The organism is Novosphingobium sp. 9U (assembly GCF_902506425.1).
Taxonomy (GTDB): Bacteria; Pseudomonadota; Alphaproteobacteria; order Sphingomonadales; family Sphingomonadaceae; genus Novosphingobium.
In genome coordinates, this window is record NZ_LR732469.1 from 511,070 (window position 1) to 567,999 (window position 56,930).

The 56,930-nt window shown below is 66.1% G+C and carries 51 protein-coding genes and 1 tRNA gene (2 of these 52 running past the window's edge); 29 read left to right on the forward strand and 23 right to left on the reverse strand.

All coding sequences use genetic code 11. The features are described 5' to 3' along the window. Positions 1–313, forward strand: partial view of a dihydroorotase family protein gene (locus tag GV044_RS02335; protein ID WP_159864916.1) — the final stretch only. Its footprint begins 920 nt before the window's first position; only the last 313 of its 1,233 coding nucleotides appear in the window; the start codon falls outside the window, past its left edge; its stop codon occupies positions 311–313. A gap of 194 nt (positions 314–507) precedes the next feature. Here GV044_RS02335 and GV044_RS02340 read toward each other — a convergent pair whose 3' ends face one another. Further along, the gene (locus GV044_RS02340; protein ID WP_236554624.1) at positions 508–1,872 is read right to left on the reverse strand and encodes an SPOR domain-containing protein; all 1,365 of its coding nucleotides are present in this window, start codon (positions 1,870–1,872) and stop codon (positions 508–510) included. A gap of 304 nt (positions 1,873–2,176) precedes the next feature. Here GV044_RS02340 and GV044_RS02345 point away from each other — a divergent pair, with 304 nt between their 5' ends. The 4 genes from GV044_RS02345 to bfr all read left to right on the forward strand — a co-directional run bounded on the left by GV044_RS02345 (position 2,177) and on the right by bfr (position 5,418). Further along, positions 2,177–3,316, forward strand: a complete 1,140-nt coding sequence (locus GV044_RS02345; protein WP_159870720.1) for an SPOR domain-containing protein — start codon at positions 2,177–2,179, stop codon at positions 3,314–3,316. Positions 3,317–3,337: 21 nt separating this feature from the next. Then, positions 3,338–4,549 carry a DUF418 domain-containing protein gene (locus GV044_RS02350; RefSeq protein ID WP_159864919.1) on the forward strand — a complete coding sequence of 404 codons (1,212 nt, stop codon included), beginning with the start codon at positions 3,338–3,340 and terminating at the stop codon, positions 4,547–4,549. A gap of 54 nt (positions 4,550–4,603) precedes the next feature. Then, positions 4,604–4,828, forward strand: coding sequence for a bacterioferritin-associated ferredoxin (locus GV044_RS02355; RefSeq protein WP_159864922.1), 225 nt, complete (start codon positions 4,604–4,606; stop codon positions 4,826–4,828). An 89-nt stretch (positions 4,829–4,917) separates the two neighbouring features. After that, positions 4,918–5,418, forward strand: coding sequence for a bacterioferritin (gene bfr, locus GV044_RS02360; protein WP_159864925.1), 501 nt, complete (start codon positions 4,918–4,920; stop codon positions 5,416–5,418). 66 nt (positions 5,419–5,484) lie between these two features. Here the strand turns inward: bfr and GV044_RS02365 are convergent, their stop codons facing one another. Beyond that, entirely contained in the window at positions 5,485–7,608 is a 2,124-nt protein-coding gene (locus tag GV044_RS02365) for a S9 family peptidase (RefSeq protein WP_159870723.1), read from the reverse strand. A gap of 124 nt (positions 7,609–7,732) precedes the next feature. Between GV044_RS02365 and GV044_RS02370 the strand changes: the two genes are divergently transcribed. Beyond that, positions 7,733–8,860: an AI-2E family transporter gene (locus tag GV044_RS02370; protein ID WP_159864929.1), complete on the forward strand. Its 1,128-nt coding sequence runs from the start codon at positions 7,733–7,735 to the stop codon at positions 8,858–8,860. Positions 8,861–8,928: 68 nt separating this feature from the next. Further along, positions 8,929–9,639 carry a DUF2490 domain-containing protein gene (locus tag GV044_RS02375; RefSeq protein ID WP_159864932.1) on the forward strand — a complete coding sequence of 237 codons (711 nt, stop codon included), beginning with the start codon at positions 8,929–8,931 and terminating at the stop codon, positions 9,637–9,639. Between the two features lie 68 nt (positions 9,640–9,707). Here the strand turns inward: GV044_RS02375 and GV044_RS02380 are convergent, their stop codons facing one another. Continuing rightward, positions 9,708–10,262, reverse strand: a complete 555-nt coding sequence (locus GV044_RS02380) for a DUF4142 domain-containing protein (protein ID WP_159864935.1) — start codon at positions 10,260–10,262, stop codon at positions 9,708–9,710. Between the two features lie 213 nt (positions 10,263–10,475). Further along, the gene (der, locus tag GV044_RS02385; RefSeq protein ID WP_159864938.1) at positions 10,476–11,849 is read right to left on the reverse strand and encodes a ribosome biogenesis GTPase Der; all 1,374 of its coding nucleotides are present in this window, start codon (positions 11,847–11,849) and stop codon (positions 10,476–10,478) included. Positions 11,850–12,187: 338 nt separating this feature from the next. On the opposite strand from der, the gene GV044_RS02390 reads away from it, so the two are divergent. After that, a complete protein-coding gene (locus GV044_RS02390; RefSeq protein ID WP_371741551.1) occupies positions 12,188–12,916 on the forward strand; it encodes a CHAP domain-containing protein in 729 nt (242 codons plus the stop codon). A 93-nt stretch (positions 12,917–13,009) separates the two neighbouring features. Here GV044_RS02390 and GV044_RS02395 read toward each other — a convergent pair whose 3' ends face one another. Further along, entirely contained in the window at positions 13,010–13,321 is a 312-nt protein-coding gene (locus GV044_RS02395; RefSeq protein ID WP_159864945.1) for a DUF3297 family protein, read from the reverse strand. A 77-nt stretch (positions 13,322–13,398) separates the two neighbouring features. Here GV044_RS02395 and GV044_RS02400 point away from each other — a divergent pair. The 5 genes from GV044_RS02400 (at position 13,399) to GV044_RS02420 (ending at position 17,986) form a co-directional block, all read left to right on the forward strand. Beyond that, positions 13,399–13,473 (forward strand) — tRNA-Val (locus GV044_RS02400). Between the two features lie 71 nt (positions 13,474–13,544). Continuing rightward, positions 13,545–14,825 carry a serine--tRNA ligase gene (gene serS / locus GV044_RS02405; RefSeq protein ID WP_159864949.1) on the forward strand — a complete coding sequence of 427 codons (1,281 nt, stop codon included), beginning with the start codon at positions 13,545–13,547 and terminating at the stop codon, positions 14,823–14,825. A gap of 49 nt (positions 14,826–14,874) precedes the next feature. Beyond that, the gene (gene surE / locus GV044_RS02410; RefSeq protein ID WP_159864952.1) at positions 14,875–15,639 is read left to right on the forward strand and encodes a 5'/3'-nucleotidase SurE; all 765 of its coding nucleotides are present in this window, start codon (positions 14,875–14,877) and stop codon (positions 15,637–15,639) included. Further along, on the forward strand, positions 15,636–16,772 hold the full coding sequence (locus GV044_RS02415; protein ID WP_159864955.1) for a LysM peptidoglycan-binding domain-containing M23 family metallopeptidase: 1,137 nt from the start codon (positions 15,636–15,638) through the stop codon (positions 16,770–16,772). The genes surE and GV044_RS02415 overlap by 4 nt, the downstream gene beginning before the upstream one ends. 164 nt (positions 16,773–16,936) lie before the next feature. Beyond that, positions 16,937–17,986, forward strand: a complete 1,050-nt coding sequence (locus GV044_RS02420) for a TrkA family potassium uptake protein (protein ID WP_159864958.1) — start codon at positions 16,937–16,939, stop codon at positions 17,984–17,986. A 154-nt stretch (positions 17,987–18,140) separates the two neighbouring features. On the opposite strand, the gene GV044_RS02425 is transcribed toward GV044_RS02420, so the two are convergent. After that, complete coding sequence (locus GV044_RS02425) at positions 18,141–18,533, reverse strand: DUF1761 domain-containing protein (RefSeq protein ID WP_159864961.1); 393 nt, start codon at positions 18,531–18,533, stop codon at positions 18,141–18,143. Between the two features lie 70 nt (positions 18,534–18,603). On the opposite strand from GV044_RS02425, the gene rimO reads away from it, so the two are divergent. The 4 genes from rimO (at position 18,604) to GV044_RS02445 (ending at position 22,995) form a co-directional block, all read left to right on the forward strand. Beyond that, positions 18,604–19,989, forward strand: a complete 1,386-nt coding sequence (gene rimO, locus GV044_RS02430; RefSeq protein WP_159864964.1) for a 30S ribosomal protein S12 methylthiotransferase RimO — start codon at positions 18,604–18,606, stop codon at positions 19,987–19,989. 218 nt (positions 19,990–20,207) lie between these two features. Then, complete coding sequence (locus GV044_RS02435; protein ID WP_159864967.1) at positions 20,208–21,695, forward strand: NAD(P)/FAD-dependent oxidoreductase; 1,488 nt, start codon at positions 20,208–20,210, stop codon at positions 21,693–21,695. A gap of 9 nt (positions 21,696–21,704) precedes the next feature. Beyond that, the gene (locus GV044_RS02440; RefSeq protein WP_159864970.1) at positions 21,705–22,466 is read left to right on the forward strand and encodes a molybdopterin-binding protein; all 762 of its coding nucleotides are present in this window, start codon (positions 21,705–21,707) and stop codon (positions 22,464–22,466) included. Continuing rightward, positions 22,456–22,995 (forward strand): hypothetical protein, encoded by a 540-nt coding sequence (locus GV044_RS02445; protein WP_236554626.1) that lies wholly within the window; start codon positions 22,456–22,458, stop codon positions 22,993–22,995. The genes GV044_RS02440 and GV044_RS02445 overlap by 11 nt, the downstream gene beginning before the upstream one ends. 70 nt (positions 22,996–23,065) lie before the next feature. On the opposite strand, the gene GV044_RS02450 is transcribed toward GV044_RS02445, so the two are convergent. From GV044_RS02450 to rplK, 5 genes are all read right to left on the reverse strand, one after another. After that, positions 23,066–23,914 (reverse strand): TauD/TfdA family dioxygenase, encoded by an 849-nt coding sequence (locus tag GV044_RS02450; RefSeq protein ID WP_159864973.1) that lies wholly within the window; start codon positions 23,912–23,914, stop codon positions 23,066–23,068. A gap of 132 nt (positions 23,915–24,046) precedes the next feature. Then, a complete protein-coding gene (locus GV044_RS02455) occupies positions 24,047–25,159 on the reverse strand; it encodes a L,D-transpeptidase family protein (RefSeq protein ID WP_236554628.1) in 1,113 nt (370 codons plus the stop codon). Positions 25,160–25,224: 65 nt separating this feature from the next. Further along, positions 25,225–25,896: a murein L,D-transpeptidase catalytic domain family protein gene (locus GV044_RS02460; RefSeq protein ID WP_236554630.1), complete on the reverse strand. Its 672-nt coding sequence runs from the start codon at positions 25,894–25,896 to the stop codon at positions 25,225–25,227. A 216-nt stretch (positions 25,897–26,112) separates the two neighbouring features. After that, the gene (gene rplA / locus GV044_RS02465; RefSeq protein ID WP_159864976.1) at positions 26,113–26,814 is read right to left on the reverse strand and encodes a 50S ribosomal protein L1; all 702 of its coding nucleotides are present in this window, start codon (positions 26,812–26,814) and stop codon (positions 26,113–26,115) included. A 4-nt stretch (positions 26,815–26,818) separates the two neighbouring features. Then, positions 26,819–27,250 (reverse strand): 50S ribosomal protein L11, encoded by a 432-nt coding sequence (rplK, locus tag GV044_RS02470; RefSeq protein WP_159864979.1) that lies wholly within the window; start codon positions 27,248–27,250, stop codon positions 26,819–26,821. 285 nt (positions 27,251–27,535) lie between these two features. Here rplK and GV044_RS02475 point away from each other — a divergent pair, with 285 nt between their 5' ends. Continuing rightward, positions 27,536–28,591 carry an acyltransferase gene (locus GV044_RS02475; RefSeq protein WP_159864982.1) on the forward strand — a complete coding sequence of 352 codons (1,056 nt, stop codon included), beginning with the start codon at positions 27,536–27,538 and terminating at the stop codon, positions 28,589–28,591. Between the two features lie 397 nt (positions 28,592–28,988). Here the strand turns inward: GV044_RS02475 and GV044_RS02480 are convergent, their stop codons facing one another. From GV044_RS02480 to GV044_RS02490, 3 genes are read right to left on the reverse strand one after another with little or no spacing between them, the layout of a single operon-like run. After that, complete coding sequence (locus tag GV044_RS02480) at positions 28,989–30,455, reverse strand: glycerol kinase GlpK (RefSeq protein WP_159864985.1); 1,467 nt, start codon at positions 30,453–30,455, stop codon at positions 28,989–28,991. Between the two features lie 2 nt (positions 30,456–30,457). After that, positions 30,458–31,936 carry a glycerol-3-phosphate dehydrogenase gene (locus GV044_RS02485; protein ID WP_159864988.1) on the reverse strand — a complete coding sequence of 493 codons (1,479 nt, stop codon included), beginning with the start codon at positions 31,934–31,936 and terminating at the stop codon, positions 30,458–30,460. Positions 31,937–31,944: 8 nt separating this feature from the next. Continuing rightward, on the reverse strand, positions 31,945–33,012 hold the full coding sequence (locus GV044_RS02490; protein ID WP_159864991.1) for a YeiH family protein: 1,068 nt from the start codon (positions 33,010–33,012) through the stop codon (positions 31,945–31,947). Positions 33,013–33,161: 149 nt separating this feature from the next. Between GV044_RS02490 and GV044_RS02495 the strand changes: the two genes are divergently transcribed. Together GV044_RS02495 and GV044_RS02500 are read left to right on the forward strand one after the other, a co-directional pair. Beyond that, positions 33,162–34,415, forward strand: coding sequence for an MFS transporter (locus tag GV044_RS02495; RefSeq protein ID WP_159864994.1), 1,254 nt, complete (start codon positions 33,162–33,164; stop codon positions 34,413–34,415). Positions 34,416–34,535: 120 nt separating this feature from the next. Further along, positions 34,536–35,183 (forward strand): hypothetical protein, encoded by a 648-nt coding sequence (locus GV044_RS02500; protein WP_159864997.1) that lies wholly within the window; start codon positions 34,536–34,538, stop codon positions 35,181–35,183. Between the two features lie 119 nt (positions 35,184–35,302). On the opposite strand, the gene GV044_RS02505 is transcribed toward GV044_RS02500, so the two are convergent. Next, complete coding sequence (locus GV044_RS02505) at positions 35,303–37,594, reverse strand: TonB-dependent receptor (protein WP_236554631.1); 2,292 nt, start codon at positions 37,592–37,594, stop codon at positions 35,303–35,305. A gap of 155 nt (positions 37,595–37,749) precedes the next feature. On the opposite strand from GV044_RS02505, the gene GV044_RS02510 reads away from it, so the two are divergent. The 6 genes from GV044_RS02510 (at position 37,750) to GV044_RS02535 (ending at position 44,416) form a co-directional block, all read left to right on the forward strand. Beyond that, on the forward strand, positions 37,750–39,747 hold the full coding sequence (locus tag GV044_RS02510; RefSeq protein ID WP_236554633.1) for an alpha-glucosidase: 1,998 nt from the start codon (positions 37,750–37,752) through the stop codon (positions 39,745–39,747). Continuing rightward, complete coding sequence (locus tag GV044_RS02515; RefSeq protein WP_159865000.1) at positions 39,744–40,760, forward strand: LacI family DNA-binding transcriptional regulator; 1,017 nt, start codon at positions 39,744–39,746, stop codon at positions 40,758–40,760. The genes GV044_RS02510 and GV044_RS02515 overlap by 4 nt, the downstream gene beginning before the upstream one ends. Before the next feature lie 11 nt (positions 40,761–40,771). Continuing rightward, positions 40,772–41,680 carry an aldo/keto reductase family oxidoreductase gene (locus tag GV044_RS02520; protein ID WP_159865003.1) on the forward strand — a complete coding sequence of 303 codons (909 nt, stop codon included), beginning with the start codon at positions 40,772–40,774 and terminating at the stop codon, positions 41,678–41,680. Then, on the forward strand, positions 41,677–42,744 hold the full coding sequence (locus GV044_RS02525) for an LLM class flavin-dependent oxidoreductase (RefSeq protein ID WP_159865006.1): 1,068 nt from the start codon (positions 41,677–41,679) through the stop codon (positions 42,742–42,744). The genes GV044_RS02520 and GV044_RS02525 overlap by 4 nt, the downstream gene beginning before the upstream one ends. 68 nt (positions 42,745–42,812) lie before the next feature. Then, the gene (locus GV044_RS02530; protein ID WP_159865009.1) at positions 42,813–44,045 is read left to right on the forward strand and encodes a molybdopterin-dependent oxidoreductase; all 1,233 of its coding nucleotides are present in this window, start codon (positions 42,813–42,815) and stop codon (positions 44,043–44,045) included. Continuing rightward, complete coding sequence (locus tag GV044_RS02535; RefSeq protein ID WP_159865012.1) at positions 44,045–44,416, forward strand: hypothetical protein; 372 nt, start codon at positions 44,045–44,047, stop codon at positions 44,414–44,416. The genes GV044_RS02530 and GV044_RS02535 overlap by 1 nt, the downstream gene beginning before the upstream one ends. Positions 44,417–44,524: 108 nt before the next feature. On the opposite strand, the gene GV044_RS02540 is transcribed toward GV044_RS02535, so the two are convergent. The 4 genes from GV044_RS02540 to GV044_RS02555 form a co-directional block, all read right to left on the reverse strand. Next, a complete protein-coding gene (locus tag GV044_RS02540) occupies positions 44,525–45,217 on the reverse strand; it encodes an SDR family NAD(P)-dependent oxidoreductase (RefSeq protein WP_159870741.1) in 693 nt (230 codons plus the stop codon). Between the two features lie 25 nt (positions 45,218–45,242). Continuing rightward, on the reverse strand, positions 45,243–45,479 hold the full coding sequence (locus GV044_RS02545; protein ID WP_159865015.1) for a hypothetical protein: 237 nt from the start codon (positions 45,477–45,479) through the stop codon (positions 45,243–45,245). Between the two features lie 555 nt (positions 45,480–46,034). Continuing rightward, on the reverse strand, positions 46,035–46,427 hold the full coding sequence (locus GV044_RS02550; protein ID WP_159865018.1) for a hypothetical protein: 393 nt from the start codon (positions 46,425–46,427) through the stop codon (positions 46,035–46,037). 127 nt (positions 46,428–46,554) lie between these two features. Beyond that, positions 46,555–47,502 carry a ribokinase gene (locus GV044_RS02555; protein ID WP_159865022.1) on the reverse strand — a complete coding sequence of 316 codons (948 nt, stop codon included), beginning with the start codon at positions 47,500–47,502 and terminating at the stop codon, positions 46,555–46,557. Positions 47,503–47,692: 190 nt separating this feature from the next. Here GV044_RS02555 and GV044_RS02560 point away from each other — a divergent pair, with 190 nt between their 5' ends. Continuing rightward, positions 47,693–48,394, forward strand: coding sequence for a GntR family transcriptional regulator (locus tag GV044_RS02560; RefSeq protein ID WP_159865026.1), 702 nt, complete (start codon positions 47,693–47,695; stop codon positions 48,392–48,394). A 52-nt stretch (positions 48,395–48,446) separates the two neighbouring features. Here GV044_RS02560 and GV044_RS02565 read toward each other — a convergent pair whose 3' ends face one another. From GV044_RS02565 to GV044_RS02580, 4 genes are all read right to left on the reverse strand, one after another. Beyond that, positions 48,447–49,532, reverse strand: a complete 1,086-nt coding sequence (locus GV044_RS02565; protein WP_159865029.1) for an LLM class flavin-dependent oxidoreductase — start codon at positions 49,530–49,532, stop codon at positions 48,447–48,449. Between the two features lie 428 nt (positions 49,533–49,960). Continuing rightward, entirely contained in the window at positions 49,961–52,099 is a 2,139-nt protein-coding gene (locus tag GV044_RS02570; protein ID WP_159865032.1) for a histidine kinase dimerization/phosphoacceptor domain -containing protein, read from the reverse strand. A gap of 170 nt (positions 52,100–52,269) precedes the next feature. Next, positions 52,270–52,902, reverse strand: a complete 633-nt coding sequence (locus tag GV044_RS02575; protein WP_159865035.1) for a glutathione S-transferase — start codon at positions 52,900–52,902, stop codon at positions 52,270–52,272. Continuing rightward, the gene (locus GV044_RS02580; RefSeq protein ID WP_159865039.1) at positions 52,886–53,854 is read right to left on the reverse strand and encodes a rhodanese-related sulfurtransferase; all 969 of its coding nucleotides are present in this window, start codon (positions 53,852–53,854) and stop codon (positions 52,886–52,888) included. Before GV044_RS02580 ends, GV044_RS02575 begins: the two co-directional genes overlap by 17 nt. 179 nt (positions 53,855–54,033) lie before the next feature. On the opposite strand from GV044_RS02580, the gene GV044_RS02585 reads away from it, so the two are divergent. Both GV044_RS02585 and GV044_RS02590 read left to right on the forward strand, forming a co-directional pair. Beyond that, entirely contained in the window at positions 54,034–56,490 is a 2,457-nt protein-coding gene (locus tag GV044_RS02585) for a TonB-dependent receptor (RefSeq protein ID WP_159865042.1), read from the forward strand. Next, positions 56,490–56,930, forward strand: the start of a protein-coding gene (locus GV044_RS02590) for a glycerophosphodiester phosphodiesterase (RefSeq protein WP_159865045.1). 681 nt of this gene lie beyond the right edge of the window; the window shows 441 of its 1,122 coding nt (coding positions 1–441); its start codon is at positions 56,490–56,492; its stop codon lies off the right edge, out of view. Before GV044_RS02585 ends, GV044_RS02590 begins: the two co-directional genes overlap by 1 nt.

The window sequence follows — 56,930 nt, forward strand, 5'->3', positions numbered from 1 at the left end:
CGCCGACTCGGCCCCTGGCATGGCCGGCGCCGAGACGCTGCTGGCGCTCACCTTGACGCTGGTGCGCGACGGCGTGATCGGCATGCCGCGAGCGTTCGAGCTGCTCTGCGCCAGTCCCGCCAGGCTGCTGGGCGTCGCGGCCGGCAAGCTGGAAGCGGGTGCCGAGGCGGATATTGCGGTGATCGACCCGGAGCGGCCGTGGATCGTCGACTCGGAGAAGATGGCCGCCAGCGCGGGCAACACGCCTTTCGATCGCCAGCCGGTGCAAGGGCGTGTGTCGGCACTGTTCAAGGGTGGCGCGAAGGTCGGCTGACTACCCGCCTCTGCTGAACTGTCGGAGCGAGCCGGCGAACGGTGCGGCCTCACACTCACAAGCCAAACGCGACAGTCGTTGGTCGGCGTCGACAGCCTCGCCTGAGGCGCTCATTCGTTCTACCCGCAAAAAAGCCCCCGCCACAAAGGGCGGGGGCGCAGTTGGCTTCACATGGGGGTGAAGTTCGTAAAGACTCAGCGGCGCGCGAGGCGCTGGGCGACGGCTCCCAAGGCGCCGGGCAGCTCGCGCTTGGTGGCGTACGCAAGGCAGTCCTTGCCTCCACCACGCAGCGACGAACACTTCGAGCGCGCTGAGGCCATGTCGTAGCCGGCAGCGGCCACGCGCCAGTACTGGCGCCCGTTCACGGTTGCCTGCGTGATCCGCAGCTCGCGGTCCTTGAGGCTCGGATCCTGGCGCACGAAGATGCCCCAGGCGCGGTGCGCACCGGCTTCGGTGGTGAACGAGCCAAGCTGCACGACGTGCGTACCTGCCGCCGCCGGCGCGGCGGCGCGGCGGGGTGCGGCGCTCTTGGGCTTGGCAGCAGCAGGAGTCAGTGCCACTCGCTCGGCGCGTGCCATGCGCTGCGGTGCGGGGATCGGTGCCGCGACATCCTGCACCACCGGATTGGAAACAAAGGCACGTACGGCCGAAGAGGCATCCGCCAGTGCGGGCACCGGGGCCGGATCGGCAGCAACCGGCTCAGGGGCTGCAGCGTCGGTCCTCGGCTGCGGCTCGGCCATGGCGAGTACCGGTGCGTCAGCGCCGACCGGCGGCAGTTCCTGCGCTGCCGGTGCCGGCGTGTCGTTGGCCGCCAGCGCGGGCGCAGCCGCCGGGGCGGCGAGCGCGAGTTGAGCCGGTTGGCCAGGGTCGCTGCGCAACGGCGCGCCGATCAGTGCGGCCACGCGCGACTGCTGCGATCCGACGCTCGCCTGCAGCGCCCACTCGCTGATGCGCGCGTCGAGCTGCTCGAGCGGCACGTCCTGCGAAGCGATTACCCGCGCCTCGGGCAAGTGGCCGTCTAGCGCGAAGGCATAAGCCAGGTTCTGGCGGTTCTTCGGCGTGTTGTCGCCTTGCTTGATGACGTCGCTCAGCAGCGACACCGCCTGCGAGGGCTGGCCAGCAAGCGCCAGGGCCAGCGCATAGTCGCCGACCGGAATGGCATCGCGCCACTGCCCCAGCAGCGTGACCGCCTCTGCGTTGCGGTTGGAGCCGATGTAGGAGAGCGCCATCCCGAGCGCCGTCGACGGCGTCTTGTCGCCCAGCGACACCGCATCCTCGAACGATGTGCTCGCTGACACGAAGCGGCCCGCGGACAGGTAGGTCTGCCCCAGGCGGGCGCGACCTTCCGCACTCTGCGGCTGCTTGGCGACCGCGCGTTCGGCAGCAACGACCTGCTTCTCGGCCTTGCGACTTACCTGACCCTGGTCACCGGCGACGTTGCTGCCGATGGCTCCAGCCAAGGCGAACCCGGGCGCCGCCACGCAGCCGACGGCCAGCGCCGCCGCCATGGCAGAGTGCATGCCGGTGCGGCTGAGCACGCGTCGGTTCAGTTTGGCCAAGTGTCGAGCCATGAGCTTGTGGGCCTGCATCGCGAACGGATCCCCCTGATCGACTTCGTCGTGACCCGCGACGGCACGCCGCGAGTGAATTCCCTGGGAGGGCAATCGCAGATCGTTCCTAATTTACGGTTAAGCCCGTAGAAGCCCTTGCAGGCGGTCATCGGGGCAAGCGCTTACGGGGATCTGCGCATAAAGGCTTTGCTAAGCGGTTCTTCACTATGGCACTTAACCTAGGTCGCGCGGGGGCTTTGCGTGGCTCGTACGAACGGTGGGGCACGCGGTGCGAAAGGATAAGGTCTTGGTCATGGTAGTTCGAGGATCAGGCAAGGTGCGCCTGGGCGCGTTCCTCGCGGCAAGCATGATGGCTGGCCTCGGCTCCCCCGCGCTCGCGGACGTGAAGGCCGGCGTCGATGCCTGGAGCACGGGCGACTTCACTGCTGCCGTCCGCGAGTGGCAGGCGCCTGCCGCCGCCGGCGATCCCGACGCCCAGTTCAACCTCGCCCAAGCCTACCGCCTCGGCCGCGGCGTGCCCAAGGACCTGGGTCGGGCCGAACAGCTGTTCGGCGCCGCTGCCGCCAAGGGTCACCTGCAGGCCAGCGACAACTATGGCCTGCTGCTGTTCCAGCGCGGAGAGCGGGCGCAGGCCATGCCTTACATTCGCTCCGCCGCATCGCGCGGCGATCCGCGCGCGCAGTACATCCTGGGCCTGGCGCTGTTCAACGGCGACGGCATGGCGAAGGACTGGGTGCGCGCCTACGCTTACCTAACTCTGGCGCAGCAGCAAGGCCTGCCGCAAGCGACCGGCGCGCTGGCGCAGATGGACCAGCACGTTTCCATGGCGGACCGGCAGAAGTCGGTGGCCGTCGCCTCGCAGATCGCCGCCGAGACCGAGGCCACGCGCGCTCGCCAGCTTGCCGCGGTCGACCTGGGCTCCGCGTCCGGCGGAGCCATCGTCGACGAACCTGCGCCCGCTGCCGCGACCTCTCGCGGCCCATCGGTCGCGACGGTCGAGCGCGCCGTCGCCGAGGCCGAGCGGGTCGCGGGCCGATCCAGCCCGGCGAGCGCCGGCGCCGACTACACGATCACCAAGCCACGAGTCGCCGCGGCCACTCCGCCCGTCTCGGCCCGCACCCCGGCACCGGCTCCGGCACCCACGCGCACGCCGGCACCCGCGCCATCTACGCGCCCTGCACCCACCACCACACCGAGCGCTTCGGGCGCCTGGCGCGTCCAACTCGGCGCGTTCGGCGTCGCGAGCAACGCCGAGGCACTGTGGGCACGCGTTCGCAGCCGGTCCGAGCTTGCCGGACACGCCAAGCTCCTCGTGCCCGCCGGGAAGGTCACCAAGTTGCAGGCCGGTGGCTTTGCCAGCCAGGCCGACGCCTCCGCCGCCTGCTCGCGGCTGAAGAGCGCCGGCATCACCTGCCTCGCCACGCGCGACTGAATGTCCTAGGCTGGGCGGCCCATGCGCGTCGCCTCGCTCGATCTCATCCGCGGCGTCGCGGTCCTCGGCATCCTGGCGATCAACATCGCCGGCTTCGCGGGGCCCTCAATCGGCACGCTCAGCCCGAACCTGCCTACGCCCGCCGGCATGTGGAACGAAGCCGCGTACGCCTTCGCGTTCGTGCTGTTCGAAGGCAAGATGCGCGCGCTGTTCGCGATCCTGTTCGGAGCGGGCATAGCGCTGTTCATCGACCGGGCCGAAGCACAGGGCCGCGACGGCGATCTCCTGCAGGCACGACGCCTTGGCTGGCTGCTGCTGTTCGGCGCCTTGCACTATTACCTGCTGTGGTGGGGCGACATCCTGTTCGCCTATGCCGCCTGCGGGCTGATCGTGCTGCTCCTCCACCGCATGGCGCCCCGGCTGCTGGGCGCCGGCGCGGCGGCGCTGTTCCTGGCCATGCACCTGAACGGCCTGCTCGCCAGCCTGCCCATGCTCGATGCGGAGGAAGCGGTACGGCTTGGCACCGCCAACCCCGGGCAGGCGAGTGCCGTGGCGCAATACCAAGGCTACCTCGTGGCAGCGGTCCAGCGCGAGATGAGCCAGTACACCGGCGGTTTCCTGCACATCCTGACGATCAAGCTGCAGGATCACCCGCTCTGGCCACTCGCCGGCGTGCGTGACGGTTTCGGAGAGTACGTGCCGCTGATGACGCTCGGCCTGCTCCTGCAGCGCAGCGGCTTCTTCGCCGGCACTTGGCCGGTACGGGCTATGGTGCTGCTGGGCGTCGGCTCCACGGTGGCGGGCTTGAGCGTTACCCTGCTCTCGCTCGGCTGGCTGTTGCAGCGGCACTTCCCGGTGATCGCGATGGACACATCGCTGCGGTACGGCCTCGCCCTGCCCCACCTTGTCACAGCATTCGGCTACCTCACGTTGCTGGTCCTTGCGACGCCATGGCTCGGCCGCACGCGACTGGGCGGGCGATTGGCGGCGGCGGGACGGATGGCCTTCTCCAATTATCTCGGCACCAGCCTGCTCATGACCACGCTGTTCTACGGCTGGGGCCTGGACCTGTTCGGCCAAGTCGATCCGCTCGCGCAATGGCTGTTCGTCTTCTTCGGCTGGGCTCTCATGCTCGGCTGGAGCGGGCCATGGCTCCGGCATTGGCGCCGGGGTCCACTCGAATGGCTATGGCGGTGCCTGACCGAAGGCAGGTTGCTCTCGAACCGCGTCTAACTGCTATTGCGATCCATTCGCATGCAGCTATATTGCGATTCGAGAGGAACACGCATGTACGTCTGCATCTGCAACGCGATACGGGAATGCGAACTGCGCCAAGCGGCGCGCACCTGCCGTGGCGATGCCGAAGCGCTCTACACCGCCATCGGGCGCCCGCCCCAGTGCGGCCAGTGCGTGGACGAGGCCGAGGACATCATCGCCGACGAGCGTTTGTCGACTCTCCTCCCGGTGCCGCTCGCCGCGGCCGACCGCACGCTGCAGCCTGCGCATACTTGATCGCCCTTAATGCCGCGGGGCGCCTTCTCGCGTTGCCTCCCCAAAGCTGGTAAGCCATAGGGCTCGCTCAGCCAGACAGGAGCTTCCCCATGAAGGGCGACCGCCAGGTCATCGACTTTCTCAACAAGGCGCTGCTCAACGAGCTGACCGCGATCAACCAGTACTGGCTGCACTACCGCATGCTGGAACACTGGGGCGTCAAGAAGCTGGCCGATTACGAGCGCCATGAGTCCATCGACGAGATGAAGCATGCCGACATCCTGGCGGAGCGCATCCTGTTCCTCGACGGACTCCCCAACTTCCAGGCGCTCGGCAAGCTGCGCGTGGGCGAGAGCGTGGAGGAAGTGCTCAAGGCCGACCTCGCGCTGGAGCACGATGCCATCCCCTTGCTCAAGGAAGCCATCGCCCACTGCGAGGCCGTGCGCGATTACATCAGCCGCGAGATCTTCGAGCGCATCCTCGAGAGCGAGGAAGAGCACGTCGACTTCCTCGAGAAGCAGTTCGACCTGATCGGGTTGATGGGCATTCAGAACTACATCCAGCTCAACAGCCCTTCGGCTGGCGAAGGCAGCACCGACACGGGCGCCTGAGCCCTACTTGCAAGAAGGCCAGCGTCGTCCCGGGCTGGACCCGGGACGACGCTGTAATCCGGCTGCCTACCTCACCCGATACTTGTCGAACCAAGCCAGGATCGCCGCGGCCTTGGCGGCCGACTGCGAAGGCCGCGCGGTGAGCCCGCCGTGGCTGGCGCCCGGCACTTTCACCAGCGCGGTCGGCACCCCGCGGATCTGCAGCGCGGCGTAGTACTGCTCCGATTCGCTCACCGGCGTGCGATAATCCTCCGAGCCGACGACGACCAGCGTCGGCGTCTTGACGTTGCCGACCAGGCTCAGCGGCGAGCGGTTCCAGTAGCTCATTGGATCCTCCCACGGCTTCTTGTCGAACCAGTAGCGCGAAGTGAACGTCGTCGAGTCCATCGTCAGCGATTCGCTGATCCAGTTGATCACCGGCTTCTGCGAGGCGGCCGCCTTGAACCGGTCGGTCTTGCCGACGATCCACGAGGTCAACACGCCGCCGCCAGAGCCGCCGGTGACGAACAGGTTGTTGGGATCGGCCACTCCGTCGGCGATCGCCGCATCGACCGCCCCCATGAGGTCGTCGTAGTCAGTGCCGGGGTATGCGCGGTCGATCAGGTTGGCGAACTCCTCGCCATACGACGTGCTGCCGCGCGGGTTGGTGTAGAGCACGGCATAGCCATGCGCGGCATAGAGCTGGTCGTCGGTCGAGAAGGTCGGGCCATAGGCCGAGTTCGGGCCGCCGTGGATCTCCAGGATAAGCGGCACGCGCTGACCGGGCTGCAGCCCCGGTGGCGTCACCAGCCAGGCATCGATCGCACGCCCGTCCGGGGCCGTCACCGCCAGCTTGCGCACTGGCGCGATCGCCTTTGCTGCCTGCCAGTTGGCGTTGAGGCTGGTCAGCCGCCGCCCATCGACCCACAGGTCGGCCGGCGCCTCGGTGCCACCGGCGGTGTAGGCCACCTTGCCGCCGTTCGACACGCTGAAGTCGCCCCCGGTGTAGGGCCGGTCATAGTGCGAGCCGCCCGTCAGCCCGTCCGCTACCACGCGAACCGAACCGTCGAGGCCGATGCGCGAGACGCGCTTCTTGCCGTGATCGTCGTACGAGACATAGAGCTGTGAGTTGCCCGCCCAGCTTACGGTCTCGATCGATCGGTCGAGGCCCGCCGTCAGCGGACGCACACCGGTGCCGTCCGCGTTCATCACGTAAAGCTCGGTGTTCTCATAGCTGCGGTTGACGTCGTCGAACCCGAGATAGGCCACGTGCTTGCCGTCCGGCGAAAGCACCGCATTGTTGTCCGGTCCCTGTCGCGTGGTCAGCGCCTTAATCGCACCGCTCGCGACATCGACGGTGTAGACTTCCGAGTTGCTCTCTTCGCGCTGCCAATCCGGCCGGCGGTTGGCGGAGAACACCAGGGCGCGCCCGTCCGGGCTCCACGAGAGCGGCCCGCCGTCGTCGTAGTCGCCGAACGTCACCTGCCGCGGGGCGCCGCCATCCGCGGCGACGACGAAGACGTGATCGAAGCCCGGCTTGGCATAGCCGCCGCCATCGGCGCGGTAGGACACCCGGTCGATCACCTCCAGATCGTCCGCCCACTTGGCGCCTTCGGGCTTCTCCGGCGCCTTGCCGAGCTTCAGCGCTTCACCCGGTACACGCATGGTGTAGGCGATGGTGCGACCGTCAGGCGACCAGGCGATGCTGCCGGGACTATCGGGCAGGCCCGTCACCTTCACGCTGCGATCGCTGTCGACCCACATGACGGTGAGCTGCGGCGCGCCCTCTCCATCTGACGAGACATAGGCCAGTCGCTTGCCGTCGGGCGACCAGCGCGGCGAGCGGTGCGATCCCTTGCCCGCGACCAGCGGCGTCTGACGCCCGCTCGCCAGGTCCACGAGCCAGATCGTCGGCACTTCCTTGTCGGTCATCACGTCTGCCGTCATGCGCACGTAAGCGACGCGCGATCCGTCCGGGCTGATCTGCGGATCGGTGGCACCGACCAGCCCGAACAGGTCCTGACCGGTGAAGCTGCGGTTCGGTCCCGCGGGCGGCGCTTTGGCCTCATGCCCAGTCTGCTCCCCTGTCTGCTGGGCCTGGGCGATGCCGATCGGAGCAAAAAGGCTCAAGGCAGCTGTCGCCGCCAACAGGAGGGCTTGGGAACGGCGCAAATCAGGTCTCCGATCAGATACTTCGCCGCCAGACTGCATCGCGCGCGCGACGAAAGCCAGTGCCGCGATCGCGGGTCGCCGCCGCCCCCACCCACAATCTTCCTGGTCCATACCGAGCCAGTCGCAGCTTCCCACCTGGACGCTCACCCCCTAAGACCGCCGCATGAACGACGGCGAACATCGCAGCTTCCGCTTTGAAGACGGCACCTTCATGGGCGTGGTGCTGGTGGTCACCCTGCTGTTCGCCTGGCTGATCTCGTCCTACTTCGGCGCGATCCTGTGGGGCCTTGTCGCTGCAATCCTGTTCGAGCCGGCGACCCAGCACCTGGCCGAGCGGCTCAACAACCGCAAGAGCCTGGCGGCCGCGCTCGTGCTGCTGCTGATCCTGGCGCTGATCGTCATGCCCGCGCTGCTCCTTGGCTCCAGCCTGGTGCAGGAGGCTGCCACCCTATACGAGCGGATCCGCAGCGGGCAGCTCGACATTCCCAACATGCTCAATCACTTGCGCGATGCGCTGCCCTCCACGGTGCGCCGCTTCGTGGATCGCCAGGGCCTCTCCGACTTCAACTCGCTGCGTCGCATGTTCGGCTCGGGCATCGCGAGCGGGTTGCAGGACATCGCCTCGCGCGCGCTGCTGGTGGGGCAGAGTGCGCTCAGCTTCCTCGCCGCGATGGGCGTGATGCTGTACCTGACGTTCTTCCTGCTGCGCGATGGCCGGCGCTATGGCGACCTCATCCGCACCGCACTGCCGCTGCGGCCCGATACGCGCGACCGGCTGATCGACCATTTCGTCATCGTGGTGCGCGCCACCATGAAGGGCACTGTCGTCGTCGCGCTTGTCCAAGGGCTACTTGGCGGGCTGATCTTCTGGGCGCTCGGCATTGAGGGCGCGCTGCTGTGGGGCACGATGATGGGCTTCCTGTCACTGCTGCCCGCCGTGGGGACCGGCATCGTCTGGGTGCCGGTCGCCATCTACCTCCTCGTCAGCGGAGCATGGATCAAGGGCGCGATCATGATCTTCTGCGGTGTCTTCGTGATCGGTCTGGTCGACAACCTGCTGCGTCCGATCCTGGTCGGCCGCGACACCCGCATGCCCGACTTCGTGGTGCTGATCGCGACCTTGTCTGGTCTCGAACTCTTCGGACTGAGCGGCTTTATCGTCGGCCCGGTCATTGCCGCGCTCTTCATCGCGGTGTGGAACATGGCGATCGAGCAACGCGCACCGGCCATGGCCGAGCTCGCCAGCACTCTCCCCGATGACGAAGCGCCTTTGGTGGCTCCGCACACCTGATTGCTGGAATGTGACACCAGTGTGACAGAACGCTGGTGCAAGCCGTCGCGATTGCCTAGGAGCCTGCCGTGCCCAAGCTCACGCGCCTTGCCCTGCCCTGTATTGTCGTCGCGACGGCACTGTTCGCCTCGCCGGCGCTGGCTGCACAGGACGATGAGCAGCTCTGGCTCCAGACCAACGTGCACGTGCCGCTGGACGGCAATACCCGCGTCACGCTGGAGCAGATCACCCGCTTCAGCGATCGCATGGACGGCGTGTACACCACCGAATTCGGCGCGCTGATCGGACAGCGGGTATCGAAGAACCTGGAATTCGGCTTCGGCTATCGCCACGTCGGCTTCCACAACGGCAACCGCAACGCCGACGAGGACCGCTTCCGCCAGCAAGTGGTCGGCACCTTCGGCCGCTTCTCGACTCGCCTGCGCCTGGACGAGCGCTTTCATCCCGATGGCGATGAGATCGGCTTCCGCCTGCGGCCCCTGGTGCGCTACAACCAGCCGCTCGATCGCAACGGGCTTGCCCTGTTCGTCAGCCATGAAAGCTTCGTGCTGCCCAACAGCACCAAGTGGGGCCAGCGCCGCGGCTATGAGCGCATGCGCAACATGCTGGGATTAGCCATCCCGCTCTCCACACAGGCCAGCGCCGACGTGGCTTATCTCAACCAGTACCGCCTCGCCCGTGGCGGTGCACGGGCGCAAATGGATCACGCGCTCAGTATGCAGTTGACGATCAACCTGGGCGCCAAGCGCAAGGTGGTCGAGCACCACCAAGGCGATTGATCTATACGCGAAAAAGGGAGGGCGCCTTTCGGCACCCTCCCCTTTTTACTTCCGAACTCGTAGTCGGCTTACTGAGCCAGGCCGGCCGGAACCATCTGCTTGGCATGAGTCAGGTGGCGCTCGATCACCGGCACGGCGGTGGACGCGACCTGCTTCAGCGCGACGTCGGTGCCGTCGGTGGCATAGCCCTTGTGCAGCGCCCATGCGGTCTGGTGCGCGGCAGCCTGCTGCTGCAGGTAGAGATCGTCGAAGCTAGCCTTCGGCGCCTTTTTCAACAGGGCGATCTTCGCCGCATTCTCGGCCGAGAGCTTCATCGAAGGACGAGCGATCGTGCGATCGTTGTTCTTTAGCGCTGCCATCAGCGCCTTGGTGGTCTGGGTGTGATCGGCGATCATCTCGCGCGCGAAGCTCTTCACGTCATCGCGCTTGCTGCGCGTGAGCGCGAGCTTGCTGGACTGGATCTCGTACATGTCCGAATCCGCAGCGAGCTTCACGTAGTCAGTGGCCGATGTACCGGTGATCGGCGAGACCCCGGCATCGGCGGCAGTCAACATACCCTGGGCGAGCGAGGGCGAGGCAATCGACAGCGCAAGTGCGCTTGCAAGAATAGCTTTGCGAAACATCAAGTTTCTTCCTTTGATACCAACTGGCGCACAACACCCGCGATGATCGAAAGGTTCCTGCCTGACGGCGCTATGACGTGCCGAATTGCAGAAAGAAACTTCAGAGACTTGCCATGACGGTAGTCTGACGAGACACTCGACAGGCGCTGCAGGCCAGAACCTCGACTTATATCAAGGCCCGCAAGTGCTTCCCCATGGCAGTAGCGCTCTGCCTCAGTCCTTCTTGAAGGGGTTCTTCGGACTTCGCAGCGTCAGGCGGATCGGCACGGCGTCGAAGCCGAGCTCACGGCGAATGCCGTTGATCAGGTAGCGCTTGTAGCTTTCGGGCAGCGAATCGAGCCGGGTGCCGAACAGCACGAAGCCGGGGGGCCGCGTCTTCGCCTGCGTGATGTAGCGCAGCTTGATCCGCTTGCCGCCGGGTGCCGGCGGGGGATTGGCGTTAAGCGCATCGTCGAACCAGCGGTTGAGCGCGGCCGTCGGCACGCGGCGGCTCCAGGCCTCACGGATGTCGAAGGCGGCCTTAATCATGTCGTCCAGGCCCTTGCCGGTGCGCGCCGAAACCGCCAGCAGCGGCACGCCGCGCACTTGTGCCAGACCTTCGTCCAGGGCGCCGCGAATGCCCTGGAACAAGCTGCTCGCGCCCTCGGCCACGTCCCACTTGTTGATCGCAATCATCAGCGCGCGACCTTCCTCCAGTACCATGGAGGCGATCTTCAGGTCCTGGTGCTCCAGCCCGCGTGTGGCATCGAGCAGCAGCACGACGACCTCGGCGAAATCGACAGCGTGGCGAGCATCGGCGACCGAAAGCTTCTCCAGCTTCTCGACCACATTCGACTTCTTGCGCATGCCCGCCGTGTCGATCAGGCGAACCGGGCGGACCTCGCCGTTCTGCTGCGTCCATTCCCAATCGATCGCGATCGAATCGCGGGTGATGCCCGCCTCGGGACCCGTCAGCAGGCGATCTTGGCCGAGCAGCTTGTTGATCAGCGTCGATTTGCCCGCATTCGGACGACCGACGATGGCCAGCTTGAGAGGACCACGCAACAGCGCCTCCTCGTCGAACTCCTCGTCTTCTTCCTCGACCTGCAGCGGCTCGAGGTGCGGCAGCAGCGCCTCGAACAAGTCGCCCATGCCCTCGCCGTGTTCAGCGGAGATCGCGACGGGGTCGCCCAGACCGAGCGAGTAGGACTCCAGCAGCCCGCTCTCGCCCGCGCGACCTTCCGCCTTGTTGGCGACGAGGATCACGGGCACCCTGGCGCCGCGCAGCCAACGGGCGATTTCTTCGTCGAGCGGCGTCAGCCCCGCGCGCGCATCCATGACAAACAGCGCCAATTCGGCGCTTTCCAGCGCGGCCTCGGTCTGCTGGCGCATGCGGCCGGGCAGGCTTTCGGCGTCTTCGTCCTCCCACCCTGCGGTGTCGACGATCTGGAACTTCAGGCCGAGCAATTCGGCATCGCCGAAGCGACGGTCGCGCGTGACGCCGGGCTGGTCGTCGACGAGTGCCAGCTTCTTGCCCACCAGACGGTTGAACAGCGTGGATTTGCCGACGTTGGGCCGGCCGATGATGATCACCTGGGGTGCGGGCATGATCGGCGGGACGTGGCGGTTTGTGCCGCAGTTGGCAAGTCCCGCGCTCCGTAGCCATGACCGCCGGTCCGATCGTCTGGCCCAAACTGGATCGTTTGCCGCTGGATTGCGGCCGATCGTTGGTCATTGCGAGAAATCTGCGCTGTGCGAGGCATGCGAAGGTCGAGGTTAACGGGGGCAAGATGGCAATCTGTGACCATCAAGCCGGCAGAAAACGGCCACTAGGCGGCAAGTTCTTGCCGGCCTGTTTACCGTTGCTGGATACCATGCACGTCAGAGCGCTCCTAACCAGCACCTGCGATTAAGGCTGCATGAGGGGCACAAATCTCACATGCATCGTGGGCTTGCTGGTCGCGGGAGCGTCGCAGGCTGAAGCGAAACCTGCAGCAGCGCTGTACGATCCGGCAGGAGGCGGACCGCTCGCTGCGGTACCCGGCGTGCTGCAATGTGTGCCGTTCGCGCGCGACACTTCTGGCATCCGGCTCTATGGCGACGCGCATACCTGGTGGAACCAAGCCGAGGGGCGATATGCCCGCGGCCGCGCGCCCAGGCCCGGTTCGGTCATGGCCATCCAGCCCCACGGCGGCTCGACGCTCGGCCATGTCGCCACGGTGCGACGCGTGGTGGATGCGCGCACGATCCTGATCGATCACGCCAACTGGTCCGCGCCCGGCAAGATCGAGCGCAACGTCACTGCGGTGGACGTCTCTCCCGCCAACGACTGGAGCGAAGTGCGCGTATGGTACGCGCCGATCCAGAGCCTGGGCGGTGCGCACTGGCCGGTGTCCGGCTTCATCTACAACAGCAAGCCGAGAGCCAGGACGGCCGCGCCGGAGAAGCTGGCGAAGACCTCGACGTTCAGCAAGTACGTGCCGGGCAAGACAAAGGTCCGGTTCGGGTTTGACCCGCTGTTCGTTGCGGCAACCTCGTCGCGTGGCTTGCCGGCAGGTGGGAAGGTCCGATCGGCGCCGGTGCGGCTTGCCCCAGTGCGCCTCTCCTCCGTCGGGCCTGTGAAGTTCAGCGGCCGAAAAGACCCAATCGGCGCGATCATCGCCAGCGCGCGTTAGGCTCGGCGCCCCCGCACCAAACTTCGTCATTCCTGCGAAGCCGAAAGTGGAGCGAGTGGAGTCTGGGTGCGACGGACTTACGCCCGCCGGAACTCAGCCGAGCTTCGCGACCGGAGCGTCCTCGCCCAAGTCTTCGTACCATGCTTCCACCGGCCCGCTGAGCTTCAGCGTCAGCGGCTGGCCGTGGCGGTCCTTGGTCTTGCCGGCCTGAACCCGGATCCAGCCTTCCGAAATCGAGTACTCCTCGACGTTGGTGCGCACCGCGCCCTTGAAGCGGATGCCGATGCCGCGCTGCAGCTTGTCGGCATCGAAGTGCGGGCTGCGCGGGTTGATCGCCAGCCGGTCGGGCGGCACGTCCGGACCGGAGGTGGCGGCAGGTGCGACGTCGGGTGTATCTTCGCTCATGGCCGCTCGTTTAGAAGCGATTGCCCGCTTGTCAACGCGGGCGGCCTCGGCTAGGGGCGCGCCTTCCGCATGGTAGCGGGCGCGTAGCTCAGCGGTAGAGCACACCCTTCACACGGGTGGGGTCACAGGTTCAATCCCTGTCGCGCCCACCAGGCTTCAGCCTGGAAACCACACATCACATCTCGCGTTGAAACGATCCGCATGAGCGGGTAGGCGCGCGGCCATGCACGACATCCGCCTGATCCGCGACGATCCCGCCGCCTTCGACGACGCCCTCGCCCGCCGCGGGGTCGAAGCCGTGTCGGCGCGCATCCTGGCACTCGACGAGCACCGCCGCGGTGTAGCCACGCGCCTCCAGGAAGCGCAGAACCGCCGTAACGAGGCATCGAAGGCGATCGGTGCGGCGATGGGCAAGGGCGACAAGGACACCGCCGAAGCGCTCAAGGCCGAAGTCGCGCAAATCAAGGACCTGCTGCCCGCACTCGAAGCCGACGAGCGCCAGCACGACGAGGCAATTCGCGACGAACTCGCGCGCTTGCCCAACCTGCCCGCCGCCGACGTTCCCGAAGGTGCAGACGAAGCCGAGAACGTCGAAGTCGCTCGCTGGGGCACCCCGCGCGAGTTCGCCTTCACGCCCAAGGAGCACGCCGATATCGGCCCCGCGCTCGGGCTCGATTTTGAGACCGGCGCCGCCATTGCCGGCGCGCGCTTCACCTTTCTACGCGGCCAAATCGCGCGGCTGCACCGCGCATTGGCGCAGTTCATGCTCGACACCCAGGTCGACACGCACGGCTACACCGAATGCGCGCCGCCGCTGCTGGTGAAGGACGAAGCCGCGTTCGGCACTGGCCAGCTGCCTAAGTTCGCAGAGGACCTGTTCCGCACCACCGACGGTCGCTGGCTGATCCCCACATCCGAAGTCTCGCTGACCAACTCGGTGCGCGAGCAGATCCTGGCGCCCGATACGCTGCCGTTGCGCATGACCGCGCTGACCCCTTGCTTCCGCTCGGAGGCAGGTGCCGCCGGCCGCGACACGCGCGGGTTCATTCGCCAGCACCAATTCGAAAAGGTCGAGCTGGTCACCGTCTGCAAGCCCGAGGACAGCGCCGCCGAGCACGAGCGCATGGTCGCCGCCGCCGAAGCCATTCTGCAGGCACTGGAGCTGCCCTATCGCAAGATGCTGCTGTGCACCGGCGACATGGGGGCGAGCGCGCGCAAGACGTTCGACCTGGAAGTCTGGCTTCCCGGCCAGGGCGCCTATCGCGAGATCAGCTCAGTCTCCAACTGCGGCGACTGGCAAGCCCGACGCATGAACACGCGGTTCAAGCCGGAAGGCTCGAAAAAGACCGAGTTCGTGCACACGCTGAACGGCTCCGGACTTGCGGTGGGCCGCACGCTGGTGGCGGTGCTGGAGAACTACCAGGACGAGGATGGCTCGGTGCGCGTACCCGATGTGCTCAAGGCACGGATGGGCGGACTGGAGCGGTTGGTCCCTGCGGGCTGATCACGCAAATCGTTCCCGTCACTCGAATCCGCCCCTAGGAACCTGCCCCATGCGCATCCTGCTGACCAATGACGACGGCATCAACGCCCCCGGCCTCTACGTGCTGGAGAAGATCGCCGCGCAGCTCTCCGACGACATCTGGATCTGCGCCCCGTCCGAGGAGCAGTCCGGCGCCGGCCACTCGCTCACGCTCACCCGGCCCGTCCGCCTGCGCGAGCATGCGCCCAAGCGGTTCTCGGTCACCGGCACCCCGACCGATGCGGTAACCATGGGCCTCAAGAAGGTGCTGCCCGGCCCACCCGATCTGATCCTCTCGGGCGTCAATCGCGGCGCCAATCTCGGGGACGACGTGACCTACTCGGGCACCGTCTCTGCAGCTCTGGAAGGCGCGCTCGCAGGCATCCGCTCGATCGCGCTGAGCCAGGTCTACACGCGCGAGGACATCGGCGAGAACGTGTCGTTCGCCGCCGCCAAAGCTTGGGGGGCGAAAGTAATAGGGCCTTTACTTAACGAGCCATTTGCCAGCAGGACCTTGGTTAATGTAAACTTTCCCCCGGTGGCAGCAGCGGACGTCAGGGGGATACGGGTGGTTCGTCAGGGATTTCACGATTATGCGCGCGGCTCGCTCATCGAGAGCGTCGATCCGCGCGGCTTCCCGTACTTCTGGTTCGGCCTGCACGGCATCGAGCATACGACGGGCCACGACACCGATCTGGAGGCGATCGCAGACCGGTATATCTCCGTGACGCCGCTTCATGTCGACCTGACGCACGAGGCTTCGCTGGCCAAGCTCGCGAGCCGATACGAGGCATGAAGGCGCTCAGATTCCTGGTCGCCGCGGCACTGCTGCCGCTGCCCTCTATCGCACAGGCTGCCGAAACCGAGCACGTCGTGGGCGAAGGCGAAACGCTGAACGGCATCGCCAATCGCGCCGGTGTCTCGGCCAAGGCCCTGGCGGAGGCGAATGGCTTGAAGACGCCCTTTGCGCTGCGCACCGGGCAGAAGCTGAAGATCCCGGCGGTTGCGGCCAAGGCTTCGGTCAAGACCGCCGCTGCGGCTAAGCCGACCACCGACGGCAAAGCATCGACGAGCGCGCCGACGAAGGCTTCGGCCAAGACGCCGCTCGCCTCTACCCCCGACAACCCGGCGCTGGCTAAGGAAAACGTCCATGTCGTGACCCAGGGTGAGACCCTGGGAGGCATCGCCAACCGCGCCAAGGTGCCGCGGGTTCTGATCGCCGAGGCGAACGGCCTCACCGCACCCTACGACGTGCGACCTGGCCAGAAGCTGCTGATCCCGCGCACGCGACGCTATGTGGTGCGGCCGGGTGATACCGGCTTCGAGATCGCCTATCGCCATGCCGTGCCGTGGAGCCAGATCGCGGTCGCCAATGGCCTGGACGCCAATGCCGCCGTAGTGCCGGGCAAGGAGCTGTTGATCCCCACGGTGCTCGATCCGCAGCTTCCCTCGCCGGCGGACAAAGCCGCGGTGAAGACTGCGGCGACCGCCAGCGCCGTCGCCAGCGCCGCCGTGGCAGCAGCCAAGGCGCCTGCCGGCCGGGGCGTACCTCGCTTCGCCTGGCCTCTCGAAGGCACCGTACGGCGCAGCTGGAAGCCGACCGCCTCGGCCGATCATCACGACGGGCTGGACATCGTCGCCCCCGCAAACAGCGCCGTGCGCGCTGCGGCGGCTGGAACGGTGCTGTTCGCCGGCGCGGAGGCCGACCAGTTCGGCAACCTCGTCGTCCTCGATCACGGCGATGGCTGGAACACCGCCTACGGGTTCCTCAGCCGCGCCACCGTAAAGAAGGGCGAGAAGGTTGCGTCTGGCGAACGTATCGGCGTGATCGGCAACACCGGCAAGGCGCGCGGCACCGAACTTCACTTCGAAGTGCGTCAGGACGGCAAGCCGGTCGATCCCGAGCCCGAGCTGCCCAAGGCGCCTTGATCCTCTTCCTCTTCATCCCCGTAAAGCGGGGATCCATCTCCTGATCTCGCGTAAGAAGAACCGCTTGGAGATAGATCCCCGCCCCCGCATGAATGACGAAGATTGTTGGTTGGGCGTTACATTCTGACTGTACACCCCGCACCCGACATGATCAGCCTGCGCAAATGAAACGCCCTACCCCTCACCGCCTCAGCAAGCCGCTGCGCCGGGCGTTGGCAGTTCCGGTCTGGGCCGATCTCGCATTGCGCCTGGGCGCCGCGCTGGCGCTGGTGTTCTTCGTGGTGATGATCCACTGGATCGATCGCGAGGGCTTGAACGACACGCACGATGGCGTGGTCAGCTTCCTCGACGTCGTCTACTTCACCATGATCTCGATCACCACGACCGGGTTCGGCGACATCGCTCCGGTCAGCGACAAGTCACGGCTGATCGAGGCGGTGATCGTCACGCCGATCCGCTTCGCAGTGATCTTCATCTTCGTGGGCACCGCCTATCAGTTCGTGATCAGGCGCAGCTGGGAGAAATGGCGCATGCGCCGCATACAGGAGAACTTGGCCGGGCACATCGTGGTGCTCGGCTACGGCGTCAGCGGCGCAGAGTCCGTGAGCGAGCTGATCGCGCGCGATACGCAGCCCTCCGAGATCGTCGTCATCGATCTGGACGGTCACCGCCTGGAGCAAGCCGAGGCGGTCGGCTGCAATGTCCTGGAAGGCGATGCGACCCGCGACGAGACGCTCGGCGCAGTCCGGATCGACCGCGCGCGCGCCGTGCTGGTCTCGGCCGGGCGTGATGACACCTCGATCCTGATGATCCTGACAGCCCGGCACATGGCGCCCAAGGTCCCGATCACGGCCGTGGTGCGCAACGACGATAACGAACTGCTCGCACGTCAGGCGGGAGCGGACAACGTGATCAACCCGGTGCGCATCACCGGGCTGCTGCTGGCCGGCTCGGCGCAAGGCAAGCACGTGTCCGAATACCTGTCCGATCTCGCCTCGGTCGGCGGGCGCGTGCAGCTGGTCGAGCGGCCGGTGGCGGCGGACGAAGTCGGTCGCGCACTGGACCAGCTCACCACCGGCCGCGGCCTGCGCATCTATCGCGCCGGCAAGGCGATCGGCTTCTGGGAAGCGGGTGCGCAGCGGCTGGAGCCGGGCGACACGGTGGTAGAGATCGCCCCCACTTGCGTGGAAGAAAGCGCGACAGCGGCAAGCTAGTCAGATCCTCCCCTGCAAGGGGACGTGGCAGACGCGAAGCGGCTGACGGAGGGGTGTCACCGTCTCGATCGCGCACTCGACTAGCGGTGACACCCCTCCGTCACGCACTACGTGCGCGCCACCTCCCCTTCCAGAGGAGGATTTAGCAGGACCCTCACCCCAACGCCCAGAACACCACGCCCATCGCCAGGTAGGCGACCAGCCAGAAGCCGCAGTCGAGCACCCGCCGCATCGGCTCGGTCCCGCTGCGCGCATGGGTCAGCCACACCGCCGGGATGACGAAGAACAGCGCCACACCGCCGGTCTGCATGAAATACAGCCACGGCTTGGCATCCAGCACCGCTGCGCCGATCCGTGCGAAGTTGTGCCCCAGCATGATCGCGGCCAGCAGGAAGATCGCACCGACCAGCCAGAACCGCCCCCCGGATTGCGCCCGCCCGCCGAGCAGCGGCCGGCCCGTCCGGAAGAGCGGACCGTTCCAGACGATCCCCACGGCCAGCGCCAAAGCTGCCGCCAGCAGCACCGCCAACCAGTTTACCGGACCCATCAGCCTCTCCTCCCCTGTTTGTTCTCTACGGTAGCGAGAATCGCTGAAGAGGTATATGGGGCCGCGTTCCATGGCATTAGAACTTCCCTCAGCCCCCAAGGTGGGCATGGTCAGCCTCGGCTGCCCCAAGGCGCTCGTCGATAGCGAGCGCATCCTCACGCGCCTGCGCGCCGACGGCTATTCGATGAGCCCGAACTACCAGGGCGCCGACGTCGTGCTCGTCAACACGTGCGGCTTCCTCGATTCGGCCAAGGAGGAGAGCCTGGCCGCAATTGGCGAAGCTATCGCCGAGAACGGCCGGGTCATCGTCACCGGGTGCATGGGCAACGAAGCTGACGTCATCCGCGCCCGCTTTCCCGACGTGCTCGCGGTTACCGGCGCGCACCAGTACGAGGCGGTGGTCGATGCAGTGCATCAGGCTGCCCCGCCCGAACTCAGCCCCTACCTCGACCTGATTCCGCAAGCCGCTGCGGACGAGCGCGGGATCAAGCTGACGCCGCGCCACTACAGCTACCTCAAGATCTCGGAAGGCTGCAATCACGCGTGCGCGTTCTGCATCATTCCGCAGTTGCGAGGGAAACTCGCCAGCCGCCGAATCGACGCGGTGCTGCGCGAGGCGGAGAAGCTGGTCGCATCGGGTACGCGCGAGCTGCTGGTGATCAGCCAGGACACTTCGGCTTATGGCGTCGACATCGGCCACGAGCCGCGCGACTTCCATAGCCATCCCGTACGTGCACACATGACCGACCTCGCGCGCGAACTCGGTGGTTTGCGAGCGCCTGACGGCCAGCGTCCGTGGGTGCGGCTGCACTACGTGTACCCCTACCCGCACGTCGATGCGGTGATCCCGTTGATGGCCGAAGGGCTGCTGACGCCTTATCTCGACATCCCGTTCCAGCATGCCTCGCCGTCAGTGCTGCGGGCGATGAAGCGCCCGGCGAACGAAGCCAAGGTACTCGATCGCTTGCGCAAATGGCGCGAGATCTGCCCGGACATCGCGATCCGCTCCAGCTTCGTGGTCGGCTTCCCCGGCGAAACCGAGGCCGATTTCCAGTACTTGCTCGATTGGCTGGACGAAGCGCAGCTCGACCGTGTCGGCGCCTTCCGCTTCGAACCGGTCGAAGGCGCGACCGCCAGCTTCCTCCCCGATGCCGTGCCGGAAGAGGTCAAGGAAGAGCGCTACGCCCGCATCATGGAAAAGACCGCCGCGATCAGCGCCGCCAAGCTTGCTGCGAAGGTCGGACGCGTACTGCCGGTGATCATCGACGAGGTCGGTGAACCCGACGAGGACGGCGACATAGGCGCGACCGGCCGCTCGCAGGCCGATGCTCCCGAGATCGATGGCGCCGTCTACTTGCGCCAAGTCAGCGGCGACGTCGTGCCCGGCAGCATCGTCGAAGTGCTGATCGAGGATGCCGACGCGCACGATCTTTACGGCGCCGTACTTACGACCTGACACACCTAAGTTGCGAAAAATGCAAGAACCGCGTTCTCTTTCGCACTTGCAGCATGACGTAAACGTCAGCATAGAGGGGGTGCCTTTCAGGCATCCTCTCCCAAACTTCCAAAGGGCTGGTCTTCGGATCGGCCCTTTTTTTTGGACTCTCCTCGGCTTGGCAAGCAGCCAACACACGCGGGCTTGCGAGACGTGGCACCGGGTTGCATCTCGGCACGATGCGTCGATCCGAATCACCGCTCGACATCCTGATCGTGGGCGCAGGGATCTCCGGCATCGGCATGGCCGCGCATGTGCGCCGGGCGTTGCCGCACAAGAAGATCGCCATCGTCGAACGCCGCCAGCGTATCGGCGGCACCTGGGACTTGTTCCGCTACCCTGGCGTCCGCTCCGACAGCGACATGTACACGCTCGGCTTCAGCTTCGCTCCCTGGCGCGGCAAACGCGCGGTCGCCACGGGCGAGGAGATCCTGGGCTACCTGGACAGCGTGATCGAGGCGCATGACCTGCGAGGAGCGATCCATGCGGGAACCACCGTCCGCAGCGCCGACTGGAGCGACGCGATCGGTCTTTGGACGGTCGCAGCGCAGGATGAAGGGGGCGAATACACGCTGACCACGCGCTTCCTGTTCATTGGCGCCGGCTACTACGACTACGACGAGCCAGCCGCCGCCACGATCCCCGGCCTGGAACGGTTCGCCGGGCGCGTCATCCACCCGCAAGCCTGGCCCACAGATGCCGACTGGGCGGGCAAGCACGTCGTGGTGATCGGCTCCGGCGCCACTGCGGTGACGCTCACGCCGGCCATGGCGCGCGACGCCGCACAAGTCACCATGCTCCAGCGCACGCCATCGTGGTTCTACGCGCAACCCGGCACCGACAAGATCGCGCAAGTGCTCAACCGCGTGCTGCCCGCCAAGTGGGCGTACCGACTCGTCCGCTACAAGAACGTCGCGTTGCAGGACTACTTCTTCCGCCAATCCCGCAAGGATCCGGAAGGCACCGGCGCCTACCTGCAGGCGCGCTTGCGCAATGAGATCGGCGCCGCCTACGATCCGGCGAGCATGACGCCGCCCTATGGCCCCTGGCGGCAGCGCCTGTGCTTCGTGCCAGACAGTGACCTGTTCGCCGCCATGCGCGATGGCCGCGCCCGGCTGGTCACCGGCGAGATCGCACAAGTCGAGCCGCACGCGATCCTGCTGCGCGACGGGCGCCGCCTGCCTGCGGACGTGATTGTCACCGCCACCGGCCTGCGCCTGGCGCCGCTAGGCAAGATCGCCGTCTCGATCGACGGAGAGCCCGTCCGCTTCGCAGAGCACTGGTACTATCGCAGCTGCATGTTCTCGAACGTGCCCAACTTCGCCGCGCTGTTCGGCTACCTCAACGCCGCCTGGACCTTGCGCGTCGATCTGGTGGGCGAGTGGCTATGCCGCCTCTTCGCGCAGATGGACGCGTGGGACCTGCAACTCGTCACTCCGCTCCTGCCTGCAGACCACGCGCTGGTCGAGGCCGACCCGCTCGCCGGCTTTACCTCCTCCTACCTGCAACAGGGTCGCCACCTCATTCCCAAGAGCGCGCGAGGGGGCCCATGGCGGCTGAGCCACGACTACCCTGCCGATCGTCGCGAGATGCGCGAGGCGCCAATCGACGACGGATGGCTCGCGTTCCGGCGCGTGCGGGTGGCAGGCGAACGGCAATTGTCCTAGGCCGGACGCATGGCCGATTCTTCCCGCATCTACACCGCAGCCTTGATCGTCATCGGCGACGAGATCCTGTCGGGGCGCACGCACGACAAGAACATCGCGCAAATCGCCGGCTGGCTCGGCGTGCAGAACATCCGCCTTGCCGAGGTGCGGGTGGTGGCGGACGTCACCGCCGCGATCGTCGAAGCGGTGAACACGCTGCGTGCGCGTAACGACTACGTCTTCACCACCGGCGGCATCGGCCCGACGCACGACGACATTACCGTCGATGCAATCGCGCAAGCGGTCGGCGTAAACGTCGTCGTGCACCCGCAAGCGCGCGCGATCCTGGAGGACTACTATCAGGAGCGCGGCGGGCTCACCGACGCGCGCTTGCGCATGGCGCGCGTGCCCGAAGGCGCCGAGCTGATCCCGAACCGCTACACCGGCGCGCCCGGCATCAAGTTCGAGAACCTGTTCATCATGGCCGGCGTGCCGCAGATCACCGCCGGCATGCTCGAGGCGCTGACCGGGACACTGGAGGGCGGCGCGCCACTGCTCAGCGAAACCGTGGGCTGCTGGGTCGCGGAGAGCGAGGTCGCGGACTTGCTGCGGCTGACAGAGAAGGCCCATGCAAGCTGCCAGATCGGCAGCTATCCTTTCTGGCGCGAGGGACGCACGGGCGCCAACTTCGTCATCCGCTCGACCGACGCGAACGAACTCGCTGCCTGTTCGCGCGCCCTGATCGACGGGCTGGCGGCGATCGACAAGCCCGCGTTCGCCGGTGGCATCTAGCGCGCTCCTCGCCATGGCGCTCGCGGCGGCGCCACAGCCGCAGCTCGAGGCCTTCGAGGCGGCGCTCGCCAGCCGTGACAGCGCGACTCTCGCGCTGGAGCAATGGTGCGCAGCTCAGCACATCGCTGAGCCGGCGCAGGTTCATGCCGAGAACCTGGGAGCGAGTGGCGAGGCTCCTCCCCACCAGTTGCGCCGTCGCTTCGGGCTGACGCAAGACGAGACGATCTCCCTGCGCCATGTGCGCCTGTCTTGCGGCGATGTCGCGCTCTCGGTGGCATGGAACTGGTACGTTCCTGAGCGGCTCACGCCCGAAATGCGGGACGTCCTGCGCACCACGGACATGCCGTTCGGCAAAGTCGTCGCGCCGCTGCAGTTCCGCCGCGAGCCGCTGGCGACCACCTCCGGCCGCGCGGAGAACTGCCCGGCCGACACGATCTCGACGCATCGCGCTCGCCTGGTGCTGCGCGATGGGCGACCGCTCGCCTATCTGATCGAGTGCTATACAGCCGCAAACCTGGCGATGAAGTAGGGATACGAGCCGATCCAGCCTTCCTTCTCCCCTTGAGGGGAGAGGGAGAGCCTAGCTTCTTAAGTCAATGTCAGGCCGCAACCGCCTCGGTGCCCGCGATCGAAGTGCGGTGCATCATGCGGCCGGTCGACTTGTCGTATGGGATCGCCCGGTGCATCGCGCCGGTATTGTCCCAGATCACGAAGTCACCCTTGCTCCACTTGTGCCGGAGCGAGAACGCGGGCTGCGCGGCCCACTCCTGCAAGCGGATCAGCAGCGCGCGACCTGATGGGATATCCAGGCCGACGATGTGATCTGCCGTGGTGCCGATCACCAGCGACTTGCGCCCCGAATCGTGCTTCCAGACCACGGGATGCTCCTTGATCAGACCGATGCCGAGCACCTTCTCGCGATGCTTCTCCGGAATGGCGTCGGCGATGGGCGACAGGCTGGCACGGACGGAGTGGACCGCCTTCATGCCTTCGAGAGCCTCCTTCTCTTCGTCGGGCAGCCCTTCGTAGGCCGCGTAAGTGCTGGCGAATTCGGTCTCGCCGCCCTTGTTGGGCGCGATCCGGCAGGACAGCAGCGTCGCGAACGGGGGCGGCATGTCCACGGTGATGCCGTCCATGTGCCAGAAGAAGGTGCCGAGCACGTATTCGGGCTGCGGGTTGATCTTCTCGTCCAGGGTGACCTGATAGACGTCCTCGTCGTTGTCCTGCTTGTTGAAGCGGCCGGTCAGGCGCACCTTGCCGCCCATCAAGTCGGTGATCTTCAGCTGCTCTTCGTCGGTAAGGTCGATCTGCGGGAAGACCAGCACGGTGCGCTCTTCCACCTTGGCGCGAATCGCGTCCGCAGCCTCTGGCGTGAATAGATCGACGCGATAATCCCACGACACACGCGAGCCGATGAATTCCTTGATGTTTTCAAAGTGAATGGCCATCGGCCGCAGCTCCCAGGACTTATGCTGAACAGGTGTACAGCGCGCCACTACACCTGTTTGCGCAAGCCGTAAATGGGGAGCGGCGCGAGGCGGCCAGCCAGCCTGCCGCCCCCGCTCCGCCGGCGCCTCAGCTCACTTCTTGAACACGACCTTGGTGCCGGCCTTCACCATCTGCGCGAGGCGCGCGGCGTCCCAGTTGGTCAGGCGCACGCAGCCATGGCTCTCGCTTTGCCCGATTGAGGCCGGCTCACCGGTGCCGTGGATGCCGTAGTGCTCCTTGGACAAGTCCAGCCAGACCACGCCCACCGGACCGTTCGGACCCGGCTTCAGCAACGCGTCCTTCTTAGCGTCGCTCACGTCCCAGAACAGCTTGGGGTTGTAGTGGAAATCTGGGTTCTTGCTGACGCCTTGGATCTTCCAGTCGCCCAGCGGCAGCGGATCATGCTCGCTTCCGGTGGTGACGGGGAACTGCGCCAGCAGCTTGCCCGAGGCATCGTAGGCGCGCAGCGTGCCTGCCGACTTGGACACCTCGACTCGGTCCGCCTGCGGCTGCTCGGGAGAGACGCCGAGCGTCAGCAGTGTCTGGTTCCAGCCTCGCTCGTCCTGGCCGAGCTTGCTGGCGTCGGCGTCCGCCACGTTGGGCACCCGGATCGCCGCGCCGGCGCCCACCTTGGCACTGGGCCCGCCATTTAGCGCAGCAAGTGTCTCGGGCGTGGTATGGAAGCGCTCCGCCAAGGCCTCGGTCAAGTTGCGGTATGACAGGTGATCGAAGCTAGCTTGCTTGCCGGTTTCCTTCGGCAGATCAGGCGCGAACGGACCACGCGCGAACTCCTCCGGGATGGTCACCATCCGGGTCGCGGGAGCCTGGGCGGCAGCGCCGAGCGCCTGCTTGGTTGCATCATCCAGCTTGCCGGTCTCGGGCAGGTTGTTCGCGGCCTGGAACCCCTTGAGCGCCGCAGTATCCAGGCGGGTCACCTTCCCGTCGATTACGCCGGACGAGAAGCCGAGGCGATCCAGCGCGACTTCCAAAGCCATGTTAGCCGGCGCTTGGAACGGCTGCGCCGGCTCGGGCGCATCCGCAAACGCAAAGCCCTTGTACCGGTCGGCGTTTTGATCGGCGCTCTGCCCGGACGCCGCTGGCGCCTGCGAGTTCTTGTCGTCCTTTTCGTCGCCCGCGCCCGGCGCAACCTGATTGCAGGCTGCAAGGCCAAGCACCGCCGCACATGCCAGAAGAAGATGTTTCAAGCGTCAGCTCCCGTGATTCCAGGTGCTTAACGCTCAGGAGCAAACCCCTGTTCCGGCCGGCGCGCTCAGGCCTTGGCCGAGTAGATCATCCGTCCAGGCCCAAGGTGCTCGAAGAGCGCGGCCAGTTCCGTTTCGCCCACCGCGAAGCAGCCTTGACTGCGGCCCAGCTTGCCATGCGCCGGGATCATGTCCGCGTTGGCATACCAGGCACCGTGGACGACGATCGCCCGCTCCAGCGCGTTATTGTTGGTCGGATCGAGCCCGAGCAGCCGCTGCGAACGGCCGTGCTTGCCGACGTAGTAGTCCGCCGTGACGAACGCGCCCTGACTGGAGGCGTTCGAATCTGGCACGTTCGAGAACTTGTGCAGATAGCCGGTGTGGCCCGGATCCGATCCGGAGCCATGCGCCACCAGGAAGTCCTTCTGCTTGCCCGAAGCGATGTCGATGACCTTCATCCGCGGCTGAGCCGACGGGACCGAAAAGTCGACCACGGCAATGCGGTCGCGGTGCGGCACCATGCGGCTGTGCCGGTCGAGCGCTGCAAGCGCTTCCTGGACGATGCGCGGCTCGGGCGTGGGCGCCGCGGGCACCGGAGCCACGCGCGCCTGTGCGAGCGCTGGCGTAGGAGCAAGGGGCACCTGCCTGGCACCAGGCGTCACGAGGTGCTTCGACGAGCCCGCGAGCGCGCTCACGGCAGCAGCCGCGCCGGACATTACCAGCCCGCGTCTTCCGATCATGATGGAGTGTAGCATCAAGTTGAAGATAAGTCGTTTTTTCCAGTGTGCGAGTCCAGAAGCGCACACATGAGCCGCGTACGCGGGCTGTTTGCGCCTGCTCGCGCCTTACGAGCGACGAGTTGCAGCATGTGACTTGCAAAGCTCGGAACCAAAACGAGAAAGGCCGGCAGGGTGTCCCCAGCCGGCCAATTCCACGTTCTGCGAGGAACGCTGGCGTCAGGCGCCGGCGATCTCCGTCGTGTCGATCTTCAGGCCCGGGCCCATCGAGGACGAGAGCGTGATCTTGCGCACGTACTTGCCCTTGGCGCCCGATGGCTTGGCCTTGACGATTGCGTCGACGAATGCGTCGAAGTTCGTCTTGAGGTCCGTGTCGGAGAACGAGAGCTTGCCGAGACCGGCATGGATGATGCCCTGCTTCTCGACGCGGAACTCGATCTGGCCGCCCTTGGCGTCCTTGACCGCCTGGGTGACGTTCGGCGTGACGGTGCCCAGCTTGGGGTTCGGCATCAGGCCCTTGGGACCCAGCAGCTTACCCAGGCGACCGACGACGCCCATCATGTCCGGCGTCGCGATGACGCGGTCATAGTCGAGGTTGCCAGCCTGCATGTCTTCCATCAGGTCCTCGGCGCCCACCTTGTCGGCACCGGCGGCTTCTGCCTCGGCGGCCTTGTCGCCCTTGGCGAACACGGCGACGCGCACGGTCTTGCCGGTGCCCGCGGGCAGCGAGACCATGCCACGGACCATCTGGTCGGCGTGGCGCGGATCGACGCCCAGGTTCAGCGCGACTTCGACGGTCTGGTCGAACTTGGCGGTGCCCAGGTCACGCAGCAGCGAGATCGCGTCGGTGACGGGATAGAGCTGCTGGTTGTCGCCCAGCTTGGTGGCGAGAGCCTGTGCCTTCTTGGTCTGCTTGGCCATCGGATCAGCCCTCCACCACTTCGAGACCCATCGAGCGTGCGGAGCCCTCGATGATCTTGGTTGCCTGGTCGATGTCGTTCGCGTTCAGGTCGGCGAACTTGGTCTGAGCGATCTCGGCCAGCTGCGAGCGCTTGATCGTGCCGGCAGAGGCCTTGCCCGGGGTCTTCGAACCCGACTTCAGGCCAGCAGCCTTCTTGATCAGGAACGAGGCCGGCGGGGTCTTGGTGACGAAGGTGAAGCTGCGATCCGAGTAGACGGTGATGATCGTCGGGATCGGCATGCCCTTCTCGAGTTCCTGCGTCGAGGCGTTGAACGCCTTGCAGAACTCCATGATGTTGACGCCGCGCTGACCCAGCGCCGGACCGATCGGCGGCGACGGGTTGGCGGCACCGGCTGCAACCTGCAGCTTGATGTAACCGTTGATCTTCTTGGCCACGAGGGGCCTCCTTTCACACTGTCGCCGGAGCTTGCACCCCGGCTCATGTTAAGCGGTCAAACGGAAAGGTTGCCCCCTCCTCCCGCGCGAATCCACGACGCCTAGGCACCGCGAAGCGCCGGCCCTTAGCGGCGCGGCGGCAAAAGCGCAATGCCTGCATGACCGTGCGCCCGAGGAAGACAATACATCCGGCGTGGACCACCGCCACGCCATTCTCGTTGCATCTCCGATTGGGCGCCGCGCGTCGTCGCCATAAACTCGCCTCACCATCCGAGCGAGACCCGCGTGACCACCGCCAGCCGCATCACATACATCGACGGGCTCCGCTTCATCGCCGCGGCCATGGTCATGCTCCAGCACTATTTCGAGCATCGCACCGGATGGATGACGCAACTCGTTCAGACGCTGCAGCCGGGTGTCGCCGGCGTCGCGCTGTTCTTCTTCGTCAGCGGCTTCATCATCCCATTCTCGGTAACCCGCGGCTTCAACCCGATCGATTTCGCGATCCGCCGCGTGAGCCGGATCTATCCGCTGTATCTGGTCTGCCTCGTGCCTTTCGCGTTCTACCAGATCACGGGCATTGGCCTGGCAGCGCGTCCTCACTTCGATGCCGACCGCTGGATCGCGGCCCTGCTGCTGGTGTCAGAGTACGTGGGCGAAAAGCCAATCATCGGCGCAGCCTGGACACTCCCGCTCGAGTTCCTGTGGTACGGCCTGTTCGCCGTCTTCATCACGACGTGCCGGACCGGCGTCGCCCGCCGTTTGGAACGCGCAATCGTCGGCGTGACCATGATCGCACTGGTGGTGACGCTCGCCACCGGCCTGCGCATCCCTGCGGGGCGCATCTTCATGCTCTACGCCGCGGTGATCGGCTACAAGGCCTTCCTCCTGACCGAGGGCGAGCTGCGCCTGCGCGATTTCCTGGCGAGCGTGACGCTGTTCGTGCTGCTGCTAGTGCCTTCGTTCTACCTGGCCTTCCAGCTCCACAGCCATGCCCGCATCGCCTTTGCGCAAGCGCTCTATCCCTGGCTTTTCTCCTTCGGCGTGTTCCTGCTGGTCGTCCTGATCCCGCGCATGCGGACCAGCGCATTGCTCTGCAATCCCGTGGCGGCATACCTCGGGGCGATCAGCTACTCGGTGTACCTGGTACATGGCCAGACTTACGACGCGCTGCGCAGCGTGGTGCCATCCGCCTGGGCGGTGCCGCTTTCGATGGCGGCGACGCTCATCCTGGCCAGCGTGACCTACCGGCTGGTGGAGCGCAATGGCATCGACCTTGGCCGCACGCTCTCCCGCCGGGTGAAGCATCGCGCTCCGACCCTAACGGTGTGCCATGCTTGAGCCGCGGCGCACAGAATTGGGTGTGCCTCACGACACGGGCGCGTTCGGGGTAGCTGGCTTGATGCGCGGCCCGTTCGCGCCGGTGAGCTGAGGCTAGCCTGCCCACTGCGGCACTTGGTAAAGGTCGCCGTTGTGGAACAGCGGTCGAGGCTAGCAGAGCCTCATGATTAGAGCGTGATCATTCGCGATTGCGCCAGCTGCTCCTCCTCCCTTGAGGGAGGAGGTTGGGAGGTGGGTGTACCACGCTGGCGTGGACGCGCTGCCTGGCGGCATCGCTCCCCACCCCCAGCGCCTCCTCGCCGGGGAGGGGGGACTCAGCTGAAGATCATCTTGCGTTAGAGCGCCATTGCCACCGAGCCGCAGCATGCGCAGGACGTGCCTCCGCGGCTCGCATTGTCTAGACGTAGCGCCGCAACCCTTCGCGCCACAGCGCCACCCGAGCATCGCGCACATCTGCCGCCATCGCCGTGGCAAAGGTCTGCCGCGCACTTCCCATGCACATCGCGTCCTGCAGCGAGCTTTGGATCCCGGCGCCAACGGCAGCCAGCATCGCAGCGCCCAGCGCCGTCGTCTCGATGTCGGCCGGCCGCTCGACCGGCAGAGCGAGCATGTCGGCGAGGTCCTGCGCGATCCAGTCGTTCGCGCTCATGCCGCCGTCGATCCGCAAGGTGGTCCACGCCGCGCCATCCGCCGCGAACGCTTCCTGCAAGTCATGGCACTGGTGCGCAAGCGACTCCATCGCAGCGCGTACGATGTGCGCCCGGCTGGTGCCCTGCGTCAGCCCGGCGACGACACCGGTCGCATCGGGCTTCCAGTGCGGCGCGCCCAGCCCTGCCAGCGCGGGCACGAACAGCACACCGCCGTTGTCGGGCACCGCGCGCGCCAGTTCCTCGCTCTCGGACGCGGTGCGGATCACGCCCAGTTCGTCGCGCAGCCACTTGATCAGGCTGCCGGCGACGAAGATCGAACCCTCCAGCGCATAAGTGCGGCGCCCACCCTCCTGGCATAGCACCGTGCCGAGCAGCCGGTGCGAGGAGCGCGGCAGCTGGTTGCCCATGTTGGTCAGCACGAAGGCGCCAGTGCCGAACGTCGCCTTGGTGTCGCCGGCGGAGAGGCAGTGCTGGCCGATCGTCGCCGCCTGCTGATCTCCGGCCAGACCGCTGATCGGGATCGCCGCGCCGAGCAGTGCCGGATCGCACCGCCCGATCGCCCCATGAGTATCGACCACTTCGGGCAAGCTGCCGCGCGGCACGCCGAACAGGTCGAGCAGCCCCTCGTCCCAGGTCGCGCGGTCGAGCGGCAGCAGCTGCGTGCGGCTGGCATTGCTGGCGTCGGAGACGTGCAAGCCGCCCGTCAGCTTCCACACCAGCCAGCTCTCGACCGTACCGAAGGCCAGACGATCTCCCAGTTCGCGCGCGGCGGACACGTTGTCGAGCACCCAGCGCATCTTGGTGCCCGAGAAGTAGGGATCGATCACAAGGCCGGTCAGTGCCTGCACCGCCTCCTCGTGCCCCGCGTCGCGCAGCTGAGCGCAGAATGGCGCGGTGCGGCGGTCCTGCCAGACGATCGCGCGGGTGACCGGTTCGCCGGTCTGGCGGTCCCACGCCACTACGGTTTCACGCTGGTTGGTAATGCCAAGCGCGGCGACACGCTCCGCCCCGCCCGCTTGCTCGATCACCGCCCGCGCACAAGCCAGCGTGCGCTCCCAGATCTCGTTCGCGTCGTGCTCGACCCAGCCGGGGTGCGGGTAGTGCTGCGTCAGCTCCTTCTGGCAGACGTGCAGCGCCGTGCCGTCGGGCGCATAGACGATCGCGCGGGTCGAAGTGGTCCCTTCGTCCAGGACCAGGATGCAGCCTTCGGTCACCTTCACGCCCCCATGTACGTTTTCAGCTTGTCGACTTGCGCCGCGTCCAACCGCAGCCCGAGCTTGGTGCGCCGCCAGAGCACGTCCTCGGCCGTGCGTGCCCATTCCTGCGCGACCAGGTAATCCACTTCAGCCGCGGTTAGGCCATGGCCGAAGTCTTCGCCCAGCGCGGCCATGTCACGCGCGTCCTTCAGCCACAGCTTGGTCCGCGTGCCGTAGGCGCGGGCCACGCGATCAACGGTCCGCGCGTCCAGGAACGGATAGCCACGGGCCAGACTGGCCTTGAGATCGTCGATGCCCTGCATCGGGAAGTCGCCGCCCGGCAGCGGAGCAGTGGCGGTCCAGTCCTTGCCGGAGAGTGCCGCCACATGGGCCTGCAGCTTCTCGACCGCATCCTTGGAGAGGTGGCGATACGTGGTGATCTTGCCGCCGAAGACCGACAACAGCGGCGCCCCGCCCGCTTCGTCGAGATCGAGATCGAAGCTGTAGCCGCGCGTCGCCGCCTCCGGCTTGCCGGTGCCCTCGTCCACCAGCGGCCGCACGCCCGAGTAGGTCCACACCACGTCGGCAGGCGAAATGCTGTTCGCGAAGTAGGCGTTGGCCGCCTCGCACAAGTAGGCGATCTCCTCCTCGCTCGCCTTCACGTCGCGCAAGGGGCCGTGGTGATCGCGATCGGTGGTTCCGATCAGCGTGAAATCCTGCTGGTACGGGATCGCGAAGAAGATGCGGCCGTCGGGGATCTGGAAGAAGTAGGCATAGGGATGGTCGAACAGCCTCGGCACGACGATGTGCGAGCCGCGCACCAAGCGCATCTTCTTGGCCGTCTTCTCGCCGCTGAGCTTCAGCAAGTCGAGCACTGCGGGCCCGCCGGCGTTGACGATCGCCTTGGCGCGGAACGCCTGCGCGCCGCTGCGGATCAGCCAACCCTCGGCGCTGCGCTCGATCGCCTCGACCGGCGTGCGCGTCAGGATGGTGGCGCCGCGATCCGCCGCATCACGAGCGTTGAGCACGACCAGGCGCGCATCGTCGACCCAGCCATCGGAGTAGACGAACGCCGGGCCGTATCCCGGCTTGAGCGGCTTGCCGGCCGGGTGCTTGCGAAGGTCGATGCTCTGCGTGGCCGGCAGCGCGCGCCGGCCGCCGATGTGGTCGTAGAGGAACAGGCCCAGCCGCAGCAGCCAGCGCGGGCGCAGGCCCTTCACGTGCGGCAGCACGAAACGCATCGGCCAGATGATGTGCGGGGCGATCTGCCACAGCCGCTCGCGCTCACCCAAGGCTTCGCGCACCAGGCCGAACTCGTAGTGCTCCAGGTAGCGCAAGCCACCGTGGATCAGCTTGGTCGAGGCAGACGAAGTGCCGCTTGCCAAGTCGCCCTGCTCCAGCAGCAGCACCTTGGCGCCGCGCCCGGCCGCATCGCGCGCGATCCCGGCGCCGTTCACGCCGCCGCCGATCACCGCGATGTCGTAAGGCGTTTCGGTCATGGAAGGTCTCACAGGATGATCATGCTGAACGCAGTGGCAACGGCCAGGGATGCGAGCGTCGCGGCCACCACCGGCAGCGCAGGACGCCAACCCATCTGCATGATGAGATCTAGCCGCGAGCGCATCGCAGTCGCAGTCACCGCCAGCAGCAGCAGCGTCTTGGAAAGGGTCAGACACAAGTGCGCGACGGGCGCGGGCACGGTAACGATCGAGTTCACCACTACGGTCACTAGGAACAGCGTAATAAACCACGGCAGCGCCAGCTTGCGGATCCAGTGGCGATCGGGTGCGTCGTCGTCCTTGGCCCAAAGCGACACCACGGTGACCACCGGCGCGAGCAGTGCGACCCGGCTCAGCTTGACGATCGTGGCATAGCTGCCCGCGACATCCGAATAGGCATAGCCCCCGCCGATTGCCTGCGCGACATCGTGGATCGAGGCGCCGATCAGGAACCCGGCCTGGCGATCGTCTAGGTGCAGTGCACCTGCGAGTGGAGGATAGAACGACATCGCCAGCGCGCTCGCCAGGCTGACCACGACCAGTGTCAGCGCGAACTGCGCCTGGCTCACCCGCTTGGCGCCTAGGACGCCGAACAGCGCCAGCGCGGCGGACGCGCCGCAGATCGCGGTCGCGCCGCCGGCGAGGATGCCGACCGAGACCGAAGCGCCGCTCAGCCGCGCCACCACCAGCGCAGTGCCCATTGCCGCAGCCATGACGACCAGCAGCGCCAGGAACGGGACCGGACCCAAAGCACCGATCTGGGCAATGGTGACTTGCGTGCCGAGTACGACGATGCCCCAACGCAGACATCCTTTAGAGACGAAATCGAGCCCGGGGTGCACGCGCGGCTCGCTGGTCACGAAGTTGAGCGCCAGGCCGATCAGCAGGCCCATCAGGATGATCGGCGCGCCATAATGCTCTGACAGCCAGGCAGCGGCGATGCTGGCAATCGCGCAGACCGCGAAGCCCGGCCAAAGGAGCTTCCATTCGTCCAGGCGCGAGCGCTTGGTCGCGGGCGCATCCGCCTGGGCGAGGAATAGCTCGCCATACAGGTCGCCGGCATGATCTGGAGCCACTGCTCTCTCCCGCGCCTCTATCGGACAAAGGCGCTTGCTGTATGTCCTACGTTGTCATACGCTTTATGGCGCGGCGCAGAATGGGGCAAGTGCTTTGCTCGACCTGCGGGTAGGTCGCCCAAGAGCGGCAGGACGGGAGAGATGCGGCAATGACGATCCACCTTGCGCAAAGCGGCAGTGCGCACACCAGCGCCACAGCCGTGCGCAGCCAAAATCTCCTCATCGGCCTGATCTTCTTTGCGACTGCTTTGAACTACGTCGACCGCCAGGTGCTGGCATTGCTGAAGCCCATGCTGGAGGCGGAGTTCCAGTGGAACGACCAGCAGTTCGCGCATCTCGGCTCGATCTTCCAGCTCTCCGCCGCCGTGTCGTTGCTGGGGGTCGGCTGGTTCGTCGACCGGTTCGGCGTGCGCTTCGCATACGGCGCGGCCGTGGCGGTGTGGAGCATTGCGGGCATGGCCCACGCCCTGGCCGCAAGCGTGCAGCAGTTCGTCGTCGCACGCGCCGTGCTGGCGACGGCGGAGTCGGTGAACACCCCCGCTGCCATGAAGACTGCCGCCACCTACCTGCCGATCGAGCGGCGCTCGATCGGCATCGGCATCATCAACACCGCGCCCAATGTCGGCGCGATCCTGACCCCGCTGCTGATCCCGCCGTTTGCGATCGCCTTCGGCTGGAAGGCGGCGTTCCTGGTCACCGGCGCTCTCGGCATTGTCTGGCTGGTCCTGTGGCGGCTGAACACCGGCAAGCTGCAGCCGATTGGCAATCCTGCCTCCGCGAGCCCCGGCAAGGTCGCCTGGGGCGAGGTGCTGAGGGACCGCCGCAGTTGGACGGTCGTGGGCGCCAAGGCGATCACCGACCTGGTCTGGTGGTTCGTGCTGTTCTGGGCACCCGACTTCTTTTCGCGCCACTTCGGCCTCAGCCAAGGCGCACTCGGCGGGCCGATCGCGGTGGTGTTCGTCCTTGCGGCACTGGGTGCAGTGAGCAGTGGTGCGCTCTATCCCGTGCTGTTGCGCCGCGGCCTGTCGCTCAACGCCGCGCGCAAGAGCGCCATGCTGTTCTTCGGCCTCGTCGTGCTGGTCATGCCGCTGGCGCTGATCGCACCCAACCCGTGGATCGCGGCGCTGTGCATCGGCCTGGGCCTCTTCGCTCACCAGGGCTTCTCGACCAACATCTTCGGCATGGCGACCGAGATCATCCCCACCCGCCGCATCGCCACCGTCATCGCGCTGGGCGCCATCGGCGGCAACCTGACCGGCACCGGCATCATCGAATTCGCCGGCTGGTCGCTCGACAACGGGCTGGGCTACACGCCGCTGTTTGTGATCTGCGGCGGGGCATACCTGGCGGCGCTGGCGTTCATCCACCTGATGCAGCCGAGGCTGGCGGCGGCAGATGATTGAGACCGGCCCTTCCTGATCGGACTTTCGCTGCCTCGGTTTAATCCGCAGATAACCATTTCGCGTTGCTGATTAAAAAGAACACAGCGGTACTTATCCCTGGGCAACAGGGAAAACGAGTTCATGAAAAAGCTAATTGCGGCCGCGCTTCTGACCGCGCTGGGTACCGGAGCCGCGCAGGCACAATCGACGTTCATGTGGGCACCGCCGCCGTCGGCGGCAGATGGCCCGGTCTTCAAGTACTACCTGCCGATGGGCACGCCGCTGATGCTGCGCACACGCACGCAGGTGAACACCAGGGAAGCAAAGCTCGGAGATCGGGTCTATCTGGAAGTGGCCGAGGCCGTCACCTTTCAGGGGCAAACGATCATCCCGGTCGGCTCGCCCGTGATCGGCGAGGTCGCCACGCTCCAGCGCAACGGGCATTTCGGGCGCAAGGGCAAGGTCGCAGTGCGGCTGATCGAGTTGCAAACGCCAAGCGGCCCCGTTCGGCTCTCGGGCGACGCCTACGATGAGGGCATTTCCGGGACCGTAGTGTCGATCGGCACTATCGTGCTCGTCTCCCCGCTCGGCTTCCTGGTCCATGGGACCAGCGGCAACATCCCCGCCGATGCGACGGTGAAGGCCTACCTTTCGGAAAATCTGAACTTCCGTTGGCAGAACCCTGGGCTGACTCAGACTTCGGCACCGCTTCAGGCCGTTCCCGACCGGACCGGCGTGCAGGCTGCGAGCCTCGATAGCACCCGTTCTCAGTTGCAACCGACCGGCTGATCGGCCTCGGAAACGAGGCAACAGCTCCAGGACCGAGCACAAGAAAACCCCCGGCGGGAGAGAGCGCCGGGGGTTTCCGCGAGTGCCGACAAGGAGGCGGTTCCCCCCGCCTTGAGTCCTCAGTCGAAGCGCACTCGCAAGTTCACGCCGGCGTAGCGATCCGCGTCGCGCGGGATCATCAGGCGTTGGCCGGCCGTCGTGTTCAGCAGGACGTAGCTGTCGTCCAGGATGTTCCGGACGAGCACGGTCAGGCGGTACTTGTCGTCCGCATCCGAGATGCCGACGCTGGCGTTCCAGATACCATACGGATCGATCGGGCCGCTCTCGCCCAGGTCCGAGAACTGGCGGCTGACGTGATGCCAGTCGCTCGACAGGTAGAGCTTTACCGGGCCGACCGGCACGTCATAGTCCGCACCCACGGTGTAGCTGAACTTCGGTGCCAGCGGCAGGCGGGTGCCGTCTCGCGCGTCGGGCGCGTTGGTCAGCGGGTTGGGGTTGAAGCGACGCACCTTGGCGTCGGCATAGGCCAGGTTCGCGCGCAAGTTCAGGCCTTCGGCCGGCGCGACGGTCAGGTCGACCTCGCCACCCTTGGAGCGCACCGATCCGGCATTGGTCAGGTTGGTCACCACCGCGCCGTTCAGCAGCACGAAGTTGTTCGCCTGGAAGCCCTTGTAGTCGACCAGGAACGCAGTGGCGTTCAGCTGCACCCTGCGGTCGAAGAACTGGCTCTTGAGGCCCACTTCGTAGCTGTTCGACTTTTCGGGATCGATCGGGGTCGAGTTGGTCGGCGCGACGTGATTGAAGAAGACGTTGAACGCCGGGCCCTTGTAGCCGCGGGTGTAGCTGGCATAGACCATCGCGCGCGGGGCGATGTCGTACTGCAGCACCGCCTTGCCGGAGAAGTTGTCGGCGTCAGTCTCCCCTCGCGACAGGTTGTTGGTGGCCGTGCCGCCCGCGCCCACGGTGGAGAGGCCGGCACCGCCGGTGATCACGCCATTGGTCAGGTTGCGCGCCGGGCCACGGAAGTGCGTGTAGCTCACCTCGTCATGCGTGTAGCGGCCGCCCAGGGTGAAGCGCAGCTCGGGCGTGAACTCGTAGGTCGCCTGGCCGAACACCGCATAGTTGCGGAACGACACCTTGCTGACCGAGCTTGCGCTGGGGAACAGCGTGTTGACGGTGTCGGCCAGGTTGCACGGACGCGCGCCGGTCAACGGATCGATCGGCGAGGTGGAGGTGGCGCAGGTCACGTCGCTGCGGGTAAAGTCCTGCTGGTTCTTCGAATACCACAGGAAGCCGCCGACTTGGTAGGTCAGTGCCTGCTTCTGTGGACTTGCCAGGCGGACTTCGGCGCTGACCTGGTCGGTCTCGACCGTGCCGCGATCGTGCAGCTGCGGCGTGCCGACGAGCGGACGTGGCAGGAAGTCACCGTCACGGATCTCGGTGTTCTTCCAGTTGCGGTAGCCGGTGATGACGCTGAACGTGTGGTCGGCGAAGGTGTCGATGTCGGCGTTGAGCGTGATGCTCCACTGCCGGTCGAGCGAGCGCGTGATCAGGTTCTGGTTGACCCTGCGGGTGTCCTCACCCTGCGGCGTGATGCCCAGCTCGGCGTCGAGCACGGGCCCGCGCGACACGCCGGTGACTTCGGCGCAGCAATCGTCATTGGCCTTGAAGTAGTCTGCGATCACGCGAACCTTGGCGCCATCGCCGTCCCAGTCGAGCAGGCCGCGTGCGCCGTAGTGCTCGTAGCCGTTCACGTCCTTGTCGTAGTACGTGTTCTTCAGGTTGCCGTCGAACTTGCCGTAGAAGCCGGTCAGGCGGCCGCTCAGGTTCTCGGCGATCGGGCCCGAGACGGTCAGGCGGCCGCGGTATTCGTCATCGGTCGTGCCGGACACATTGGCTTCGGCCTGGAAGGTGTCGGTGCCGCCCTTCGAGACGATGTTGACCAAGCCGGCGGACGCGTTCTTGCCGAACAGCGTACCCTGTGGGCCGCGCAGCACTTCGATGCGGTCGAAATCGACGAGGTCGAGGAACGACTGGCCCGAGCGGCTGAGCACGATGCCGTCGACAACGGTGGACACACTTGGCTCGGCCGCGACTGAGAAACTGATCGTTCCGACACCGCGCATCACGATCGCGCTGTTGGCGTTGGTGGTGCCTTTGCGGAAGGTCACCGAGGGAACGATGCTGGTGATGTCTTCCAGGCTCTTGGCGCCGGCGCGCTGCAGCGCATCGCCGGTGACCGCGCTGATGGCGATCGGCACGTCCTGGATATTCTGCTCAACCTTCTGGGCAGTAACGACAATCTCGTCGACCTGCGCATAAGCCGGACTAGCGGCGACCATGGCCGCGGCGGACGCGGAAAAGGCGAAGAGTGCGCGGCGAGCCGCATTGTTGCGTGGCAAACGAACCATGAGTTTTCCCTCCCTGGCGACGAGCCCGGGCCTCGTGGCCTTGGGTCTCCGAATACTTCGCCTCTTGATCCGACCCGAGGTTTCTGTCAAGCGGTGTCATAGAAGGCTCGCTACACGAAGCCCTCGGGTCGCACGAACGCAAGGGAGCCTGATCGTTGTCTCTGACCATCGCCACCGGGGACGATCGGCTCTCTTGCTACGTTGCAGGTCGCGAGGTGTTGCGCAGCTCGCCGGATCGCCCCGCCTTCGCGATCGCCAAAGGCCAGCCGCAGGTCGTGATGGTGCGCGGCAACTTCGACATCAGCGATGAGCCGCTAGAGCGCACCACACTTGCCTATGCGAGGCAGGATGGCAACGCCGTGCTGCTGGCGGCAGCTGCCGATGCCGCTCCGATGCTGCGGCTGAGCGCCAGTGAGAACTCACTGCACGTCAAGACCCTTCAGCCTGGCTTCGACCGAGTATGGGTCGACCTCGTCGCGCAAGCTGGCGAGCATGTCTGGGGCGGTGGTGAGCAGATGAGCTACCTCGACCTCTCGGGCCGGCGCTTCCCGATCTGGACCAGCGAACCCGGCGTCGGCCGCGACAAGTCGACCGAGCTGACTCGGCTGATGGACGCGCAGGGCCTGGCGGGCGGCGACTACTGGTGGACCAACTATCCGCAGCCGACCTTCCTGACTTCCAGCCTCAATGCCTGTCACCTTGGCAGCAGCGCCTACAGTGTGCTCGATTTCACGGATGCCACACGCCACCAGATCGAGGTCTGGGAAGGCAGCTTCAACCTCGAGTTCTTCACAGACGAGACGCTTCCCCGCCTCGTCGGCCAACTCAGCAGCCGTTTCGGACGTCAGCCCGCCCTGCCCGACTGGGCGATCGGCGGCGCCATCGTTGGCCTGAAGGAAGGCGAGGCGAGCTTCGCCCGGCTCGAGCGCATCCTCGCCGCTGGCGCCGAGGTCAGCGGCTTGTGGTGCGAGGACTGGATCGGCATCCGCCAGACCACCTTCGGGCGCCGCCTGTTCTGGGACTGGTCGTGGAACGAGGCGCGCTACCCTGCCCTGCCCGATCGCATCGCCGAACTCGCAGCCCGGGGCATCCGCTTCCTCGGCTATGTGAACCCCTATCTCGCTAACGACGGCGTGCAGTACCAGGAGGCTCTGTCCGCCGGTTACCTGGCACTGCGACAGGACAGCGACGAGCCATACCTCGTCGACTTCGGCGAGTTCGACTGCGGAGTGGTCGACTTCACCAACCCCGCCGCGCTCGACTGGTTCGCCGATCGCGTGATCGGGCGCGAGATGCTGGATTTCGGCCTGTCGGGCTGGATGGCGGACTTCGGCGAGTACCTGCCGGTCGATCTGCGCCTCCACGACGGCAGCGATCCGATGCTGATGCACAACCGCTGGCCGGTGCTCTGGGCCGAGTGCAACGCCAAAGCCATCGCCTCGCGCGGCAAGACCGGTGAAGCCGTGTTCTTCATGCGCGCCGGCTTCTCGGGCGTACAGGCTCATTGCCCGCTGCTATGGGCCGGGGACCAGTCGGTCGACTTCACCCGCCATGACGGCATCGGCACCGTCCTCACCGCCGCCTTGTCCGCAGGCCTGGTCGGCAACGCATACTCGCACAGCGACGTGGGCGGCTACACCAGCCTGCATGGCAATGTCCGCACCGCCGACCTCTTGATGCGGTGGTGCGAATTGGGAGCTTTCTCACCCGTGATGCGCAGCCACGAAGGCAACCGCCCCGACGACAACCTCCAGATCGACAGTTCGGATGCGATCCTGGCGCAGTTCGCCGCGATGTCGAAGGTCCATGCGATCCTCGCACCATACGTGCGCCACCTCAGCGACGAAGCAGTGGCGACCGGCCTGCCGGTGCAGCGCCCGCTGTTTCTCCACTACTTCGAGGAACCGCTCTTCGCCGTCCAGGACCAGTACCTCTACGGCGCCGACATGCTGGTGGCGCCGATCATCGAGGCCAAGGTCAGCGGCCGTTCGGTGATCCTGCCGGGCGAGCATCCCTGGCGACACTTGTGGTCGGGCAAGGACTTCCAGCCGGGAACGCACTTCGTCGACTCTCCCTACGGTCAACCGCCTGTGTTCTACCGACCCGACAGCGCGTTCGCCTCGCTGTTCGCCACGCTCGAGACGGTGCAGTGAGCGACCGCTCCAACATCAAGGACGTCTCGGCGCTCGCCGGCGTGTCGGTGAAGACCGTCAGCCGCGTGCTCAACGGCCACCGCTACGTCAGCCAGGATACGAAGGAGCGCGTCGAGAAAGCGATGCGTGAGCTGGAGTTCCGCCCTAGTGTCGCCGCCCGGATCCTCGCCGGCAACAAGTCGGGCCAGGTCGCGCTGATCTACGACAACCACAGCCCCTACTACATGAACCAGGTGCAGATGGGCTGCTGGGAAGCGTGCCAGGGCGCCAACTCTCGCCTGCTGGCCCAGCCGGTGGACGTCACCGACACGATGGTGGGCGAGCAAGTGCGCGGGCTCGTCACCGAGACGCACGTGGATGGCGTGATCCTGTCCTCGCCGGTAACCGACTGCCAGGCGGTGCTCCAGGCACTGGAAGGCATGGACATTCCGTTCGTACGGATCTCGCCCGGCACCAACCACGCGATGACCTCCTCGGTGTTCATGGACGACGCCCAAGCGGCCGACGACATGACCAGCTATCTGATCGCCAAGGGACACCGGCAGATCGGCTTCATCCGCGGCCACTCGAACCACATGGCGAGCGAGGAGCGCCTGTTCGGCTACCGCCGCGCACTCGACCGCGCCGGGCTGCCGTTCGAGCCGACGCTGGTCGCACCGGGTGAGTTCGACTTCGATAGCGGCGTGGCGGCGGCACAGCGCTTCCTCACCGGAGAACGGCGTCCGACCGCGATCTTCGCCAGCAACGACGACATGGCCGCCGGCGTGCTCTCTGTCGCACACGACATGGGACTGTCCGTACCCGAGGACCTGTCCGTCGCCGGGTTCGACAACACCACGCTCGCCCGCATGGTGTGGCCGCAGCTGACCACGATCAACCAGCCCACTCGCGAGCTGGCCTTTGCCGCAACCCAGCTGCTGCTGAGCGGCGCGCAACTCACTCACCGCCGACTGCCGCACGACTTGGTCGAGCGCGCCTCGGTGGCCGCAATCAATCCCGATCTCATCGCCTGACAGGACCCTTCATGAACCTTCTTCCTCCCCTGGAAAGCCGCCGTCCGCTCGGCAAGAGCGGCCTGGCGGTCTCGGCGCTCGCCTGGGGCAACTGGCGCCTGTGCGGCGATGACGTGAATGCGGTGGTCAAGCTGCTGCACGCCGCGCTCGAGGCCGGGATCGACCTGATCGACACCGCGGACATCTACGGTCCCGACAACGACGAGCCGTTCGGCGCGGCGGAATCCCTGCTCGGCCGCGCGCTCGCCACCGATCCGGCGCTGCGCGACAAGTTCACGATCGCCACTAAGGGCGGCATTTCGATGGGCGTACCGTACGACTCCAGCGCGGCGTACCTGACGAGCGCTATCGAAGCCTCGCTCCAGCGGCTCGGCACCGACCGGGTCGAGTTGTGGCAGATTCACCGCCCCGATATCCTCACGCATCCCAGCGAGATCACCCGGGCCGTCACCCAGGCGCACAAGGCCGGCAAGATCCGCAGCTTCGGCGTCTCCAACTTCACCGTGAGCCAGATCGCGACGCTGCAGCAGTTCCTCGACCTGCCGATCGTCTCGACCCAGCCCGAGTTCTCGCCCCTGAAGCTCGCTCCGCTGGAGAACGGCGAGCTGGACCAGGCGATCGCGATGGACATTGCGGTCATGGCCTGGTCGCCGCTCGGCGGTGGTCGCCTCGCCAACCCGGCCGACGAGCGCGCCACGGCCGCTGCCGCTGCGCTGGACGAAGTGGCTGAAGAGTTCGGCGTTTCTCGCACGGCGGCCGCCTATAGCTGGATCATGGCGCACCCCGCACGCCCGATCCCCATCGTCGGATCACAAAAGGCAGACCGGATCGCCGAAGCCGCCGACGCGCTCAAGGTCCGCTGGGACCGGGCGCGCTGGTACGGCGTGCTGGTCGCCGCCAAAGGAGAGCCCCTGCCATGACGGACAAGACTTGCGAAGTAAGCTGGTTTTCGGCGCTGTGCGACGATGACTACGAGTTCCTCGGCCAGCCCGACCCGATGCTCGCTTCCAGCTGGGAGCACTGCCGCAACATCGTCCTGCAGGCGGAAAAAGGCGGCTTCGACAACATCCTGCTGCCATCGGGCTATACGCTTGGCATCGACACCACGATGTTCGCCGGCGCCATAGCCCCGCTGACCAGGACCATCCGCCTGCTCTGGGCCCTGCGCATGGGCGAGGACTGGCCGCCGCAGCTGGCCCGCCGGATCGCGACGCTGGACCGCATCCTGGGCGGTCGGCTGACAGTGAACATCATCTCCTCCGATCTTCCGGGCGAGAAGCTGGAGAGCCGCCCGCGCTACCAGCGCACGCTGGAGATCATGCAGATCCTCAAGATCATGCTCGCGGGCGAGCACCTGAAGTACAAGGGCGAGTTCTTCGATCTCGACCTCGCCCCGGCGCGGATCGGCACCGTCTCAGGCAAGTGCCCGCCGCTCTATTTCGGCGGCCTGTCCGAAGACGCGCGCGAGGCTGCGGCGCAAGGTTGCGACGTCTACCTGATGTGGCCCGACACCATGGACAAGGTGCGCGAGACGATCGACGACATGTCCGCTCGCGCCGCCAAGCACGGCCGCAGCCTGAAGTTCGGCTATCGTGCCCACGTCATCGTGCGGGAAACGGAGGACGAGGCGCGCGCCTATGCAGACCGCCTGCTGTCCAAGCTGGACGACCAAGCGGGCGAGGCAATCCGCCAGAAGTCGCTCGACAGCGCCTCGGTCGGCGTGACCCGCCAGGCGGAGCTGCGCTCGGCGGCAGGCGGAGACGGCTTCGTCGAGGATAACCTGTGGACCGGCATCGGCCGCGCCCGCTCGGGCTGCGGCGCCGCCATCGTCGGCAACCCGGACCAGGTCCTCGCCAAGCTGCGCGCCTACCAGGCCGAAGGCATCGATGCCTTCATCCTCTCGGGCTACCCGCACGCGGCCGAAGCGGACCTGTTCGCCCGGCACGTGCTGCCGCAGCTGAATCATGGGCCGCTGGTGCTCTAACAAGCATCCCTTCCCCGTTCGGAGGCGGGTTGAAGATAGTCTACTTATGCAGTTAAGATGAGGCCATCATGGACCGTCTCGATCTCCTCCTCGCCCGCACCCTGGCACGGCGTCGCCTGCTCGCAACCGGCGCGCTGGGCCTCGCGGCGGGCGGCACCGCGCTCGCGCAAAGCGGCAAGTTCGCGCAGCTGCTGATGACCGGCGGCCCTGAGCAGCGGCCGCTCACCAGCGCGTTCCCGGGCAAGGGCGAGATGATCCTGCTGCGCAATCGCCCGCCCCTGCTGGAAACGCCGATGAGCGTGTTCGACGAGGGCGTGTTCACCCCCAACGACCGCTTCTTCGTGCGCTGGCACTGGGCCGACATCCCGCTCGACGTCGACGCCGATGCGTTCCGGCTGACGATCACCGGCGGCAAGCAGCCGGTCTCGCTCTCGCTGGCGGAGATCCTCAAGCTGCCGCGCATCTCCTATGCGGCGGTCAATCAGTGCTCGGGCAACAGCCGCGGACTGTTCGATCCGCGCGTGCCCGGTGCGCAGTGGGCGCACGGGGCGATGGGCAATGCGATGTGGGAAGGCGTCGCGCTCAAGACGTTGCTGGAAAAGGCAGGCGTCGATGCCAAGGCCACGGCCGTTCGCTTCGGGGGCCTCGACAAGCCGCTGACGCAAGTCGACACGTTCGAGAAATCGCTGGCGCTCGATCACGCGATGAACGGCGAGGTCATGGTGGCTTTCGCGATGAACGGTGAGCAGTTGCCGCTTCTCAACGGCTTTCCGCTGCGCCTGATCGTGCCGGGCTGGTACTCGACCTACTGGGTCAAGTCGCTGAACCACATCGGATTGTTCACGGGCAAGGACAGCAACTACTGGATGGCCAAGGCCTACCAGATCCCCGACACGCCAAACGCGGACGTGCCACCCGGCACCGCCGGATTCGCCAAGACGCCGATCAACGCGATGAACGCACGCTCGTGGATCACCAGCGCCGAGCCTGGCGCACGCATTCCGATGGCGGCAAGCCTGCCCGTGCGCGGCATCGCCATGGGCGGCGACACCGGCGTCAAGCGAGTCGAGGTCTCCGGCGATGGCGGCAAATCCTGGCGAGACGCGAAGCTGGGCGAGGACAAGGGCCGCTATAGCTTCCGCCGGTTCGAGGCCGAAGTGCCAATCGCCGCGAAGGGGGCGCTGACGCTGATGAGCCGCTGCACCAGCAGCTCGGGCGCCGTCCAGCCGATGAAGGCGAACTGGAACCCGGGCGGCTACATGCTCAACCGGGTCGAGCCCTGCCCGGTGGAGATCGTCTGATGCGCCGGTCGACATCCGCCGTCTTCGCGCTGGCACTGCTGGCAGGCTGCCATTCGCAGCCAGAGCCAACCGACACGCAGACCGCTGCGGAGCCGGAGAGCTTCAGCCCGTTGCAGCAGATCACCTCGTCCAAGATCGACCTGCCGGCGGACGAGGAGACCTTCGGCGAGAGTGCGCAGGGTCAGTTGCTCAACCGCACCTGCCTGGCATGCCACTCGACCTCAATGATCCGCACCCAGCCGCCGCTGACACGCAAGCAGTGGACCGCCACCGTCACCAAGATGCGCGAGGCTTATGCTGCGCCGTTCGAGGCGAGCGAGACGGAGGCCATCGTCGATGCGCTGATGGCGACGGCGCCGGCGAATAAGTAGCCGACCAAGACCGCAGCGACAGGTCTGTTCACCAAAGCCCATCGCCGTCCGTGTCGAGCGCGGTGGATGCCAGTGAGGTCAAGGCGTCCTGAGTTAACCGCCCGAACCTCAACGCACGTAGCTGGCACCATTCGCATCCAGCACCGCGCCGGTCATCGAAGCCGGCGCATCGAGCGCCAGGAACGCAGCGATGGTGCCGATCTCCTCAGGCTCGGCAACCCGGCCGAGCGGGATGTCGGCGAGCAGCTTGTCCCCGCCGCGACTGGCGAGATAGTCTTCGGCCATGCCCGTCATCGTGAAGCCGGGACAGATCGCAAAGGCGAGGATGCCTTGCGCCGCATAGCCGCGTGCGATCGTCTTGGTGACGCCGATCATGCCGGCTTTCGATGCGGCATAGTGCCAGTGCGCCGGGCTGTCGCCGCGATAGGCGGCGCGGCTCGCGACATTGACGATGCGTCCACCCGATCCCGCCGCCCGCCACGCCAGGATCGCCGACCGGCTGAGCCGCGTCGAGGCTTCGAGGTTGATCGTCATCGTACGCTGCCACTGCGCCAACCAAGCCTCATCTGAGGCATCGAGCGGGGCGGCCTCGAACACACCGGCGTTGTTGATCAGCACGTCAACCCGGCCGTCCAGACGCTCTAGCGCCGTGTCCCACAGCTGCTCGGGACCGTCTTGCGCCGCCAGGTCTGCATCGGCGCTGGAGGCTGCGAACAGCACGACATCACGCGCGCGCAAGGCATCGGCGATGGCAGCGCCGATGCCCCGGCTCGCACCGGTGAGGAGGACGTGCGTGCTCAGGGCCTGATACTCGGCAGCCGAGGTGTCAGAGACGGCCCTGGCTGCGGCTGTAGGTGGAGGAGCCCGGCGTCACTCGGCGACGCTCGTTGTAGCGCTTCAAGGCATAGCCGCCTGCCGCGGCGGCAATCATGCCCGGCAGGCCGAAGCGGCGCGCCAGCGCGACTGCAGCAACGCCCATGAGCGCGCCGCCTGGTTCATCGACACCGCGCGTGTTGCGGGCTGCGCGTGCGCCGATAAGTCCGCCGATGATCTTTCCAAGCATGGCAATCTCCTGTGTCTCGCTGAACAGCGAACGGAGCGCCAAAGGGTTCCGCAGCTGGTAACCGTCGGCGACCCTCCCACGCTGTCGAACGAACGAGCATCCCCCATGCCCCTGGCGCCGAGTCTCGCCTAGCGGTGCAGGAGCATGAGGGGCTCGTCTCGGGTCCGTCCCCCATGGACCCGGTCGATCGGAGATCCGTTTGCCGTGAACGTACCGCCGCGGTACTGGGCGTCGGTCAAGTTCAGCACGCCATCGAAGCCACCCGCAGCGGGGTCAGCTTGCACAGCTGCACCGCGCAAAGGTTCGTCAGGTTGGCGAAACTGCAATCGCGCCGCCGCGATTGTCGACGATGATGGCGCCGGTCACCGTCCGCCGCTCCAGTTCGCCGTGGAGCCGATGTTGTCGACGTCAGAAGGCGTTATGCGGTTGTTGCCGCTGACTACGCCTACCCGCAAGATGACGGTGTGCGCCGCGCCCCCTTCCAGGTTGATCGCGTCGCCCGAAGCAGCCGCGTCGATGATGTTGGTGATAGTGAACGAGTTCGGCGTCGTGACATTAGAGACGTCGCGCTTGTAGATGCCGCCATTGCCCGCCGCCGTTCACCGTCCCCGAAGCATTGACCTTCAGCGAGCCGGTCACCTGGCCGTAGTTGCTGGCATGCACCGCAACGATCGCGAAACGCTTGAGTGATTTATCCTCGACCATGCCCGACGACATGACCGACAGGTCGCCGTCGCCAATCATTCGCACGTCGATCGCAGCCCGAACGCCCCCGAAATTGGCAAAAGCATTGTTGTCGAAGAACGAGCCGGAGCCCGATCTCTTGATGCCCATGTCGGCCGAGGCAGCGACGATGAAGCCCTCAGCTTGCGTCGGCGGGTCCGCTCCCAAGCGCTCTACGTCAGGCGCAGGATCGCCATTCATCGAGCTTTGCGCAGCGAACGACATGCCTCGTCCCCGTAATTTTGAGCCCCGCGCAGGTACTGCAACGCACCGGAAACAATATCCATCCAAAGAAATGCCAGAAGCAGCTCAGCCAGTCGAGGCGCGGGAATGCTCCGGCGCAGTGCTACATCTATGTACTCGGGTGACGATCCAGAAACTTTCCAAGCTGGACTCGATCAGGCAACGCGTCGAGCACCCCGGCCCGGCTCGCCACCAAAGCTCCGCACGCCGCCCCCCAGCGCAGACCCTCCGCCATTGGCAGACCCTGGGCGAGCGCCGCCAGCAGGCCTCCCAGAAACGCGTCGCCCGCGCCGATGGTGTCCACCGCCTCGATCGCGAACGCAGGTCGAAACACGGGTGCGCCCTCGCCTTCCCTCGCGACGACACCCTCAGCGCCAAGCGTCACGATCAAGCTCTGCACCCCCCGCTCTCGAAGATGGTCAGCGAGTTCGCCCCATGATGCCGGTATCCCTGCGTCGATGGCGACGCCGCACTGCTTCGCAAGCGCTGCGACCTCGATGCGGTTGACTACCAGAATGTTCGTGGTGCCTAGCATCTCCGGAGCAACGGCGCGGAAAGGCGAGCAATTCAGAACCGTCTTCAGTCCACGCCTACGCGCCTGCGCAAAGGCTGCCACGATCGGCGCGTCGCCCACTTCAAACTGAGCCGCCACCACCGCGCACCGGCTTAGCCTGTCGGCGCGCGAGGCAATATCGTCGGCCGAGAGCAGGTCGTTCGCGGCAGGATATACCGCGATGCAGTTCTCGCCGTGTCGATCCACGAACCCGACGCCCGCACCGGTCGGCCCGGTGAGACGCAGCAGCATGTCTCTCGGCAAACCGCAGGCATTCACTGCAGCGCTGGCGAAGTCGCCGAACAAGTCGCCCCCGACTGCCAGCACGCCATCCACCTGCGCTCCCAATCGGTGTGCCCCGACAGCCACGTTGAAGCCCTTGCCTCCAGGGTCGAGAACGAAGCTGCTGGCGCGCAGCGTCTCACCGGCGCGCGGGAGCCGTTCCACGGTAACCGAGCACGCCGCGACGAAGCTGCCGACCACGAAGATCGAACCCGTGTCCATAACCGCTCCACTGCTTGATCTTCCGCGCGCGCCGAGTCGGCCTTAAAGCTGGAAACGGCGAATCGTGAAAGGAGCCATGCTGAAACAGTCTCGAGACGACGGCCTCTCCGCAATGCAAGAGAAGGGGGCCGCGGGCGAGCCAAGCGAGGGGTCGCTATATGGCTTGCTGAAATTGCGCAGGGATACCGCGATGCCGCTTTACCAGCAGCTCGAGGAACAACTTGTCGCGCTCATCGATCGCGGCACGATTGGTGGCGGCGCCACCCTGCCCGCCGAGCGCCAGCTGGCCGAAGCTCTGGGGGTCAGCCGAGCGACAGTGCAGCAGTGCTACAATGGCTTGCGCGAGCGCAACCTGATCCGTGGGCACGGACGCCACGGCTCGATCGTGCAGAAGAGCCAGGCGCATCTCTCGACCGGCATGGACCGCCTGAAGGGCTTCACGCAGGAGATGCGCGAGCTGGGCCGCGAGCCGACGGCGCGAATCCTTGAACGCGAGGTGATCACCGACCGCTCGCTGGCCTCGCTGTTCGGGCTCCACTCGCAAGCACAGTTCCTCAAGCTGGTGCGCGTGCGCTCGGGCGACAACGTGCCGATGGCGCTCGAAACGGCGTGGTACAGCCTCGATGCCGTGCCGGCGCTCGCCGAGTTCGATCCGCTCGGCTCCATTTACGCGCAGCTGGCGCAAGCGGGCTTCAGCCTCGCCTATTGCGACCAGGCGATCGAGGCGACACTGCCGACCCCGTTCGAGTGCGAGATCTTCGGGTTCGACAAGCCGGTGCCTTGTCTGCTCATCAAGCGGCGTAGCTATGCGCAGGGCGGGACCATGGTGGAATACGTCGAAGGCATGTTCCGCGGCGATGCTTACACCTACCGGCTGCGGCTGGACGCCTGATCGGATCTAGTCGACCAGCCCGCGCCGCGGGGTCCGCACCCACGATGTCCTCTCATGCGACTACTACCGAAGGGGTCGCGCTCTCCTTCAAGCGGGGGAGCACCTTGTCAGCGAAACGCTTGAGCTGATCGTAGACACGCTCGTACGGCATGCCGCCGTAGCTGAAGTTGGCAATGATGTCGTACTCGCCCACGGTAGCCTTGCGCATGGCGTCCTTCTCGATCAACTGCTCGGGCGTGCCGATCATGTTGCCGCCGATGTAGGCCTTGTACGCCTTTTCCGGCCCGCCCGCGGCGTTCATGGCATCGCCAAGGGCCACATAGGTGGCGTAGGACGGCATGTTCTTGAAGTGCTCGCCGCCCCACTCGTAATGGTTGGCGACCTGGTAGAACTGCTTGGCGAAGTACTCGTCGGTGTATTCGGCCACCTCTGCCTCGGTTTCGACACACACCACGAAGTCCGAGATGACGAAGGGCGGCGCCTTGCGGCCGTGCTTGGCCTCGAACGTAGAGCGATAGGTGTTGATCTCGGCCATCGAATGCGACCAATCGCCCTGGCTGAAGCGCAAGGCTTTCAGGCCGTATTCCGCCGCGACTTCTGCCGAGGAGGGTGACATCGAGACCATCAGCATGCGCTCTCGCGACCAGTTCTCTGGCCGGGGCCGCACCTCGACCTCGGGCTGCTGAAAGTGCTTGGTGTTCGCCTTGACCGTGCCTGTTTCCAGCCCATCCATGATGATCAACGCCGCCTCGTCGAACAGTTCGCGGCTGTCGGCAATGTCCTTGCGGAAGCCATTGAACTCCCGTCGCGCCGCGCCCCGGCCCATGCCTAGGATCACGCGACCGTCCGAAAGCGCGTCAAGCATCGCGGTCTTCTCGACCACGCGTAGCGGATCGTTCCACGGCAGGATTACAGCCGCCGGCATCAGCTTGATCGTCTTGGTCTTGGCCGCGACGTAGCTGAGCGCCTGAAGCGGGTCGGGGCACGCTGCGTAGTCGGTGAAATGGTGTTCCACCATGGCCGCGAAGTCGAAGCCCATCGCCTCGGCTTCGATCGCGATCTGGGTTTCCCTGCGGAAGAAGTCCATGTCGGACATGCCGTGGAGGTTCTGGAAACCCAGGTGTACGCCTACTTGCATCTTGGCCTCTCCCGCCGCTGGCGCTCGTCAGGATTGACCTGATCGGCGTCGAAGTGCTTGCAAGTGAGTGCATAGCACCTGAGTCGTTTTATATGCAAGCTGCATGTGATGCAGAGAGAGTACAGCGCCTGATAGTACAACCGTGGAAACGCTCGTCCGCAGGTGATTGACACGCCTATGGTGCTAAAAAGGAAGTCGCGCCCGTAGGTGGCATGCTCCGAGAAAGCCCAGCGAAGGCGGGGCGGGCTAAACTGCTCCTGGGGTGGGCGGCTAAAGACGCGGCTGCCCCAGTGTTATGCCGCCCTGAAGCAATCCAATTTTGTTCGCCCGATGTTAAGGGCGTTTACACCAACACCGTTCGTGCTGAGCTCGCCTAAGACAGCTCGCAGCCTCTTGCCTCGGGAAACCATGGGCGGAGATCTGGTGGATCAACCCACCATAGCAGGAGACCCCAGCTGCGAGTTCGCCAGTCTCCCACCTGGATCGAGCGGCGCGGAGAAGATGACCCGCAACCCAGGACGGTTGTCGTCATCTTCAATCACGCCGCCGAGCCGCTGCACCAGCGTCTTGAGCATGCGCGAGCCGAACCCCTCACGATTGCCGACGCGCCCTCGCCCTTGATCCGCGACGATCAGGCGGAAGCGCGCACGATGCTGTTCAAGAGAAATGGCGATCGGCCCTGGCGCACCGCCGTAGGCATACTTCTGCGCGTTGATCACCAGTTCGACCAGAATCAGACCGACGTGCACCGCATTGTCCGCTAGGATCATGATCGGCGCGAAGCTGGTGGAGATGTAGTCGCGCCACTCCGCCCCCATCGAGCCGCTCAGGTCGCCGACCAGCTCCTCGAGGTAGCGCGAGAGATCGACACTTTCGACATTGTCGTCGGTGTAGAGGCGGCGGTGCACCAGGCCCACCGCGGAAAGGCGGCGCTGCGCCTCCTCCAGGCTGCGGACTGTCGCCTCGTCGCCGGCAGAAGCCCGCGCCTGCAGGTTGAGGAAGGCCATGACCAGCTGGATGCTGTTCTGCACCCGGTGGTTGACCTCCTTGATCAGCGTGTCCTTCTGCTCGATCAGCCGGTCCTTGTCCGATAGGGCGACCTGCAGGTTTTCCGATAGCTCGCGCTGGCGTATGTTCTGGCGGATCTCATATAGCTTGGCGACAAGCCGATGCGCGCCTTCCACCTCGCCCGAAGTCCAGCTCCGCGACTTGCCGCGCACGACCTGCGACCAGGCATCGAACGAGGCGCGAGGCGTCAGCACTTCGCCAGGCGTTAGCACCTTGCTCTCGTGCGGGTTGCCAGCCCACTTGACCAGCTGCTCCTCTTCAGAGCGGAACCACAACAGGATCGTGGGCACCTGCGTCGAGATGGTCACGGCCAGCAGGCCCGAGGCATGATCCGCGTAAGCCGCGGCAGGCGCGAAGATCTTGCCCAGTTCGTTGGTGTAGAACGGCACCGCGCTCTTGTCGCGAACCCAACCCGCGACTTCGCGCACGTCGTCGCGATCGGGGCAGTGGCCGTCGAGATGGAGCTTCGAGCCATGGATGATGGCCAGACCATCAGCACGGAACACGCGCCGCGCCGCCTCGGCCGAGCCCGACAGCATGCGGTAAAGATCGCCATCCTCGCTCAATTGGCTGAGCAGAGCATCCTCGTCGGAGCGGATGCGGATGCGCTCGCGATAGGCTTCGGCTTCCTCCTTTGCGCCGATCTGCCGCGCAAGGCCGGCCGCGACCAGCTGCGCGGCGCGCCGCTGCGCCATGTCGAGGTTGCGCGGCGTGGTGTTGTGGCAGGCGACGAGCCCCCACAACAAGCCATCGCGCACGATCGACATCGAAGCGGAGGCACCCACGCCCATGTTCTTCAGGTATTGAATGTGGACCGGCGAGACGCTGCGCAAATCAATGTCGGACAAATCGAGGCCCGCGAACTCAGCCGGGCGTATCGGCTGCGGCTGGTACTGCACGTCGGGGATCACGCGAACACGGTTGCGTATGTACAGCCCCCTGGCTTGGCGAGGGATGTCCGAGCCCGGAAAGCGGTGGTTGCGGAAGCCCGGTATGCCAGCCGCGTTGCACTCGGCGATGACCTCGCCCGCGTCGTCGTCGAGGAAGCGGTAGATCATGACCCGGTCGTAGCCGGTCAGGTCGCTGAAGCTCTTGGCCGCGCGCTCGCATAGTTCGACGAGGTTGCCGGCCCGCTCGAACTGCAGGCCGACTTCGTCCATCCAACCCAGCACGTCCACAGCGCGCATGTCCGCCGACGTGGGCTCCAGCTGGACCAGCCAGTTCTCGCCCTGCCGTACGGCAGCAGCATCAGCGCCCGCGTTCTCCAACCAGCCCAGGTGACAGCGTGGCTCTGTGGCCTGCTCCAGACGCTGCGCCACCTCGGCGCCGAGCAAGTCCGCGACCGATCGGCCGAGCCAGTCGGCGCCGAAACGCGCCTCCAGATCACCGGCGCCGGCAACGATGGCCGCGGTGCGGCTGTCCGCGACCAGCAGGAGGCCGTGCGGCTGGATCGCACCGGGTGTATGGATCGGCTCCTGATCGCAACCCGTCAGATCCATCGAACCACTCCTGTGCAAAGGCCGGAAAACGCAGGCCTATTGCCGCGCGATGATCGTAGAGCCGCTTTGGCCGCCTGCCTAGCGTGTTTCCGCCGCCCTTGCGGGCACCGCTGCAGCGCAGCATGGCACCAGGCGCTAAATCGTTTTCGCCATGCCTCGCTCCCTGTTCGTCAGGGGAAGAAGATCGCCGGATCGCCTGGCCGCCATGGCTGTGGGCGGATCATGGTGGACACGAACAGCTCCGATGCCAGGTAGCCTTTGAGCCAAGCCTGGACATGCGGCACCGTCTGCACGGCGAACCATTCCGTATCCACGGCGGCGAACTGGCGCACGAACGGCATGATCGCCGCGTCTGCCAGCCCGCGCTCCGATCCGGCAAGATAGCGGCTCGATGCTAGCTTGGCGTCGAGATAGCGCAGGAAGTCCAGGCCAGCGGCACGGTACGCCATGGCGTCGCCGTCATGTCGCTCGGGGTACTTGTAACCGTCGAGGTCGCGCTTGAACGGGCCATCGTTGGTGGCGATGAGGTCTACGTCGTCGCGATCGAGCCAGCCTTCCGGATCGCTCCGTGCCAATGCCCAGCGCATGATGTCCAGGCTCTGGTCGATCACGCCGCCATCGCCGAGCACGACCACCGGCACCGTGCCCTTGGGAGAGGCGTCAAGCATCGCCTGCGGCTTGGCGATAAGCTTCACCTCGCGCAACTCGCACCGGGTGCCGCTGACCGCCAGGGCGAGCCGCGCCCGCATGGCGTAAGGGCAGCGCCGGAAGCTGTAGAGGATCGGCTCAGGCACTGCGGTCATCGGACCGCTCAGAGTGCACCGCGCCGACGTGTGCTTCGCCCCGCTCCGCCGCGAGCCGCTCCTGTCGATGGCGCTCGCGATAGGATGCGCGCTGTTCGTCGGTGCGTTCGGTGTAGCAGGCCGGACAGCTGACGCCCTCCTCGTAACCCGATGCACTCAAATCCTCCGCTCGCACGGGGCGGCGGCAGGCATGGCAGAGCGTGTGCGTGCCCGGCGCCAGCCCGTGACCGATGGTAACGCGCTGGTCGAACACGAAGCACTCTCCGCGCCAACGGCTTTCCTGTTCGGGCACGGTCTCCAGGTACTTCAGGATGCCACCCTTGAGGTGAAAGACCTCCTTCACACCCTCCTGCATGAGGAAGGCGGTGGATTTCTCGCAGCGGATACCGCCGGTGCAAAACATCGCCACCTTCGGCGGCTTGCCGGCGCCGAGCAGCCGCTCGCGCTCGGCGCGGAACCATGCTGGGAAGTCACGGAAGCTCGGCGTCTTCGGGTCGATGGCGCCGGCGAAAGTGCCGACCGCAACTTCGTAATCGTTGCGCGTGTCGATGACGATGGTGTCGGGATCCGCGATCAGCGCGTTCCAGTCCTGCGCCTCGACGTAAGTGCCGACGCTCGCGCGCGGGTCGATGTCCGGCTGGCCCATGGTAACGATTTCGCGCTTGATGCGCACCTTCATGCGATGGAACGGCATGGTGGCCGCGCTCGACAGCTTGACGTCGAGATCGGCGCAGTCGGGCAGCGCGCGGATTTGTGCCAGCACCGCCGCGATCGCTTCGGGGGTGCCAGCGATGGTGCCGTTGATCCCTTCAGGTGCCAGCAGCAGAGTGCCTCTTACGCCATTGTCATGGCACGATTTCTGCAACGGGCCCTGCAAGGCTTTGCAATCGTCGAAGCGCGTGAAGCGGTAGAGCGCGGCAACGGTCTGAGGCGAGGTCGACGGTTCGGTCATGGCCGCGCCATAACGCCATGCCGGCCCGCCGTCAGCATGCACCTGCCCGATCGTCTCGGCAGGCAGACATCGACTGTCACGCAAGTGGCACAGTATCGCAATGATAGTGCCACGCCAGCGCCCTAACCGCCCCTTCGCATCCACCGCAAAGGTGGGCACAGTGAGGGCATATTACCGTGATGATCCAGAGAACTGGCCTGAGTGCACGTGCAGCATTGTTGCTCGGCGCGATCGTTCCCGCCGTTGCCGCGGCACCTGCGCTGGCGCAGGACAGCACCACCGCCGACGCGACCGCCGGCCCGCTCGACAGCGCCGACGACGTGAACGGCCAGATCATCGTCACCGGTAGCCGCTCGCGCTCGGCAACGGCGATCACCGGCGTCGAGATCCAGAACATCCTGCCGGGCGTCAGCCCCTTGAAGGCGATCCAGACTCTGCCGGGCGTGACCTACATCACCGCCGACCCCTGGGGTAACAATGAGCAGAACGCCTCGCTCTACATCCACGGCTTCAACTCCGCGCAGCTCGGCTACACCATGGACGGCGTGCCGCTGGGCGACCAGAACTACGGCAACTACAACGGCTTGTCGGTCTCTCGTGCAGTGATCTCCGAGAATGTCGGACGCGTCACCGTCAGCACCGGCGCGGGCGAGCTGCGCGTCGCCTCGGTCAGCAACCTGGGCGGCGCGATCGAGACGCTCTCCAGCGATCCGCGCAACAGCCTGGGCCTCGAGGTCAACCAGACGATCGGCAGCTACGACACCTCGCGCACCTTCGTCCGCTTCGACAGCGGCGAGATGGGTGGCGGCAACAGCTTCTATCTCTCGGCCGTGCGCCAGAAGGCCCGCGCGTGGGACTTCAACGGGAAGCAGGGCGGCTGGCAGGGTAACTTCAAGTTCGTCCATGACGACAGCGCCCGCCGCCTGACCGCCTACATCGCGTACTCGGACAAGACCGAGCCCAACGAGGACGCGACGACGATCTACAAGACGCCGGCCAACGCCTCGCAGGCGTACCAGCCCTACACCCGCCCGTTCTTCTACCCAGACTTCGCCGGCGCGCTGGCCTATCTCAACGCCGCCGGCCAGGTGCCGACACTGGAGAGCGTCAATTACCGCAACTACTATTCGGATGCGCAGCGCACCGACTGGCTGCTCTACCTTAAGGACGAGGAGCGGCTGAGCGACAAGGTGACCTGGTCGGTCCAGGGCTATTACCACCACAACGATGGTGCCGGCGTCGTCGCCGGGCCGATCTCGGTCGCCGGCCTGCCCGCGCTGTTCGCCCTCTACTTCCCCGGCCAGAACCTCAGGGGCGCCACCGGCAACTCGGGCTACGCGGTCCGCACCACCGAGTACCGGATCGACCGCAAGGGCGTGCTATCCGAATTCAACGTGGACCTGGGCGCTCACCAGATCGCTGCTGGCGTCTGGTACGAGAACAACAGTTCGGCCGCATACCGGCGCTGGTACCCGCTCGATGTAAACCATCCGGAGCGATACAGCCCCTACATCCGCCCAAAGGGTCCGCTGTTCACGCAGTATGGCAGCGAGATGCGCACCGAAGTGCTGCAGCTGCACCTGCAGGACACCTGGGCGCTGACGGATCGCGTGACGATCGAAGCGGGCGTGAAGACCAGCCTGCAGGATGCGAACGGATACTTCACCGTGCAGCCGATCCCCGGCTCTTTGGCGGGTGCATCGGGCGCGCTGCCTGAAGGCCGGATCAAGACCGACAACTGGTTCCTGCCGACGATCGGCGCGAAGTGGGCCTTCACCGAGACGGAGGAGCTCTACGGCAACGTCCAGAAAAACTTGCGCCAGTACCAGGCCTACGGCGCCGGCGGCAGCGCCGCACCGTGGTCGGTCGGCAGCCAGGGCGCGTTCGACTACATCAAGGAGAACGGCCGCCCCGAGACCTCGTGGACGTATGAGATCGGCCTGCGCAGCCGGCACAGCTGGCCGGGGTCGTTCCTCAGCGGTTTCGAGGCGCAGGTGAACGCCTACCATGTCGACTTCAGCGACCGCCTGCTGGCGATCTCGCCCACCATCGGCGGCATCGGCGGCGGCTCCATCGCAGGCGGCACCCCCTCGCTGTTCAACGTCGGCGACGTGAAGACCAACGGCGTCGATGCCGCGCTGACCTTGCGCTTCGGCGACCATCTCTCGCTCTACAACGCGATCTCGTACAACAGCTCGAAGTACCAGAGCGATTACAGCACGGCGACCGGCGAGGCCACCGGCACCCGCATCGGCGGCTTCGCGACGGTGGGCGGCGTCGTCCCGACCGGCGGCAAGCAGGTCCCCGGCAGCCCGCAGTGGCTGAACAAGACAGTCGCCACACTGAACGTCGATCCGTTCGAGCTGCAATTCTTCGGCGACTATGTCGGCAAGCGCTTCGCCACTTACACCAACGATGCTGCGGTGAAGAGCTTCTTCCTGCTCAGCGGCCGTGCGGCGATCAAGCTGCCGGCCTCGATCGTCGGCCTCGCCAATGCCGAGTTGAGCGTGAACGTGACCAACATCCTCGACAAGCAAGGCTGGCTGTCGGTGGGTGTGAACGCCAACACCAACACCTACAACGTCTACCCGATACCGCCGCGCCAATGGTTCGGCACGCTGAAGCTGCGCTACTGATGAGCGCGGACCTGACGCGCCGCGCAGTGATGGGTGCCGGGGCGGGCCTGGCGCTCGCCTCCGCCCTGCCCCTGCACGCCGCGGTGGCAGGCAAGCGCACGGCGCCCAGGCCCGCCAAGCCGCTGCTGATGGCGCACCGCGGCGCGTCGGCGCTGCGCCCCGAGCACACGCTCGCCGCCTATGCCAAGGCGATCGCCGACGGCGCGGACTTCGTCGAGCCCGACCTCGTCGCCACCAGGGACGGCGTGCTGGTCGCACGGCACGAGAACGACATCTCCGGCACCACTGACGTGGCCGCGCACGCAGAGTTCGCCGGCCGGCGCACCACCAAGACGATCGACGGCACGGCGGTGACCGGCTGGTTCACCGAGGACTTCACCCTCGCCGAGCTGAAGACCCTGCGCGCACGCGAACGCCTCGGCGCAGTGCGGCCCGAGAGC

What these genes read in the sequence shown, in the direction of transcription:
- GV044_RS02345 (WP_159870720.1), top strand. Translation starts at nt 2,177, where the DNA reads ATGGTAGTTCGAGGATCAGGCAAGGTGCGCCTGGGCGCGTTCCTCGCG.
- GV044_RS02350 (WP_159864919.1), top strand. Translation starts at nt 3,338, where the DNA reads ATGCGCGTCGCCTCGCTCGATCTCATCCGCGGCGTCGCGGTCCTCGGC.
- GV044_RS02355 (WP_159864922.1), top strand. Translation starts at nt 4,604, where the DNA reads ATGTACGTCTGCATCTGCAACGCGATACGGGAATGCGAACTGCGCCAA.
- bfr (WP_159864925.1), top strand. Translation starts at nt 4,918, where the DNA reads ATGAAGGGCGACCGCCAGGTCATCGACTTTCTCAACAAGGCGCTGCTC.
- GV044_RS02365 (WP_159870723.1), bottom strand. Translation starts at nt 7,608, where the DNA reads ATGCAGTCTGGCGGCGAAGTATCTGATCGGAGACCTGATTTGCGCCGT.
- GV044_RS02370 (WP_159864929.1), top strand. Translation starts at nt 7,733, where the DNA reads ATGAACGACGGCGAACATCGCAGCTTCCGCTTTGAAGACGGCACCTTC.
- GV044_RS02380 (WP_159864935.1), bottom strand. Translation starts at nt 10,262, where the DNA reads ATGTTTCGCAAAGCTATTCTTGCAAGCGCACTTGCGCTGTCGATTGCC.
- der (WP_159864938.1), bottom strand. Translation starts at nt 11,849, where the DNA reads ATGCCCGCACCCCAGGTGATCATCATCGGCCGGCCCAACGTCGGCAAA.
- GV044_RS02395 (WP_159864945.1), bottom strand. Translation starts at nt 13,321, where the DNA reads ATGAGCGAAGATACACCCGACGTCGCACCTGCCGCCACCTCCGGTCCG.
- serS (WP_159864949.1), top strand. Translation starts at nt 13,545, where the DNA reads ATGCACGACATCCGCCTGATCCGCGACGATCCCGCCGCCTTCGACGAC.
- surE (WP_159864952.1), top strand. Translation starts at nt 14,875, where the DNA reads ATGCGCATCCTGCTGACCAATGACGACGGCATCAACGCCCCCGGCCTC.
- GV044_RS02415 (WP_159864955.1), top strand. Translation starts at nt 15,636, where the DNA reads ATGAAGGCGCTCAGATTCCTGGTCGCCGCGGCACTGCTGCCGCTGCCC.
- GV044_RS02420 (WP_159864958.1), top strand. Translation starts at nt 16,937, where the DNA reads ATGAAACGCCCTACCCCTCACCGCCTCAGCAAGCCGCTGCGCCGGGCG.
- GV044_RS02425 (WP_159864961.1), bottom strand. Translation starts at nt 18,533, where the DNA reads ATGGGTCCGGTAAACTGGTTGGCGGTGCTGCTGGCGGCAGCTTTGGCG.
- rimO (WP_159864964.1), top strand. Translation starts at nt 18,604, where the DNA reads ATGGCATTAGAACTTCCCTCAGCCCCCAAGGTGGGCATGGTCAGCCTC.
- GV044_RS02435 (WP_159864967.1), top strand. Translation starts at nt 20,208, where the DNA reads ATGCGTCGATCCGAATCACCGCTCGACATCCTGATCGTGGGCGCAGGG.
- GV044_RS02440 (WP_159864970.1), top strand. Translation starts at nt 21,705, where the DNA reads ATGGCCGATTCTTCCCGCATCTACACCGCAGCCTTGATCGTCATCGGC.
- GV044_RS02450 (WP_159864973.1), bottom strand. Translation starts at nt 23,914, where the DNA reads ATGGCCATTCACTTTGAAAACATCAAGGAATTCATCGGCTCGCGTGTG.
- GV044_RS02460 (WP_236554630.1), bottom strand. Translation starts at nt 25,896, where the DNA reads ATGATCGGAAGACGCGGGCTGGTAATGTCCGGCGCGGCTGCTGCCGTG.
- rplA (WP_159864976.1), bottom strand. Translation starts at nt 26,814, where the DNA reads ATGGCCAAGCAGACCAAGAAGGCACAGGCTCTCGCCACCAAGCTGGGC.
- GV044_RS02485 (WP_159864988.1), bottom strand. Translation starts at nt 31,936, where the DNA reads ATGACCGAAACGCCTTACGACATCGCGGTGATCGGCGGCGGCGTGAAC.
- GV044_RS02495 (WP_159864994.1), top strand. Translation starts at nt 33,162, where the DNA reads ATGACGATCCACCTTGCGCAAAGCGGCAGTGCGCACACCAGCGCCACA.
- GV044_RS02500 (WP_159864997.1), top strand. Translation starts at nt 34,536, where the DNA reads ATGAAAAAGCTAATTGCGGCCGCGCTTCTGACCGCGCTGGGTACCGGA.
- GV044_RS02505 (WP_236554631.1), bottom strand. Translation starts at nt 37,594, where the DNA reads ATGGTTCGTTTGCCACGCAACAATGCGGCTCGCCGCGCACTCTTCGCC.
- GV044_RS02520 (WP_159865003.1), top strand. Translation starts at nt 40,772, where the DNA reads ATGAACCTTCTTCCTCCCCTGGAAAGCCGCCGTCCGCTCGGCAAGAGC.
- GV044_RS02525 (WP_159865006.1), top strand. Translation starts at nt 41,677, where the DNA reads ATGACGGACAAGACTTGCGAAGTAAGCTGGTTTTCGGCGCTGTGCGAC.
- GV044_RS02530 (WP_159865009.1), top strand. Translation starts at nt 42,813, where the DNA reads ATGGACCGTCTCGATCTCCTCCTCGCCCGCACCCTGGCACGGCGTCGC.
- GV044_RS02535 (WP_159865012.1), top strand. Translation starts at nt 44,045, where the DNA reads ATGCGCCGGTCGACATCCGCCGTCTTCGCGCTGGCACTGCTGGCAGGC.
- GV044_RS02545 (WP_159865015.1), bottom strand. Translation starts at nt 45,479, where the DNA reads ATGCTTGGAAAGATCATCGGCGGACTTATCGGCGCACGCGCAGCCCGC.
- GV044_RS02550 (WP_159865018.1), bottom strand. Translation starts at nt 46,427, where the DNA reads ATGTCGTTCGCTGCGCAAAGCTCGATGAATGGCGATCCTGCGCCTGAC.
- GV044_RS02555 (WP_159865022.1), bottom strand. Translation starts at nt 47,502, where the DNA reads ATGGACACGGGTTCGATCTTCGTGGTCGGCAGCTTCGTCGCGGCGTGC.
- GV044_RS02560 (WP_159865026.1), top strand. Translation starts at nt 47,693, where the DNA reads ATGCCGCTTTACCAGCAGCTCGAGGAACAACTTGTCGCGCTCATCGAT.
- GV044_RS02565 (WP_159865029.1), bottom strand. Translation starts at nt 49,532, where the DNA reads ATGCAAGTAGGCGTACACCTGGGTTTCCAGAACCTCCACGGCATGTCC.
- GV044_RS02570 (WP_159865032.1), bottom strand. Translation starts at nt 52,099, where the DNA reads ATGGATCTGACGGGTTGCGATCAGGAGCCGATCCATACACCCGGTGCG.
- GV044_RS02575 (WP_159865035.1), bottom strand. Translation starts at nt 52,902, where the DNA reads ATGACCGCAGTGCCTGAGCCGATCCTCTACAGCTTCCGGCGCTGCCCT.
- GV044_RS02580 (WP_159865039.1), bottom strand. Translation starts at nt 53,854, where the DNA reads ATGACCGAACCGTCGACCTCGCCTCAGACCGTTGCCGCGCTCTACCGC.
- GV044_RS02585 (WP_159865042.1), top strand. Translation starts at nt 54,034, where the DNA reads ATGATCCAGAGAACTGGCCTGAGTGCACGTGCAGCATTGTTGCTCGGC.